General features: G+C 44.0%; 27 protein-coding genes and 3 pseudogenes (1 of these 30 running past the window's edge). 8 read left to right on the plus strand and 22 right to left on the minus strand.

Annotated features, from left to right (window positions below; translation table 11 throughout):
• The coding region (locus HFE01_RS24665; protein ID WP_167442875.1) for a non-ribosomal peptide synthetase at positions 1-8,825 on the minus strand (8,825 nt) is incomplete at its 3' end.
• A gap of 99 nt (positions 8,826-8,924) precedes the next feature.
• On the opposite strand from HFE01_RS24665, the gene HFE01_RS24670 reads away from it, so the two are divergent.
• Entirely contained in the window at positions 8,925-9,194 is a 270-nt protein-coding gene (locus tag HFE01_RS24670; protein ID WP_146169123.1) for a hypothetical protein, read from the plus strand.
• An 881-nt stretch (positions 9,195-10,075) separates the two neighbouring features.
• Here the strand turns inward: HFE01_RS24670 and HFE01_RS27455 are convergent.
• On the minus strand, positions 10,076-10,450 hold the full coding sequence (locus tag HFE01_RS27455) for a PDDEXK family nuclease (RefSeq protein ID WP_025365923.1): 375 nt from the start codon (positions 10,448-10,450) through the stop codon (positions 10,076-10,078).
• Positions 10,451-10,756: 306 nt separating this feature from the next.
• Here HFE01_RS27455 and HFE01_RS24685 point away from each other — a divergent pair, with 306 nt between their 5' ends.
• Positions 10,757-10,864, plus strand: coding sequence for a helix-turn-helix domain-containing protein (locus HFE01_RS24685; RefSeq protein WP_107735218.1), 108 nt, complete (start codon positions 10,757-10,759; stop codon positions 10,862-10,864).
• 341 nt (positions 10,865-11,205) lie between these two features.
• Here the strand turns inward: HFE01_RS24685 and HFE01_RS24690 are convergent, their stop codons facing one another.
• Positions 11,206-11,544, minus strand: coding sequence for a helix-turn-helix domain-containing protein (locus HFE01_RS24690; protein WP_094153704.1), 339 nt, complete (start codon positions 11,542-11,544; stop codon positions 11,206-11,208).
• A 255-nt stretch (positions 11,545-11,799) separates the two neighbouring features.
• Between HFE01_RS24690 and HFE01_RS27125 the strand changes: the two genes are divergently transcribed.
• Complete coding sequence (locus tag HFE01_RS27125; RefSeq protein WP_174822003.1) at positions 11,800-12,150, plus strand: hypothetical protein; 351 nt, start codon at positions 11,800-11,802, stop codon at positions 12,148-12,150.
• A gap of 736 nt (positions 12,151-12,886) precedes the next feature.
• Positions 12,887-13,087: pseudogene (locus HFE01_RS24700) on the plus strand (IS4 family transposase); the annotation flags it as partial.
• Here the strand turns inward: HFE01_RS24700 and HFE01_RS24705 are convergent.
• The 14 genes and pseudogenes from HFE01_RS24705 to HFE01_RS24770 all read right to left on the minus strand — a co-directional run.
• Positions 13,084-13,454: pseudogene (locus tag HFE01_RS24705) on the minus strand (group II intron maturase-specific domain-containing protein); the annotation flags it as partial. The pseudogenes HFE01_RS24700 and HFE01_RS24705 sit on opposite strands and share 4 nt — an antisense overlap.
• 581 nt (positions 13,455-14,035) lie before the next feature.
• Complete coding sequence (locus HFE01_RS24710) at positions 14,036-14,269, minus strand: hypothetical protein (RefSeq protein ID WP_146169118.1); 234 nt, start codon at positions 14,267-14,269, stop codon at positions 14,036-14,038.
• A gap of 563 nt (positions 14,270-14,832) precedes the next feature.
• Entirely contained in the window at positions 14,833-19,332 is a 4,500-nt protein-coding gene (locus HFE01_RS24715) for an amino acid adenylation domain-containing protein (RefSeq protein WP_243208254.1), read from the minus strand.
• 58 nt (positions 19,333-19,390) lie between these two features.
• Positions 19,391-24,334 carry a non-ribosomal peptide synthetase gene (locus tag HFE01_RS24720; RefSeq protein WP_107735214.1) on the minus strand — a complete coding sequence of 1,648 codons (4,944 nt, stop codon included), beginning with the start codon at positions 24,332-24,334 and terminating at the stop codon, positions 19,391-19,393.
• A 70-nt stretch (positions 24,335-24,404) separates the two neighbouring features.
• On the minus strand, positions 24,405-26,411 hold the full coding sequence (locus HFE01_RS24725; protein ID WP_243208253.1) for an ABC transporter ATP-binding protein: 2,007 nt from the start codon (positions 26,409-26,411) through the stop codon (positions 24,405-24,407).
• Entirely contained in the window at positions 26,411-28,165 is a 1,755-nt protein-coding gene (locus HFE01_RS24730; protein WP_107735212.1) for an ABC transporter ATP-binding protein, read from the minus strand. Before HFE01_RS24730 ends, HFE01_RS24725 begins: the two co-directional genes overlap by 1 nt.
• 32 nt (positions 28,166-28,197) lie before the next feature.
• Positions 28,198-28,746 carry a hypothetical protein gene (locus tag HFE01_RS24735; RefSeq protein ID WP_107735211.1) on the minus strand — a complete coding sequence of 183 codons (549 nt, stop codon included), beginning with the start codon at positions 28,744-28,746 and terminating at the stop codon, positions 28,198-28,200.
• A gap of 12 nt (positions 28,747-28,758) precedes the next feature.
• Positions 28,759-29,766 carry an LLM class flavin-dependent oxidoreductase gene (locus HFE01_RS24740; RefSeq protein ID WP_167438758.1) on the minus strand — a complete coding sequence of 336 codons (1,008 nt, stop codon included), beginning with the start codon at positions 29,764-29,766 and terminating at the stop codon, positions 28,759-28,761.
• Between the two features lie 48 nt (positions 29,767-29,814).
• The gene (locus tag HFE01_RS24745) at positions 29,815-30,054 is read right to left on the minus strand and encodes a phosphopantetheine-binding protein (RefSeq protein WP_167438757.1); all 240 of its coding nucleotides are present in this window, start codon (positions 30,052-30,054) and stop codon (positions 29,815-29,817) included.
• A gap of 21 nt (positions 30,055-30,075) precedes the next feature.
• Complete coding sequence (locus tag HFE01_RS24750) at positions 30,076-31,104, minus strand: hypothetical protein (protein ID WP_107735208.1); 1,029 nt, start codon at positions 31,102-31,104, stop codon at positions 30,076-30,078.
• A 25-nt stretch (positions 31,105-31,129) separates the two neighbouring features.
• Positions 31,130-32,989: an asparagine synthase (glutamine-hydrolyzing) gene (asnB, locus tag HFE01_RS24755; protein WP_107735207.1), complete on the minus strand. Its 1,860-nt coding sequence runs from the start codon at positions 32,987-32,989 to the stop codon at positions 31,130-31,132.
• A gap of 32 nt (positions 32,990-33,021) precedes the next feature.
• Entirely contained in the window at positions 33,022-36,144 is a 3,123-nt protein-coding gene (locus tag HFE01_RS24760; RefSeq protein ID WP_107735206.1) for a non-ribosomal peptide synthetase, read from the minus strand.
• Positions 36,145-36,175: 31 nt separating this feature from the next.
• On the minus strand, positions 36,176-45,661 hold the full coding sequence (locus tag HFE01_RS24765; protein WP_167438756.1) for a non-ribosomal peptide synthetase: 9,486 nt from the start codon (positions 45,659-45,661) through the stop codon (positions 36,176-36,178).
• Between the two features lie 23 nt (positions 45,662-45,684).
• Entirely contained in the window at positions 45,685-50,223 is a 4,539-nt protein-coding gene (locus tag HFE01_RS24770; RefSeq protein WP_107735204.1) for a non-ribosomal peptide synthetase, read from the minus strand.
• A 596-nt stretch (positions 50,224-50,819) separates the two neighbouring features.
• Between HFE01_RS24770 and HFE01_RS24775 the strand changes: the two genes are divergently transcribed.
• The gene (locus HFE01_RS24775) at positions 50,820-51,341 is read left to right on the plus strand and encodes a transposase (protein WP_167438755.1); all 522 of its coding nucleotides are present in this window, start codon (positions 50,820-50,822) and stop codon (positions 51,339-51,341) included.
• A gap of 740 nt (positions 51,342-52,081) precedes the next feature.
• Here the strand turns inward: HFE01_RS24775 and HFE01_RS27460 are convergent.
• The 3 genes and pseudogenes from HFE01_RS27460 to HFE01_RS27815 all read right to left on the minus strand — a co-directional run.
• A pseudogene (locus HFE01_RS27460) lies at positions 52,082-52,234 on the minus strand (IS4 family transposase); the annotation flags it as partial.
• 309 nt (positions 52,235-52,543) lie between these two features.
• On the minus strand, positions 52,544-53,221 hold the full coding sequence (locus tag HFE01_RS27810; protein ID WP_481856256.1) for a reverse transcriptase domain-containing protein: 678 nt from the start codon (positions 53,219-53,221) through the stop codon (positions 52,544-52,546).
• On the minus strand, positions 53,218-53,718 hold the full coding sequence (locus HFE01_RS27815) for a reverse transcriptase domain-containing protein (protein WP_481856257.1): 501 nt from the start codon (positions 53,716-53,718) through the stop codon (positions 53,218-53,220). Before HFE01_RS27815 ends, HFE01_RS27810 begins: the two co-directional genes overlap by 4 nt.
• 1,238 nt (positions 53,719-54,956) lie before the next feature.
• On the opposite strand from HFE01_RS27815, the gene HFE01_RS27820 reads away from it, so the two are divergent.
• The 3 genes from HFE01_RS27820 (at position 54,957) to loaP (ending at position 56,833) form a co-directional block, all read left to right on the plus strand.
• Entirely contained in the window at positions 54,957-55,118 is a 162-nt protein-coding gene (locus tag HFE01_RS27820) for a hypothetical protein (RefSeq protein ID WP_207714785.1), read from the plus strand.
• Between the two features lie 62 nt (positions 55,119-55,180).
• Positions 55,181-56,233: a hypothetical protein gene (locus tag HFE01_RS24795; RefSeq protein WP_107735202.1), complete on the plus strand. Its 1,053-nt coding sequence runs from the start codon at positions 55,181-55,183 to the stop codon at positions 56,231-56,233.
• A 48-nt stretch (positions 56,234-56,281) separates the two neighbouring features.
• Entirely contained in the window at positions 56,282-56,833 is a 552-nt protein-coding gene (gene loaP / locus HFE01_RS24800) for an antiterminator LoaP (protein ID WP_217484960.1), read from the plus strand.
• 175 nt (positions 56,834-57,008) lie between these two features.
• Here loaP and HFE01_RS24805 read toward each other — a convergent pair whose 3' ends face one another.
• A complete protein-coding gene (locus HFE01_RS24805) occupies positions 57,009-57,278 on the minus strand; it encodes a transposase (RefSeq protein WP_312027564.1) in 270 nt (89 codons plus the stop codon).
• Between the two features lie 355 nt (positions 57,279-57,633).
• Positions 57,634-57,671, minus strand: partial view of a glutamine--fructose-6-phosphate transaminase (isomerizing) gene (gene glmS / locus HFE01_RS24810; RefSeq protein ID WP_013373234.1) — the 3' portion only. It continues 1,795 nt past the right edge of the window; 38 of the gene's 1,833 nt are visible here — the last part of the coding sequence; its start codon lies beyond the right edge, outside the window; it ends in the stop codon at positions 57,634-57,636.

Here is a 57,671-nt window from a genome sequence, read left to right on the forward strand (position 1 = left end):
CGCTCTCGCAGCGCCGTTTGCGTCAGCAGCACCTTCGCTCCGCTGTCTTCAAGCATGAACCGCACGCGCTCCGCCGGGTAATCCGGGTCAAGCGGCACATACGCCCCGCCTGCTTTCCAGACGGCCAGCACGGCCACCAGCAAGTCCACCGAACGCTCGGCGAGAATGCCGACGATCGTCTCCCGGCCGATGCCGCTTGCGCGCACCGTGGCCGCCAAGCGGTTCGCCCGCTCGTTCAGCTCCGCATACGTCAGCCGGTCGTTCTCGTACACGACGGCCGCCGCTTCCGGCGTGCGCTCCGCCTGTTCCTCGAACAGCCGGTGGAACGCCGCCGCAGGAGCCGCTTCCGGCTGCGCCGGGTTAAACGCGCCGAGAATTTGCTCTTTTTCCTCTGCCGTCAGCAAGTTCAGCTCGGCAATCTTCGCATCCGGACAGCTTACGATCGCCGCAAGCAAATGTCCGAAATGAGTCGACAACCGCCGGACCGTGCTTTCTTTATAAAGAGCCGTTGCGAATTCAAAGCTGCACTCCAGGCCGCCGTTTTCTTCCGTAACATCCACACTCAGGTCGAACTTGGCCGTACCGTATTCGCTAGGGTACGGGGACAATTTCAGCCCTTCCAGCTCAAACTCTTTATCCTCCAAGTTTTGCAGGGAGAACATCGTGTCAAACAGCGGATTGCGGCTCAAATCCCGGCTGACCTGCACTTTATCGACGAGCTCTTCGAACGGATAATTCTGATGCTCGTAAGCACCTAAGGTCGTTTCTTTCACTTCTTCCAGATACGACAGGAAGGTCTTCTCCGAAGCCGGATAATTGCGGAGCGCCAGCGTATTGACGAACATTCCGATCAAAGGCTGCGTGTCTCCGTGCGTTCTGCCCGCAATCGACGTTCCGACGATCAAATCGTCCTGACCTGTGTATTTATGCAAAAGCACGGTATATGCCGCAAGCAGCACCATATACAGCGTCGTTCCTCTTTGAGCGGCCAGTTGCTTCAAGCCTTCGTTTGTTGCCTCGTCCACGAAGGACGTCAGCGTTTGTCCCTCAAAGCTCTGCACGGCAGGACGCGAATAGTCCGTCGGCATTTCCAGAACCGGCAGTTCACCCCGGTAACGGTCCAGCCAGTAAGCTTCCTCGCGTTTCAACTGCGCTTTTTGCTCGTCCGACTGCTGCCATACCGCATAGTCCTTGTATTGAATGCGCAAAGGCTCTAATGACTCGCCACCGTACAGACGAACGAGTTCCTCGACTAACACGTCCATCGAAACCCCGTCGGAGACAATATGGTGCATGTCGAACATCAGCAAATAACGTTCGGTTGCGAGCTCTACGAGCTCCACCCGCAGCAGCGGAGGCTTCGCCAAGTCGAAAGGTCGGATGAAGGCCTGCACGACTTCAGGCGCTTCTTCCTCGCTCGCATGACGGTACTCGACGGCAAAGTCGACGCTCTCGTAAATGCGCTGTACTGCTTCGCCTTGTACGATCTCAAAGCCGGTTCGTAGCGTTTCGTGCCGTACGATCAGTCCGCGGAAAGCCTTCTCCAGCAGGCTCCGGTCAATCGATCCTTCCAGCAGCAGCACGCCCGGCATGTTGTAGCTCTGATCGGACCCTTCTAGCTGATTCAGGATAAACAGCCGCTTCTGAGCTGAGGAAAGCGGATAATATTCTCTTACGCCTGCCAGCGGAATCGATGAGAATGACTGCTCTCCGATCCGGGTGATGGCGAGAGCCATCTCTTCGATCGTCGAGTAGCGGAATACGTCGCGCAGAGGCAGCTCGACGTTCAGCTCCTGATGCACCTTGCTCACCAGTGTCGTCGCCCGCAGGGAATGGCCGCCCAGGTCGAAGAAGTTGTCATGAACGCCGATGTGCTCCAATCCGAGTACGCTTTTCCAAATTCCGGCCAAGCTGGCTTCCAGCGGAGTACGAGGCGGAGTACGTCCTTCGCCCGGCTGCAAGCTCTCCTCCGGCGTCGGAAGGGATCGGCGGTCGACCTTGCCGTTCGCCGTCAGCGGGAGCCGCTCCAACTGGATCAGGTACGCCGGGATCATGTAGGCCGGCAGTTCCTGGGAAATCACGTTCTTCAGCTCGGCCGCTGGAAGCTCGCGGTCCGCTTCATAATAGGCGCAAAGCTGCTTCTCGCCGGAGGCGTTTACCCTCGCGAATACCGTCGTTTTCCGAATTCCCTCCACTTTCTGAAGCTGAGCTTCGATCTCGCCCAGTTCAATGCGGAAGCCGCGGATTTTCACTTGGTCGTCCGTCCGTCCCACGTATTCGATCGTGCCGTCCGGCAGCCATTTGGCCAAATCCCCCGTTCGGTACATGCGCTCTCCCGGCACAAACGGATTGTCGACAAATTTCTCCGCCGTCAGCTCCGGCCGGTTGTTGTAGCCCCGTACCAAGCCTTCTCCGCCGACGCAAAGCTCTCCAGCCACGCCGATCGGCAGAAGCTTATTCGCGCTGTCGACGATATACACCGTTGTATTGCTGATCGGCCGTCCGATGGGTACGGTAACCGCCGACTCATCGACAAAGTCGACCGGAAGGTGCGTGGTATAAACCGTGCTTTCCGACGGGCCGTACAGGTGGTTAAGCCTGCCCGGTCCGATATGGGCGAGCGCTCGACGCACATGGCCGACCGACACGCGCTCTCCTCCGAACAAAATCGCCCGGACATCCCGCAGGCAGTCGACGTTCACATCTACAAGGACGTTGAAGTAAGCCGTCGTAATCAGCATGACCGAGATGCGCTCGTGCTGGATGAGATCCGCCAGCCGGCCGATTTCCAGCAAAGTCTCGCGGGGAACCAGCACCAGCCGCGCCCCATTGGTCAAAGCGCCGAAAATATCGAAAATCGCTCCGTCGAACGAATAGCTTGAAAGCTGGAGGACATGATCCCGCTCGGTGATGTCGATATAATTCGTATTTCGCACGATCCGCACGATGTTGCGGTGCGAAACAAGGTTGCCTTTCGGCTTGCCCGTCGTACCTGACGTATAGATGACGCAGGCCAGATCTGTCGCTTCGGTGCCCGGATTAAGATTTGTGCCGTCCTCGTGATAGAAGGACTCGTCATCCAGTAAGATCACGGAGTCCGAACCCGCCAGGCGCTCGCGCAAGCGGCTTTGCGTCAGCATGACCTGCGCTCCCGAATCCTCGATCAAGAAACGGATACGCTCCTCGGGATATTCCGGGTCAATCGGTACGTAAGCCGCTCCGGCTTTGTGTGCCGCCAGCATACCCACCACCATTTCGATGGAACGCTCAGCCATAATGGCGACCAGACGGCCTTTGGATATCCCGTGGCTACGCAAGGTACGGGCAAGGCGATTGACGCGTTCGTTCAGCTCGCGGTAGGTCAGCTCTTGCTCATTCAAGGAGATGGCAGCTGCATCCGGGATGCGCTCCGCCTGCTCTTCGAACAATTGAATGAGCGTCTTCCCGCGCGGAAATTCCGTGATGGTGTCGTTAAAACGTCCGAGAAGGTCGGCCTTTTCCGCCTCCGTCACAAGTTCCAGCTCGCCCACTGTAATTTCCGGGTTATCCGTCACCTGCTCCAGCAGATGGACCAGATGCCCCTTGAGCCGCTCGATGCTGTCTTTATCGAACACTTCGGCGTTAAAGTCGAAACGAATTTCGATCTCGACTCCCGGCACCACGGTCACGTTGAAGTTATAGTTCGTCTGCTCCTCCATCTGAACGTCAGCGATCGTCAGGTCTCCGTGCTGCTGGTCGCCCGCCTGCTCCATCTGCTCGTCCACCGGATAGTTCTCGAAAGCGATGATATGGTTGATCAGGTTCTGCTTTTGCACGCTGCGGGCTTGAATTTCATACAGCGGATAGTAATCATAACGACCAGACTCCAGCGCCCGCTCTTGGAGCTTCGCCATCAGGTCGGCGAACACGGTGTCCGCTTCGCTCGTGACGCGGACCGGTACCGTATTGATGAACAGCCCGATCATGGACTCGATGCCCGGGATTTCCGCCGGTCTTCCGGCCACGACGCTGCCGAATACGGCATCGTTTGTCCCGTTATATTTTTGCAGCATCACGCCCCAAGCGGCTTGCAGCAGCGTATTGACCGTAACTAGGCGCTGTTTCGCCACCCGGTCCATTCGCTCGCTCAAGTCCTTGCCGAGCTCGGCGGTGACGTGATCAGCCGTAAATCTGCCGTTCGGTGCCGGTTCCTTTTGTCCTGGGAGTATGGTTTGCCCTTCATAACCTGCCAGGAATGCCGTCCAATAGCCGGATGCCGCCTGATCGTCCTGTTTCTCCAACCATTCGATATAAGCGCCATAATCCGATCCCTTATCTCCCGCTGGCTGCTTGCCGGATGCCAAGGCCGAATACGTCTCAAACAGCTCCTGCGTCAGCTGCGGCAGGCACCAGCCGTCCATCAAAATATGCTGGAAACTCCACAGCACATGATAGCTTTGCTCTTCGGTGCGCAGGATCGTAACCCGAACGAGCGCATCATGTTCCAGGTCGAAGCCGCGAAGCTTGTCATCCTCGGCCTTTTTATCCAAATACGTTTGTTTCTCGTCCGCCTGCAAATGGAGCAGCTCTTCATATTCAAAGCCGACCGGCTTGTCGCGGTATATGATTTGCAGCGGCTCGCCCGCCGGTCCTTTCACAAAATTTGCCTGCAGCACCAGATGACGTTTCGCAAGCTCCATCCAGCTCCTCTCGAAAAGCTGGACGTCGAGTGCTCCCCGCATCGTAAACTGCGTTTGCTCGAAGTAAGCGGCCGTCTGCCGGTCAAGCGCGCTGTGGAACCACATGCCCTTCTGCATCGGCGTAAGCGAGTAAATATTTTCGATTTCCCCGAGATGGTCTGAACGCTGAGCGATTTGCTCCAATTCCGCGATGGTCAAGCCTTTAAATTGCACGTCGCTCGGCGTCAATTCGGTGTTTTCTTTGCCTGCGCAGTGGGTAATGAGCTCTCGGAGACTTTGCTCAAGCCACTGAGCGAAGTCTTCCATCGTTTCCTTGCGATACTGCTTCCGGCTGTAGCTGAGATCGAGCGATAAAGCGCCGTCCAGCACCATGCCGTTGATATCCAGCACAAAGCTGCGGGCCTGTCGGTCGCTGGCCGGGCTGCCGCTGGAATAAGATGATATGCCGATCTCGTCCTGGTTGACATCATCGTCGAACTGACCGAGGTAGTTAAAATTAATTTCCGGCTCTGCACCCCAAACAAAGCCATCCTCCGATTTGGAGAGATAGCGGCATACGCCGTACCCAAGCCCTTTGTTCGGAATGCGGCGCAAGCTTTCCTTGACCTGTTTAATCTGATAGGCCAAATCCCGGTCGGTTTCCGGCTCCAGGACGACCGGAAACTTGGTCGTAAACCAGCCGACTGTGCGCGTGATGTCGATATCCGTTCCGATCGATTCGCGTCCGTGTCCTTCTAGATTGATCCGCACCCGTTCGTGTCCCGTCCACTTGCGAATGGCTATGCCGAGCGCCGTTACCAAAATATCGTTCATTTCGGTGTTGTAGGCCCGGTGAACCCGCTTCAGCAGCAGTTCCGTTTCTTCGGGAGTCAAACAGACGAACAGCGATTCGCTGTCCTGCTGCGTCGTAACGTCCGCCTCCAGATCCTTCGGCACGGCCGGAACCGCAATTTGTTCCACGGCCTGCCAATAGGCCCGTTCCTTCGCCATCTCCGGGCTTTGCACGTAAGCGGCCAACTGCTCGGACCAAGTGCGGTACGCATCCGTTTTCGCCGGGAAACGAATTTCCTCACTTTTGCCGGCCTGTTCGTAACCCAGGGCGAAATCCTCCATCAAAATACGCCAAGACACGCCGTCCACCACGGCATGATGAACCGCGAGCAGCAAATGATCGCCGTCCGCGCATCGGAACAGTCCTGCCTTCACGAGGGGCCCGTTCTCCAGATCGATGCCCGCTTGAATGTCCGTTGCCTTCGCTTCCACAGCCTGCGCGGTATTCTCTGCATCCTTGAAGTCGAACACGTCCAGCGTGAACAGCCCTCCTTCTTGAATCGCACGGTTCCGCGCGCTAAACCCTTGTTCCGTTTTGCGGAACACCATCCGCAAGGCGTCATGATGCTCGGCCAGCTTTTGCAGCACCTGACACACCGTCTCTTCGTCGAAGCGTTCCTTCCGGTACAGTATCACCGACTGGTTGAAATGATGCGGGTCCGCAAAGGAGCTCTCGAAAAACCAATGCTGAATCGGCGTCAGCGCCGTTTCACCCGTTATTTCGCCTTGATCAATGGTACGTCCGATCGGTTTCACATGCAGGCTGAGCTGTGAGATAGTCGGATATTTGAACAAATCCCGGATTTCCAGCTTGTACCCGGCTTGATGAAGCCGCGAAGATACTTGAATGGACTTGATCGAGTCTCCGCCCAGCTCGAAGAAATGATCCGTTACCCCAACGCGATCGGCGTTCAATACCGCCTGCCACACATCGGCAAGCGTCCGCTCGGCTTCATTGCGGGGAGCTACGTACGCGCCGCCGGTCAGTGCGTTTCCTTCCGGGACGGGCAAAGCCTTGCGGTCGATTTTGTCGTTCGGCGTGAGCGGCATCCGCGGAAGCTGAACAAAATGCGCCGGAATCATGTAATTCGGCAATTTTTGCGCCAGCGCGCTTCTCAACTCGCCGAGCGTAAGCGGGTGGCCCGCGACCAGGTAGGCGCACAGTTCTTGTCCACTTTTGCCTTCGCGCGCGATTACGATCGTCTCCTGCACGGAGTCGATCTTCAGAAGTTGCTCTTCAATCTCGCCGATCTCGATCCGGAATCCACGGATTTTCACCTGATGATCGATCCGGCCCAAGTACTCAATATTTCCGTCCGGCAGCCAGCGGGCGAGATCTCCCGTCCGGTAAAGGCGTTCTCCCGGCGCAAACGGATGTTCCACGAACTTCTCTGCCGTCAGCTCCGGATGGTTCAGGTAACCTCTCGCAAGCCCCACGCCTGCCACACACAGCTCGCCGTCCACTCCCGGAGGCACAAGCTGCAGGTGGGTATCCAAAATAAAAATCCGGTGATTGGCCAGCGGGCGCCCGATCGGAATGACTCTGCGCTCCGACTGCTCCTCATCCGCATCCCAAAGCGTCGTAACAATCGAAGCTTCGGTAGGGCCGTAAGCATTGAAATAGTGGACCTTCGGTTTCCACTGCTGCACGAATTCGGCCGATACCGCAGAGCCTCCCGTTACGAGCTTCGTTAAGCTGGGAAGGCGGTCCGGGTTCAAATAAGCGCTGTACGTTGGAGGCAAAATCGCCGCCGTAATCGCATGCTCGTTCATATAACTCTCGAACAAGCGGGTGTCGAGAATCGTCTCGGCCGTCGGGATGTACAAAGCCGCGCCAAAATAGAGCGCTTTGAACATTTCCCAGCAGGACGCGTCGAACGACAGGCTGGCGAATTGAACGATCCGGTCATGCTCCGTGATGCCTAGCCTATCCGCGAACATCAGCTTCAAGCTGACCAAACCGCGATGCTCCAGCATGACCCCTTTGGGTTTGCCCGTCGTACCTGACGTATAGATGACATAAGCAAGATCATTCGGACCGCTGGCCGGCTCCAAGTTCGAGCCATCGTCGCTGTAGGTCTGCTCGTCATCCAGCGCCAACACGTTTCCTTCGAACGGCACCTGCTGCAGCAGCTCCCTTTGAGTCAGCAGCAGCTGCGCGTTCGAGTTCTCCAGAATGTAGCGGATGCGTTCTTCCGGGTATTCCGGGTCGATCGGCACGTAGGCACCGCCAGCTTTCAGAACCGCCAGTATGCCAACGACCGTCTCCAGCGATCTCCTGGCCATCAAGCCTACCAGCTGATTGGGCAGCACACCGACCGATCGCAGCGTCCGCGCCAGCCGGTTCGCCCGTTCGTTCAGCTCCGCGTACGAAAGCCGACGACCCTCAAAGACAACCGCCGTCGCTTCGGGCACCCGCTTCGCCTGCTCCTCCACGAGTTGATGAATCGTCCGATCACGGGGATAGTCCTTCTCGGTATCGTTAAAGCTTTGCAACAATTGAAATTTCTCGTCCTCCGACAGCATGTCCACACGCACGATGTCCATCTCCAACTCGTGAAGCCCCACGGACAACAGGCGATTCAGATGGCCGACGACCCGAGTCATGAACTCGGAGTCATATAAGTGCTCGTTATATGACAGCACTAGCTGTATCGTCCCGCCCGTTAAGCTGAATTCAAAGGAGCAATCCGTGACCACGTTTTGCCCAATTTCGTCCAGGTGCAGCTCCTTAAGGGATACTAGCGTATGGACGACGGGTATCCCGTCTGCATATTGCAGATCCAGCTTCTCCGTCATTTTCAAGAACGGAATATGTTGATGCTGAATCGCTTCCGGCAAGGAAGTCCTCAGCTCGCTCAAAAGCGTTTTAAAAGTCGCACCCGCCGAAAGCGAGTTTTTCAAAATGATCGTATGATTAACGGATCGGCGCGTCTCCTTCGGTTTCCGTACAACCGGCATGCCGACCAGAATGTCAGAAGCGCCTGTATATTTATGCAAGAGTGACTGAACACCTGCGAGCAAAATCATAAAAGTGGCCAGAGGAGCGCCCTTGCTCATTTGAAGGACGCGCTGCGCCACTTCCTCCGAAAGCGTCCCGCCGACGGTTGTCATAATGGGCGTCAGGGAGCTTGGAGCTTTGCTGTAAGGTAGCCGCGTCAAGGTATAATCGTCGCTACCGAATTTTTCGTTCCAAAACAACGTTTCTTTTTCAAAAGCCATCTGGATCGTTCCCCTCTCTTCATCGGTAAAAGCAATCCGGCGGAGCATATGCAGCAGCAACGCTCCAGCCTCGCTCTCCGCCTTTTCAAACATGTGCCAACAATGTCAATGGCTTTCGCCAGGTCACCGCTTCGCTTGCCCGGTTGATCGCATGCGGCAATCCTCTGTCTAGCAGCTGCTCGGCTCCCATGCGTGAAAGACAACAAAGAGCATCGTTCTACGCAAGAGAAGCGCTGCTTCCGGCTCCTCTGCTTCATTATGCTTGCTGTGGACGAGCCGCCCGAAGACGGTCTTTGGTTTAACAATGGGTTCGGAATTGGATTTGGGGGTTGGACAAGGGATGTTCCTCCCATCGATGTAAGGCTTGCTGTAGGGTTCCGGCTGGCCAGCAGGAAGTCGGCCGTATCTCCGGATTCGGCACCGGAGCTGCCTTTGTCGAAGCCTATGTTTAAGGGATATTGATACACTCTATGTACGATTTGTGTATTCCCCCGCCTGGTGTGGATAAGTAAAGATCGGCTGCGGGGTAGTGAGCTTTTCCTGACGATTAGATGTGACGATGGTGCTGCATGAGGCTCAAAGAATGCTCCGTATGGCATGAACGGGACAGCCCTTGGATTGGCGGAGAATTCCAGCTTTTCAAAAATGATCACGCGCTTCATCCTCCATCGGAATTGGGATAAGGTTGGATTTGTCCTTTCTGAACCTTCCGACGTCATGGAGCAACATATTCTCGGCTGTCATTTTCCACAATTGTCGGTCCCCGCATGCCGGCTTGCTGGGTAGCCAGTGGACTGGTCTCTCGCGCACAGCTTGGATAGGTATAAAAACCATCAAATTCTATTTTCTATCATAATTGGAAAGTTGACCTATGTAGAATTATATCAAAATTTCCAAGAATGTATAGTAAAACTTCAGTTAAATTTGGTCTGTCCAACATAAGATGTTAATATTTTGCCTAAAAAGAGCGAATGGAGAGGAAACGCTGGGAATGGTTTGCCATCAATGAGGAATTCGACGAATGTCGACATTCAGACGGGGTGCCGGCCGATTTGGGAGATCTTCCCTGTAGATATTCTCTGCCGGTGCTCCGAATCCTTGCACTTTGCGATAACTTAACATGATTACCTGACAAATTTCTGGAAGCCTAGCTGAAAACGTGACTGGATGTCAGCTAGATATTCTGCTGGAAAATCCGCGAAAAATCCCGCAAGGTATCTTCCGTCAGATAAAAGAGATACCTCCCGATGGGAAGCCATTTTCCAAAATAATCATGGATTGTAGAGTAGGCTGTATTAGATGAGTCATATCCACTACCCAATAGCGCTTCGCTATTAAATATTTCACGATTTGCATGCAGTACCCACTTGGTAAACCAAATAATTCATCTTGTTCTCTTGTAACTTTCGCAAAAAATATGCAATAAATTTTATACTTTCTTCTTGTTTTATTGTAAGTAACATATCTGTATTCATAATGATGGGAAGCTTATTCTTGGGGTCAGTTGGATGTTTAATGCCTAACTTTTGTGCATAGAGGGTTTTATCTAGGGGTAATAAAGGAAATTGTTCGCGAATATCAATCACTTGCTCTGACCACTCCATTTGGTAATGATGTGTCAATTCAAAGTGTTTAGACAGATAATGGTGAAGTCGACCACTTTTCCAACCAAGAATTCGAGTAACTATCCCTATTGAAGGTACATCATGTACAGTCAACCAAGGTTTATATTCCGAAAAGTGGCCTTGACCTCTTCCTTCTTTGATTTTCCGTTGAATAGATGCTATAGATCTACTCCTAAGATATATTTTAGTTTTACATCAAAATACAAATGTAGAATATAACAACTCACAGCTTTATACAATAGCATAGTAATATTTTTTAGCTATATTTTACTTCGTAGCCTATTCATAGGCTACTCGTAGGGTATGAATAAGCTATAATATGGGCTATTAAGTAGGTACAATTAGTAAGCATATGGGTCGGGTTAAAACCTATTTGATATTCTCAATAGAGGTGAACTCATGAATACTTTGGGACACCAATGTAGAAATTTAAGACTACTCCATAAATGGACACAAGAGGAACTTGCTAATAAAATCGGGGTAACTAAACAGGTTGTTTCTAATTGAGAGCGAAATGTAGCACGGCCTGAAATTAATCATTTAATAATCTTTAGCAAAGGTTTTTGATGTTACATCCGATTATTTACCCTGTATTGCTAATCAAATGCCGTTCCCCTACTGTGTGGACTCAATTGATACAATTCATTCGGACCTTAATAACGAGAAAATCAAAAAATTCTTTGATTTTTTAACATTTCTAAATTCTGGTTTTCGAATTGAATTAAATGGGCAGGTATTAGAACAAGAAGATTTGAATCTAATCGGTATGCGGATAATTCGTGACTTTTATATACCAAAATTTAAATGAGTATTTCTAAGACATATTATTAAGGAACTCCCCTGAAAGATTAGTATCGAACAATCTTCAGTTTTATAAAATCAATAATTTCATCTCTATCTTCTTTAGTAAGTCCCCGAAACAAAGAAATAAGTTCTAATTCCTGAGCTTCAATGGCTAAATTAAAAATAGTGTTCTTTGATATAGGCGTATCTCCAAAGATTAACCACTCTATATGGGAATTGAAGTTTTCTTTAATTGCTATAATTATATCAAGAGAGGGTCTGTATTTATCTTGCTCCAGCTCACTCAACGTTCCTTGAGAAATTCCAATTATATTTGCAAACTTTATTTGATTTAAGTTGTTTGTTTTTCTAATAGTTCGAATTCGTTGGCCTATTGTAGACATAATTGCCCTCCTAAGCTAATAAAGATCCCGATATATCATCGGGATCTTTATTGATGTTTGTAAAATGGCTAGTTCCAGGCTTTTTTCACTGGTTCCACACATTTTTATCATCAGACAAAAATGTCAGATGAAATAAAACTGTGGAATGGATTTTATTGGGTTTAAAGCGGCAAGTGATAAACACAGAAACAAGAAAGTGTGGAACCATCAGAAAGTTACATATAAAAAATATTGGAAACTCCTTCTACAATTTCTTTGACAGTTATTGATCGCCCCATAATGTATATGCGGGAAATGGTCATCATGGTGGTCTATCCTGGACCGAATCTCAGCAAACGCGACCTGCAGCACCGCGTCTTTCCCAACCTACTGCCGAAGTTACCCATCACTACGCCCAATCAGGTCTTGGAGTGTGGATATTACCTATATCCGTATGACTCAGGGCTGGAGTTTCTCTACACCGTCACGGCCTGCTATTCTCCCTATATCGATGGACTGGCAGTTGGCCAAAGCTTGGAGATCGGCTTCGTTCTGGAGATGATGAAGCGAGCGTTTGAGTACAGTAGTCCTCGCGAGAAACAGCAGGGGGCAATACATCCACTTTGACAATCACTACTTTCCGCACAATCCCTGAAGGACTTTACACATGCAGCGGTGTATAATCGTCAGGTTCTGTTCTTATCCACAAGTGAGTAATTGAGGGAACTTCGTTCCCCTCCCACGCCTTCGCTTGGGCTTTGACCACCACCTGTTTCTCAGTGGGTGCTTGTTTTGTAATTATTTTCACACCTTGAAGAAATAAAATTCACTGTCTTGACATCGTGTAGCAACAGTCTGTTCCTAGGCGTGTCAAAATCATGGGCCCAATACTTTATAACAAACAGAAAAATCCATGTATATATAATTTGTGACATTGAACGCTACATTAAAAAATCATTAGGTAAGGGTGAAAAAGTGTCAGAGTGCGATTACTCATAATGCCCTGCTATTCTTCGAGAAACCAAAACGGATACTTTTATATTTGAATCAACACATAGTTCTCAAAAAAATTTTTACGAATTGATTAAACACACAAGTTATGAGGAATATCGAAAGAAGGTTGGTGAAGGACTCGGTATTGATGTTGTGATTCCGGTTGTGGATACCCCACTCGGACTTAATGGAAACACATCAAAAGAAACGTATGAGAAAATTCAGAAAGCAATTAAAAAAAGAACAATAAATAACATATATGAAGTATACGAAGTATGATATCTGCATACAACATTCCAAAACCTCCACCAACAGTTGCAGGCCTTCGAGTAAAGAATGTACAACGCAGGGGCAATGAAATATGGAGAGACTCTTTTTTCTCTTTGCTGATGAGGTCCGCGATCTAGACTTCCAGACCGCGTTTCAGCAACTCATGAGTTTATTTCTTGAAATGTCAGAGGCCATAACTAAGAAGAACAAAACAGATGTTTTTTGTCAACTACAGGAATGGATCTCTAGTTTACCAAGCTATACCAAAGGTTTGTTTGGTACGGCGGTTCCAAAAGGTTAACAAAGTTCCAGATAACGTGAGAGCAAGCTTTTCAGCCCTTTCGCTTCCCAGTAGGAAGGGGAAGGGCATTATTCGTGTTCCGGGACATTTCCCATGCGTCTCGCCGCGAGTTAGCCATTCTAAAACAAGCCCACTCTGGAACCCCAAGCGCCCGAAGTTCGCGGATTCGTGTGCGTACTCGTTTCCATTGTTTCCACAGACACATTCGCAGTCTTCTCCGAATCCACTGGTCTAGCGTTTGGACATACTTCTTCGCTAACGCCAGATGGAAATAGCCGATCCACCCCATCATATACTGGTTTAGTCGATTCATTCGTTCTTCCATGGAATTGGACCAGGTTCGATTCGTCAGTTCACGAATATTCTTTGACCCTCACATGAAATATTATCCAAGCGTTCACTGGAATCTGGAATAATAAAGGATATATTGTTATCAAGTAATTCGGAGTTTGGGATTTCTTGATCCAAAATAAAAAACTCGCCTAAACCAGTAGATTTGCATTTATTTCAACATCATTTTTTATATCCGTCTAACAAATGAAATCGAGGAACATTACAAAAACTGCTCCAAAATTGAATATAACAGTAAAACCGATGGCAACACGAAATCCGATTAATTAGCCACTTCTTTTCACAGAAGAAACCAGTAGTACTGTCACCTGCATGGTTTGGTATCTAGTCGTCAAGTATCATATTCCTGCTTGTCGATAACTTTTCCGCAGTTGTCACATTGAACCGCACATGTTCTCTTGAAATTTAATTTTTCAATTGAAGAGAGATGCTCAGGATATTCCTCAATATCGAAACCTAAGCACAGCATTCCCCTGTAAAAGAAAGGGCTTCTTTGGGTTTTCTAGAATTGAGGTGAAATCTTCACAACCTGTGTTTGTGATATGCAATACCGGCTCAAGCTACTGATACATACCAAAATTTGGATGTAAATACCACTTATCCACAGGACTGTGTTATCCACATTCCGATTTCGTGTTTAATATTCATACTTTCTGTTATTGGAGCACACAACTTAGTAAAACTTGCTTCTGCTTTTTCTCCTAAAGTCCCATTGCACCTCTTGCAACAAATCCCATCCGACTCAAGTAGTCCTTCTAATGCATTGTGGATAATATGCCCTTTACATTTCGAATCTAATTGTTCTTTCGTTAAAGTTTCTTTTGTTGTCATATCCTAAAAAGGACACTTCTTCCGTTCGTCCGTTATATATATCCGTGCAATAAAATCCGATGATTATATAGTCTCTGCCCTCTGCTTCAGGTGAAGCTCCTGGAATAAATTTCTCATTCACATATAAATAAATGTACTGTTTATTAAACAAAGCTTGCTCAATCAGTGTCTGAATATCAATAGAGTTTTTTATCAGAAAATTTCTTGTCACAACATTATAATCGAACCATGGGGTCAAGATACTCCAATTATCCCCCTGATAGTCAGGTAAATAGAATGTTACCGGGTAATCATAATACCCTTTCTCGGAAACCAACTGTAATTAATTAGTAGAAAAACAGTTTCGTGTTTCCTTCTTGCACCCCAAAATCGATAATTGAAATGCACTATGAAGTTACCCCTTCGATAGCCGCGACTTATTTTATTGGCAATATAATATTATCCGTATAATACCTTTTTTTACCATTTACAACTAATTTTATCATGAAGAGTTAGATCCTAACTTCCGGTTAAAAACAGTAATTGCCTCACTTTTGCATTCCAGAGGCAATTACTGTTACTTCCTATTTAAATAATTGATCAAGCTCCATTAGAGACACGTCAACAAGATCAAAGTCCGAAGGTGTAAATTCGCGGTCTTCTTTGTTCAAGCAATGATCGAGCAGAGAACGAATATGCGACATATAACCATCCATAAGCTGAGTTACAGTACTTTCTTTCAACCAGTCCGTACTATACTGAACAATAATAGATGCTTCTTTATTCTTAACAAAGGCTATAATATCAATCAGGAAATCGACATCATTGTTTCTGCTTATCTCATCGCCCGATGGTTCGTCCGAGAGCAAGAAATAGTGATGAGATTGTATATTGTCCAGTTCTCCGAGATAATTGAACCTTATTCTCTTCTTCTCCGCAATCGGAAGTTTTCGGAGAATATACTTATTGATTCCATAACCAATGCCTTTGTGAGGAACCTCATGCAATTGTTGTTTGAGCGATTTGATTTGATCGGATAGATTCTTTTGTTCCATAACTAACCGTATTGGATATAGGCTAGTAAACCATCCGACTGTTCTTGAGACATTTACAGCCTCATCAATGTGCTCTCTTCCGTGACTCTCAGCCTCTAGCAATATTTCGTTCTGGTTCGTATGTTGTTGTAATGCAAATGCCAATGCAATAATCAACAAGTCGCCAGGGTCGGTTCCGTAGATTTGATTAGCCTTACCCAGAAGGAATTCCGTTTCAGCTTCATCTAATTTAATGATATGTTTTGCAAGGTTCCCATACGTATTTACTCCACCATTATGATCCACCTGAAATTCAAATGAGCTGTTCTCAATTTTGTCCCAATATTTCATTTCCTTGAACGAGGTCATGCCATACTCATACAGCTTCTCTGACCAATTCTGCATTGAGCTTGTTTTGGAAGGTAATTTCAGCTGCTCTTGGGCAATCGTCTGGCCGATCAATGTATGAATATCCTCCAGAATGATTCTCCACGATATGCCATCCACCAGCAGATGATGGGCGGTTAAAAGCAGGACATCCTTTTGTTTGCCGCCCATTTGAATAATACCTGCTTTGAACAGCAGCCCAGACTGCAGGTTGAAGGAGGATTTCAGCTTATTGCCTATCGTCGCTATGCTGTTTTGCTGCTCTTCCATTGATAATTCCGTTAGATCAAAGCTTGAAATTGCAAATGCACGGTCCTCCAGATAAGCATCATTGTAGATCATACTTCCTTCATCATTCAGGTTGATTCTCAACGTATCGTGATGAACAATTAAGGTAAATAATAGTTTATTCCATTGTTCATTGCTTAGATCAACATTTAACGTTAACAGGACGGACTGATTCCAGTGCTCGCGATTCGTTAATTGTTTATTAAAGAACCACTGATAGATTGGAGTGGGCTTAATCACACCATGATGGGATGTTTGCTGTATGATGGCGCCCTCCGCCGCATCATCCATTCTATCGATCTGGTTTCTAATGACGGGCACATTAAGAATATCCTTGACTTTGATTTTCAGCCCGATCTGCTCAAGACGATTGGCGATTTGGATCGCTTTAATCGAATCTCCGCCAAACACTAAAAAATCATCGTCCAATTCAAGATTCGGCCTGCCTAAAATATCCCGATAAATATGCAAAATTTTATGTTCAGTTTCCGTGAATGACAGATCTTCTTCATATTGCGATTCCATTCGATTGGATAAGCTCATATACTCGATCAATGCCTTTTTATCAACTTTCCCATTAATACTTAATGGTATCTGATCGACAGCATAATAATATGAAGGTATCATATACGCTGGTAATAGTCGGGCCAATTCCTCGCGTAAGCGCCGTTCGCTGAAATTGCTGTCTGGAACAATAAACGCATACAATGCTTTGGAGCCTGTGCTATCTTCCCAATCTATTACAACGGCATCATTAACGGAGCTATGTGATCTTATATTTGACTCGATGTCTCCTAGCTCAATGCGGAAGCCTTTTATCTTAACTTGCTGGTCGATCCGACCCAAGTATTCCATAATGCCCGATTCATTGAGTCTAGCTGCGTCTCCCGATCGATATAAACGCGTTCCCTTCGAGAAGGGATTATCAAGGAAGCTTCTCGAAGTCGTGTCCGGCCGATTCAGGTACCCCCTTGCAAGCCCTTCTCCCGCAATGAATAATTCCCCTTCAGTACCTACGGGCACGGGATTAAGATTCGCATCCAGAATATAGAGTTGCGAATTATCGATAGGCACGCCAATTGGAACTGAACCCACAGTATCATTTAGCTTGTCAAACTTGTAAATCATGCATCCTACCGTTGCTTCCGTAGGACCATATTCATTAAATATATCGACTTTATTATTGAATAATTCGGTAATATCTCTTGCTAGCTCAGCCTTTAAATCTTCGCCGCCTACTATAAGCTTTTTAATGGACGTGTTCTTTATGCCCGTGTCCTTCAGCAGCCTTAGGTGAGCTGGCGTCAGTTTTACGATATTAGCCCTGTTCTCACGCATTACCTTATAAAGTACGAATTCATCTCCATCGTCTTTATAGATAATGATAGAATTCCCTGTTATCAATGGGGTGAAAATAGAGGTTACCGTAAGATCGAAGCCTAACGACGAATATAGCGCGAACGTTTCATCAGAACTGCTGATATATTGTTCGCTGGCCCAGCTAATATAATTGACTAATCCTTTGTTCTCGATTTGAACGCCTTTAGGATTGCCCGTTGAGCCCGACGTATAAATGACATAGACCAAATCCTCTAAGGAAGATTGTACGGATTGAAATACCGTGCTGCTACGTGCGATCTCATCATTTTGCAGCAGACGAATATACGTACCTTTGAATTTGATATGTTCCTGCGGGGTTACGTTAGTCAATATAAAGCTCGTTTGCGAGTCCTCAAAAATGTAATTCATTCGTTCAATCGGATAATCTTCATTGAGGGGCAGATAGGCTGCCCCGATTTTCAATATACCTAATATAGCCGCAACAACTTCGACGGAATGATAGCACATGACGCCGATAATGCTATTGGGCTTGGCGCCCTTTGATACAAGAAGATTAGCTATTTGATTAGCCTTTTCATTTAAAACGTTGTAGCTGACATTCTCGTTTTCAAAGCTTAGTGCAATATGATCCGGAGTTTGATTGACTTGTTGCTCAAACAAGCCGATGATCGTATCTTTTATTGTATATTGCGCTACTCGCTCATTTACTTGTTGAATCAACTGTTGTTCGACGCGAGTCATGATGCTTAGCTTGCTTAAATATTCAGAAGGACGTTCTACGATCTGCTCGATCATGAGCAGCATTCTTCCGTATAGCTTGTCTATCTCACGCTCCTGATATTCCTTGCTCTTATAGTCGATATGAAACTCGATTTGTTCCGAGCCCGACCATTCTTTAATGATGAATTGTAACGAGTATATTTGCTCGCCATTATGAAATTCCTCGAGCTCTACTGAGCAACCTGCAATATTACGATTTGGTTTCGTGTTGTAGAAGTTGACGCAGATGTTAAATAAATCACTATATCCCCTTTTACTTAGCTCCAAATCCTTAACTAGCTGATTGAAGGGATACTTTTGATGCTGAAAGCAATGAAATAACTCTTTATGGACGTTCTGTATAAAGGCTCGACAAGTCGTATTCTCTTCGATTCCTATACGCAATGGCATCGTACTGGTAAACATGCCGAAGGTGGTTTTATATTTTCTGTGGACTCGGTTGGATACCGGATTCCCTATAATAATATCTTGTTGATTGTTCAATTTATACATGTATAGCGCATAGGCCCCGGAGAAAAAAGAGTTTAACGACACTTGATTCTCAGCACAGAAACGATTTACGGCAAAAGTTAGCTCTTCCGAAAGCTTGAACGATTTTCTTGCGCCGGCAAGATCATCGGAAGCAGCCGCCAAATGATCGGGAAGACTTGCAAACTTGCTTTTCCAGTAGCCTTTATCCTTTTCCATTCTTTTAGAAGCAAGGTAATCCTTCTCCCATCCGATGTAATCAAGATAGGAGAAGTCTGGATTAATCGCAATGGATTCGTTATTGGACAATTTCGCATAATTGTCTGATATCTGTTCAATAAGAATCCCCATTGACCAACCGTCAGATACGATATGATGGGCCATTATAAAGTATCCGTATTCGTTATCGCTGAACTTTAACATTGCAAAATAGTATAATGGGGTGTTGGTTAATACAAATGGCTGGCTTACTTTGTTTCGTAACCAGCGGTCATATTCATCGCAAGCGTTATCCAGGGAACTAAAATCGAAAAAATCGATTTTAGTTCCTGCATATCCGTTGAGCCTCTGATACACTTCCCCATCGCTTTCCGTAACCTGCATTCTTAAGCCTTCATGGCCTTGCACAAAACAATGTATCGCTTTTTCGAGAATACCTGGATCAATCTTCCCTTTTATGCGCACAGTCCCGCCAATATTGTGTACGGCTGTTCCTTGATATATTTTTTCGATATACCAAATTCGTTTTTGAGCATGCGTCAGCGGATATAAATGATCCAAATTCACACTCGACAAGTTCGCTCACTCCTCGCTGATTGTTTCACTTACGCTCTATTGCTGCCTATTAGCGGTTCAAGGTAAGCTCACTTTCTTGTAGTGCCGTCAAATGCACTTCCAGCTTCCTTATTGTCTTTAATTTATAAATGAGATAAGAGATTGAAATATCTTCCTGCTCCATCAGATCTCCTATATGATCTTCCAATTCCATCTCCACTTTAAATGCAAGCAGTGAATTGCCGCCTAGTTCAAAGAAGTCGTCATCTATTCCGATTCCTTGCGCATCCAAAATATTTTCCCAAATGTCCAATATAATCTGTTGCATCTCATTAACAGGCTCTGCTTTATCGGCGCTTTTGAATGGTACATAGGAATAGCCTGATAACGCCTTTTGGTCGAGCTTGCCGTTCGATGTCAACGGCAAGGCTTCCAGATGGACATAGTGTGACGGGATCATATAATCAGGTAATTCTTTGCCGAGGAAGCTTCTGATTTCCGCTATATTGATTTCCTCGCATACCAAATAAGCGACCAAAGATTTATCCCCTGACGAATCTTCTTGTGCAAGGACTGCTGCTTCCTTTACTCCCGGGTACTTCTGCAGAGCAGCTTCGATCTCGCCAAACTCAATACGGTAACCTCTAATCTTGACCTGATCATCGATTCGGCCCAAATATTCGATGCTTCCATCCGAAAGCCATCTTCCCAGGTCGCCTGTTTTATACATACCCCCTTCTGATGCATAGCTGTTCGACACGAATTTCTCTGCTGTAAGCTCCGGCCGGTTCAAATAACCTCTTGCAACACCGGCTCCCGATATGCAGATCTCGCCGATCGCTCCCACCGGCATAAAGTGATTGTTAGAATCAACAATGTATATGCTGGTATTATCGATTGGTCTTCCTATCGGAACGGAAACACCGGTATCCTCCGACTGATTATATTTGTGAATCATGCATCCGACGACCGTTTCGGTTGGTCCGTACTCATTGAATATTTTCAGACGGTTATTAAACGCTTTGTTGGTACTTTTCGCCAAATCAACCTTTAGGTCTTCGCCGCCGACAATAAGCTTGCTAACCGAAGTATTGGCATGCTTCATATCCTTCAATAATTTCAAATGCGAAGGCGTCAATTTGATAATGTTAACTTTGTTGTCCCGCAGAATCGTATTCAGAATAAACTCTTCTCCGTCGTCTTCATAAATAACGATCTGGTTGCCACTTATTAACGGTGTAAAAATAGAAGTGACGGTAAGATCGAACCCTATCGATGAATATAGCGCAAACACTTCGGAGGAACTGCTGATATATTCTTTGTGCGCCCAGCTAATATAATTGACTAGCCCTCGGTTTTCGATCAGTACTCCTTTTGGATTCCCCGTCGAGCCTGAAGTATAGATGACATAGACTAAATCAGCAGCATCATTACTATTGCTCAAGTTAGAATTGTCGGAATGGAAAGAGGCCTCGTCATCTACATCTATCCACTCCTCGGTAAAATCGATGCTGCCTTGCTTGCTGGCTGCTGTCATTAATATCGATGTTCCGCAGTCCCGCAGCATGTATTGAATACGATCTGTCGGAAGGCTTGGATCGATAGGCAGGTATGCCCCGCCCGCCTTAAGAACGGCCAGAATGCTAATTACCATTTCCAACGATCTGTCCATCATGATCGCTACGATTTGATCTTGTTTTACACCTCTGGACCGCAGCGTTCTAGCCAATTGGTTGGCCCGCTCATTGAGCTCCTGATAAGTCAGCTGCTTCCCTTTATGTTCAAGCGCTATTCGATCCGGTGTGTTGCACACCTGGTCTTCGAATAGGGATTGAATCGTTTTATCCTTCGGAAACTCGGCCTTAGTAGCATTGAACGCTTCTCTGATTTGCCGTTTTTCTTCCTCTGTAATCATTTCGATTTCGCGCAGCGATTGCTCTGGTTTGAGCGTTATTGCCTCCAAAATGTGAATAAAATGATCGCTCATTCTGGTAATCGTTTGCGCTTTAAATAGATTCGTGTTGTATTCCAGTTGGAACTCGATTCCTTCTTCCAACTCTACTGCTTCCAGCGTCAAATCAAACTTGGCGATCTTCGATTCAAATGGATAAGCTTGAATATCCAGCTCGTCCAGTTGCAATTTCTCCATCTCCATATTCTGCAATACAAACATCGTATCGAATAATGGATTTCGGTTAATATCCCTTCTCACTTGCAGCTTCTCGACTAGCTCCTCGAACGGATATGCCTGATTCTCATAGGCCGCCAAGGCACCTTTCCTAACCTCTTGCAAAAAGGACAAGAACGTTTTAGTTCCTTCAGGCGCATTTCTCATGGCAAGCGTATTTACAAACAAGCCGGTCATATTTAGGACATCGGCATGAACTCTTCCCGCAATAGGCGACCCTACTACTATATCGTTTTGTCCGGAATATTTGGAGAGCATGATGTTGTACGCCGCCAGCAGAACCATATATAGCGTACTGTCTGTCCGCTCGGCAATTTCTTTCACTTTCCGTGCCATGCGGGCATCCGCCGTAAAGCTCAAGCGGCTTCCTTCGAACGTTTGTACTTCCGGTCGAGGGTAATCGGTCGCTAGTTTCAGTACCGGAATTTCTCCCTCGAACACTTGCAGCCAATACTGCTCCTGCTTATTTATCGAATCCGTGCCCATTTGTTCTTGCTGCCACACGGCATAATCTTTGTATTGCACATTCAGCGGGGACAGCTGGTTGCCCCGATAGAGCTCCATGAATTCACGAACCATGATTGTAACCGTTACGCCATCCGAAATAATATGATGCATATCTATCATCAGGATATATTGATCCTCGGCCAATTGAATCAGCTCTGCCCGGAATAGCGGAGCAAGACTTAAATCAAAAGGCTGAACAAATTGCTCGATTCGCTGCTCGATCTCCCCGGCGTGCGCAGTTGTACTTTTCAGTGTGAATTTAATATCGTTATTAATTTTTTGTACCGTTTCATTGTTGTGGACTTCAAATGTAGTGCGTAACAACTCGTGTCGGTCCACTAAGACCCCGATCACATTCTCCAAGCGCTGCTTGTCGACTTTTCCTTGCAGACTCAGCACAACCGGAATGTTATAAGACGTCGTGTTTCGTTGAAGCTGGTTCAACAGGAACATACGTCTCTGAGCGGATGATTGCGGGTAAAATTCCCGTTCTGCCGCAGGCTCAATATGGGTGCTGTCAGAGCTGCTATTGGCGCCTCTAATATAGTCGGCAAGCTCCGCCAATGTAATATTTTTAAAAATTTCGGCTAGCGGAAGCTCTACATTATATTCTTGATATACTTTGTATACTAACGAAATGACATTGAGAGAATGGCCTCCGCTTTCCAGAAACCTGTTCATTCTACCAACTTGCTTGAGCCCTAATATTTCGCACCATAACTCGGCCAATCTGCTTTCGATCTCGTCTGCCGGTGCAATATAGCGCTGCTGCTCCGGTTCCGGGAGTGCTTTATAGTCAAGCTTCCCGTTCAGACTCATCGGCAGTTGATCGATCGCAATAAAATATTGTGGCACCATATAGTCAGGCAATTTCAATGCAATGAACTGACGGAATTCATGATTTACCTGCTCTTGCGGTTCAATCACACCATTAAGAACATTCAGTACAACATAGGCACAAATATACGTAGTTCCTTGATCGTTTTGTTTGGCAATAATGGCTGCTTCTTTAACTTTAGGATGGAGCAATAGCGTATTCTCTACTTCATTCAGTTCGACCCGGAAGCCCCTGATTTTGATCTGGCGATCGACCCGGCCAAGAAATTCAATGTTTCCATCCTCCAATACCCGACCGAGATCACCCGTACGATAAATAATATCTGTCGGATCGTTATTGAACGGATTAGGAATAAACCTTTCCTTATTCAACTCATCATTATTGTAATAGCCCAAGCTTCTATACGGGGTACGAATATAGATTTCGCCAGTAACGCCTTGAGCACAAAGCTGCAAATCCTCATTCAATATAGCTACCCTTGCTCCAGAAATCGGCTTTCCGATTGGTATATTGGGTTTAACTACATCTTCAGGCTTAATGCGGTGAAATACTTTGGCTAATGTCGTTTCTGTTTGTCCGTACAAGCTCACCAGTTGGACTCGTTCATCCATGATTTCGTACCAGCTAACAATATCTTTCGGTACGCTCCTCTCCCCTGCAAGCAAGACGTACTGCAACTGTGGATAACGATCGCTCGTCAGCGACTTCCCGTTGATAAGCTTGAATAGACTCGGCGTACAATGGATCAAGGACACCCTGGAGCTTTCGATCCATTCCATAAGACTGTTGCTTTCCAGCATCATTTCTTTACTTTCAGGTATGCATATGGCTCCGCCCGACAACAGTGGGACAAAGATATCTCTAAGCAGCGGATTGTGGCATGGAGAAGTGAACTGGCTGACTCTCGCGTCTTGTGTAATACCGAATTCTTCGATTTCCCATTCAATAAAGTGCAGCAGACTCTCGTTCCGTCCTACTACTGCTTTAGGGTTACCCGTGGAGCCTGAAGTAAAGAATACATACGTTTTATCATTAGGTCCGTAAGACTGTTCTGGCCTTACCTTGCCATTGAATTCATTAGCCTGTGTATCGACATGAATAATGTCAAGCTCCTCGGTCCAGCCTTCATAAATATCGGAAAAGGACGCCAGCGGGTCATCTGTTAGAATGTATTTGGTCTCGGTGGTCGAAAGCATAACTTTAATTCTTTCTCTTGGATATGTAACATCTATAGGCATAAATACGCAGCCGGATTTGACTATCCCTACAACAGAGCAGATCAATTGAATTTTATCATGCATGAAAATACTGACAAACGTCCCTCTTTCCAAGCCTTTCGCCAGCAATGCATGTGCGATTACATTGGACCTCTCCTCCAGCTCGGCATAGCTTAATACTTGGCCTCGATACTCTAGGGCGTTCCGCTCACTATGCTCATCGAAAGATTTGAATAAGCGCGATTGAATCGTATTAGGTGTCATCTTAAATCATTCCTTTTCGATATGATAAAAACCCCTTGAAGGCTTCAAGGGACTCACACGTAAATATGAATTAATTTGGAAGGACTGCATACTCGGAATTTTTGTTCAAGGATAAGGAGTTCTCCTGCAGCTTAACCATATTGGCGTATCTGCCATTCAAGCTCATCAGTTCGTCATGGTTTCCTCTCTCTATAATCTCACCCTTATGCATAACCAGAATGCAGTCCGCTTGACGGATTGTGGAAAGCCGGTGCGCGATAATAAACATCGTTCTATTTTTAACTAAAACCTTTAGTGCCTTTTGAATAATCGCTTCGGTTTCACTATCGATATTTGCTGTCGCTTCATCCAATAACAATATAGCCGGATTAAAAGCCAGTGCCCTTGCAAAAGAGATTAGTTGACGCTGCCCGTTAGAAAGCGTGCTGCCTCGTTCAATAACCTCTTCGTCGTAACTGTTCGGCAGGCCATTCACAAAACCCTCAGCCCCCACCTCCCGAATCACTTGTTTTACTCTCTCAAGATCAATACCTTCATTGTAAAGACTTACGTTAAACTTAATATCGCCTGCGAATAAAAAAGGATCCTGAAGGACAATACCCATATGCTTCCGCAGCTCTTGCTTGGACATGCTTGCAATATCCCGGCCATCGATCGTAATCGAGCCTTTGTTCGGTTCATAGAAGCCTAGAAGCAAATTCATAATCGAGCTTTTGCCTGATCCTGTATGCCCTACAATTGCAATTGTTTGTCCTTTTTTCACTTCGAAAGAAATGTCCTTTAATACGTACTCTTCCTCTTTATAAGCAAAGGAAACATGATTGAAGGCGACATGCCCCTCCGGTCTGACGAACTCTTCAACAGCTCCCATGTCAATCCCGTCTTCATCGATAAACTTAAATACGCGTTCTGCGGATACTAACGAACGCTGAACACTTGTAAGCTGTTCAAAAATACCGTTGATAGGAGCAAATAGCCGTCCAAGATAATCAACAAACGCATATAAAACGCCAAATGAGATAGCCGTGTGCAATGAAGCGTTACCAAAGTACCACAGCAATGCAACTACAGCTAATGCCCCGATAAAGTTCGTTATATTTTGAGATAAAATGCTGGAAATCCGAAGCTGTTTCATTTGATGAACGTAGCTGTCCTGCGTCAACTTCTCGAATTCATCTACACGTTCTTTCTCTCGACGAAATGCTTTAATGATAGGCATGACCAAAATAGATTCGTTAATCATGGCATTCGTTTGGCTCAAACGTTCTCTGATGACTTGAAAATATCCCTTGGAAAACTTGAAATGAAGCCTCATTAAAACAAAGAACAGCGGAAGGAATATTAAGCAGAGTGCAGCCAACGTCTTGTCCAGCATGAACATAAGCGTATAGATACAAACAAGGTTTACGCCGTTAACAACGAAATTGTTCATAAAGCTCATAAACAAGTCTTTGATCGATTCGGTATCGTTCGTAATCCTTGTGACAACCTGTCCTACAGGCGTATTGTCGAAGTAGCGAACGGGTATCCGATGAACATGCTTCATTGCATCTATCCTTATTTTACGAACAACGCGCAAGGCTATAGATTGCATCATGTACCCGCTTACAAAACTGAGGTAGCCACCGACAATCAGTAAGCTAGCATAGAGTCCTATCAGTTGTATGACAGGATTCACATCATGTTTATAGAATGTAACCACATCATTAGACGATAGCTTTATTTCTTCAGCAGCATTCGCAGCTGTTATAACAAGTGTATTATCCTGTTGTTTAAGTTGCACCTTCGTCCACTCGGGATTCAGCTGATCCGTAGCGATCCAATCCGCTCTTATATAGGCTTTATCGTGAAAATCTACATATTTGGTCCCTTCCGGCACTTCTGCATTGCCAGCTTCGTACCAGTCCAATTCGACAATCGAGCTAATATGCCGGTCGATAACCATCTTAGTAATATAAGGCCCGCTAAGCTGAGCCGCCACAGCGATAAGCAAAATAATTAAAGCGAATATCATTTTTTTTCTGAACAATAAAATATAGCTAGTCAATCTTCGCAAGACGGAAGGTTTTTTTATCATCATAGCGCTTCCTTTCCTTCACTCAAAGCCTCCATTTGTTGGCGTTCATACTGCTCTTTATACCAACCATTGCGATACAACAACTGCTCATGCGTTCCTTCTTCAATGATCTGCCCTTGATCCAGCACAACAATCCAATGGGCGTGACTTACCGCAGACAGTCGATGCGCCGTAATAAATGTTGTTCTGCCGGCCGTTTGCTGCCGAATGTTTTTTAAGATTAGGCTTTCCGTTTTTGCATCTACTGCGGATAAGACATCGTCTAAAATCAAAATTTCAGGATTGATGAGCAACGCCCGCGCAATGGCCATTCGTTGTTTTTGACCGCCGGACAGCATAATGCCGCTTTCGCCTATAATCGTATCCCAGCCTTCGCTCATTTGTTCGATATCTTCCTTCAGGCAGGACAGCTCGATCGCGCGTAGAACCTCGTCATCAGTGGCTTCGGGATTGCCCATCGCAATATTATCCCGAATACTCTTGGACAATAATAAATGATCTTGCGGTACATAACCGATCCAACTGCGCACCCGGTCCAGAGCGACCTGCTCGATCGGTACATCAGAAATAAACAGTCGCTGCGGCTCGATAATATATTGTCTAAGCAATTGCTTTAACAGCGTACTTTTTCCACTTCCCGTCCGACCTACAATCCCGAGCGTCTGCCCCTGCTCAATGCGGAAGGAAACGTTTCTCAAGCTGTCGCTGGAAGCCCCCGGGTAACGAAACGTTAATTGCTTCATCTCGATACTTGTCGGCACGCTTACCGGTACCAGCTCATTAGCGTCCACTACATCCGGCTGCTGCTCCATAGACTGCTCCAACCTTTCTAATGAGGCGCTTCCTTGCTTGAGCATATTGACGAATTCCCCGAAATAAACCATAGGCCAAATGATTAACCCCAAAAACATGTTAAAAGTTATCAATTGACCTAACGTAATCTGATTATGAAATACGAGATAGGAGCCATAACCGTTGCCGATGACATAACTAAATCCAACCACAGTCATAATAACGGGTTGAATCAACGTGTTCGTAAAAGCTGCCTTCATGTTTTTCTTCATCACATCGTCTGTTACACGTTCAAAGGCCTCAATATCTTTTCGCTCTTGCACATAGGAACGAAGGACGCGCAGACCGGAAATCGACTCAATCACATGCTGATTCATATGACCAAAGGCTTCCTGGACATCCTTGAATCGTCTTCGAACGACAACGCCCAGCTTACTTACCGTATAAGCCAGTAGAGGCAGGGGCAGCAACGATGCTAGCATTAACTTATAATCAACATACACAATCATTGCGACAAAAACGATAACCGTCCCGATAAACGTGAACACCAGTGTCATTACACCACCACCGGCGATGTTTGCAATAAATGGTATATCATTATTGACAAGCGCCATTAATTCTCCCGTGCGGTTTCGCTGGAAAAAGGAAGGCGTCATTTGGGTCAGGTGTCTCATTAGGCGGCCTTTAAGCAACTTCTCTAATTGAATCGCATTTCCAAACAGCAAATAGTGATAAAAGAAAATAATAACATATAGACTGCAAGACAACGTTGCAAGTAAAATAACGGAATTGCTTAACTTATCGGCCGTAAAGGTTTCGCTGCGAATTTGATCTATTGTTTTGCCAATAAATCTGGGCGGGATCAGAAACGCTAGATTAGCGATGATTAATAGCGAGACGCCGATTAAATAATGGATCCATCGTTGTTTAATAAACCATTTCAGCTTGATGATTAGAGACATGGAATACCTGCTCCTCTACCGTTTTTACGATCTTAATTCGAGCTTCTTTCGCTCGATGCTTTCATATCAATGATGACCGGATAGGTGCCATATTGACCGAAGTTAATTTTCTTATCCAGCTTCTCAAAAACGATTTTATGCTTGAGCAGTAGAATTCGATAAATCTCGACATTCATAGCGCAAACAAAATAGTCGACTTTGTACTTTTTTGAAAATCTGAACATAAAATCGACGAACTTCGAAAGAAAGCCCTGATTTCGTTTATTCTCAGTGATCGCCATCTTGCCGAGCTCGAATACCGTAGAACGCTCTTGTATATTTTTCACTGAAGGATGGTCCGCGAACGGATAATAATATTCCAGGTTCGTTTCCTCTTTTGGAATGTACGGCAACACTTCAATGGTACCGATGCTGTCATTATTCTCATCCACCATTAGAAAGCGAATACAATTTTTCGATTCTTTCGGTTCGAAGGTAACTCCGCGTTCCAAGCATAAGTCAGAATAAATTTTTACGAACGTGTCTTCTTCCGCTTTGGTTTTAACTTGAACAAACAGCGGGTAATTGTTGTCCTGCTCCATATTGACCTCCTATTATGAACGAACTAGCTTCATTACTTGATCCACATGCTCGAACTCATCCGCCGATCTTAATTCGGTTAGAATGATGACATTCACACCAAGCTGAAGATACTTTTCAAAATAAGCAGCTACATCCTCATAGCTGCCGACCAGGAGCGGATTATTTTGCCCGCCGCTCGTAAATGCGCCCATCCAGAAAACATCATCATGCGTCTCCGAGCTCAATCCCAATTCAGCCATCTGTCTTAACCAGGTCGACTCGGAATTTAATTTCACCTTCGTATGCAACATCCCTAGGAAGCTTTGAGGATACAGTTGTCTTGCAACTTCCCATGCTTCGGCGCTTGTTTTTCTTGTAATAATTCCGATTTCAATTCCGACCTTAAGCGATGGATGGTTTATTTTACTCAAGAAATTTTGTTTGAAATGCTCTATAGGCCCCGGGTGAGTCATCGCAACCTGCGCTAATTTCCCGGCAAGCTGAATAGCTGCATCCGAAGAGCCCGCAACATATATATCCGGCATAAGATGCTTCGGAACTGGAGTTCCCAGGTGAAGCTTATTATAGTTATAATAAGTACCTTTGTAATCGATTGGCTCATCGGATTCAAGCAATAGCTTTACTACCTCAATATATTCTTGAAGTCTTTGATAACGCGAAGGGTGCTCCAGCAGATCCGATATTTGCTCCAATTCGTGCTTTGCTGCACCTGTAATCATGTTCAAATTAACTTTCTTCCCATAGATATAAGTAAGGCTCTGTACCTTTTTCACAGTAGCGACAGGGCTGTTGTAACTGGGGAGAGCGGCAATAATCGGAACAAAATTGTTGGTGTGCTGCAGAACATTCGATGCCAGAATAAACGGATCGACCATTAAATGATTGAAGTGAAAGAGCGATCCGTCGTAATTATATTTTTCTGCAGTCGTAATGATCTGTTGAACTTGATTAATATATTGTGACGATTGACTGTAATTGATATTTGAAACATTGCAAAAAACCTCAAATTGATATTTCAACAAGTCTCACCCGCTCAGTGGTTATTGGTATGGATATCCGTGTAAAGCTTACGCTTGAACCATATCGACAATCAAATTAACGAAGTCTTTGAATTTATTTATTTCTCTCATCGTCAATGCATCGTCATCAAATTCGATTTCGAATTCATCTTCTATTGCTACAATCAGCTTAATATAGTCCAAGGAATTTAGTCCGAACTCGTTAAAATCTCTCTCCATATCAATATCAGTAGTGTTAAACAGTCCCTCAACGATTTTCAGCAGTTTTTCTACAACATTATTTTCCACGGTAAAAACCCCCGTTATAGTTTATAGGTTCATTTCTTCTTGAAAACGCTTCGTTAACGAAAGCTCTTGCTCATATAAATCTAGGAGCAGCTTTTTTGATTCTTCCAATTTCGATTTAAAATATTTTTGCGAGTTCTTATACATGACGCGGCCAATCTTACTCGTTACAAGGACCCAATATTCATGATGATCGTTGTATAGCTGAGACAGCTTATTATAAGAATCGGTACTTATTAAATTTATATCCAATGCATATTTCAAAAGCATCAAGATCCTTTTTTGCATGGTAACGCCTCTTTTAATCTGCTGAAGGAACCACATGAATTGTTCTGGTTCCACCAGCAGGTGAACATTTTGCTCATTAAACATTTCAGCATATTTCTTGATGGCAATTAATCCTTTATAGGATTGTCCTAGGCTATCCATTGCTTCCGTGCCTAAGATGTCGGTTAATAATGAATCGATTAACGATTTGGAAACTTCCAGCTTGCCATTCGACCAATCATCTCTTAGACGTACGCAGTGAATAATAGCTTCATTAGAATCCCCGAGCGCGGATTGAAACGATTGGGAAAACTGTGTATTATCCAACTCGTAATAATCAATCGTTCCAATCTGTACGCAGTCCTCTAATAATTTAAAGCCTTCCGAGTCGTATCCATAAATGAATGATGGATGGACAAATGTCGTTTTGTTAAAGTCAGCGCTGCCAGGGAAGTAATAGCGGTTCATATTAAGGAATACATAATAATTGTCATCGATCAATGTACAAACCAGCTTATTAATGTCACGTTCCTCGTTAACAATGATGCGCTTTTCCTCAAATATTGAGGTTAGATCCGGCCTCTCGAACATGACATCAATGTGTGAAGACAAGTCGTTATGATGTACAACTGCTCCTTCACGATGGACGTTAAGCGTGTAGGCCCATTTATAAAAACATGGCAGACCCTCAAACTGAGGGTCATGTGCAGTCAATATGCCGATTAGATTATTGTTGACACAATCCAACCATAAGTCATTGTATGGCTTCACTTTTAGCGTCTTCAAACCAAATTACCACCTTTTAATGACGTCAGGAAATCTTGAATTCATCCAGAAAAACACCGAGTGTAATGGCGACAATGAGCATATCATTTTCAAAAGGCAAGTTCAGCTTGAAACCTGGCTGTACATACTGCTTTTTCAGTTTCTCGATCGTATCAGGATTAAAGAAGCCTTGGCTTTTAATCTTGTCGTACGACAGTAGATCGTTTATATACTCGACATCCTGGCGCAGCAATTCAGGGCTTCCCGGGGCAACGAATGTGTATTTAGGCCGCTTGATGATGTCGACAGGGACATTTTTTTTCGCCAATTGCTTCAATATATATTTTTCCTCGAAAAGCTTCAGCTTCAAGTCCGGCGGAATGACTCTTACAAAATCAACAACGTCTTTGTCAAGGAACGGATATCTCGCTTCCACGGAGTTCGCAAAAGCCATGCGGTCGCCATGATCCGCCAACAGATGTTCTGGCAAGCGCAATTTGTAGTCAATATAGGAGCGCTTATGAAGTATATCAATGTTATCGATCCGTTCTTTGTTGATGACCGGATGATTCAAGCAATTGACATCACTATAAAAGCTGTTTATTTCATTCGAATACAGCTCTCGTTTCGTCGATTCGTATTCATAGTATTGTTTCTCGTAGAAGAAATTCTCGTCTCCCCATAGATTCCTTCTAATTTCAACCTCTCTCGGATCAGGTTTATTGCCTGCATTGCTTGGCGATTGCGCTCTCATTTTGTCAAACCGATACCCTACATATCCTGCAAACAGCTCATCGGCACCTTCACCGGTCAGCACCACTTTGATGTTGTTTCTTCTGACAGCTTGCGACAATACTAAGGAAGCCGTATTATAGGTTTCCTTCAGCGCACTCTCCGAATGCCGGATCGCTTGACGCAACCTGGTTGAAATATCCGCAGGCGAGAACATCTCCTCGCAGTGATTGGATTGAACATGTCTGGACATCAACCATTGATAATTCGATTCGGAAATCATCTTATCTGTAAACGCAACGGAGAACGAGTACTTGATGCTCGGATCGATGCCGTGAATTTTTGCAGCAATGATGGAAGAATCCAGTCCTCCACTTATATAGAAGGCCAAGGGAACATCCGACATCAGACGATACTTGACCGCTTTGGTGAGCAGGTCATCCAGCTTCTCGATGTAATAGCTCTCATCCATCGGCCGTTCCATTTCATGGACTTTAGGATATATGAGGTCCCAATATTCATCATCTTTTACCCGGCCGTCTTTGATTTCCAGTTGGTGTCCATTCTCAAGGCTATAAATATTATCAAAAAAAGTTCGAGGAGCGATTAATCCAGGGAAAGTCATCATCTGATCCAGAGCAACCAAATCTACTTTCCTTTGAACCGACGGATGCTCCAGAATCGCTTTAATTTCGGAAGCAAAAATAAATAAGCCATCTACTATCGTGTAGTAGAATGGCGCGATACCCATATGATCTCGGGCACAAAATAAGGATTGATTGGTCAGATCATAGATAGCAAAAGCAAATTGTCCGTTCAGTGAATTAACGAAGTCCGTCCCGTACTCTTCATATAAGTGTAGAATAACCTCGACGTCGGAATTCGTTCTAAACTTATGCCCTTTCGCCACCATCTGTTCTCTTAATTCGAGATAGTTGAATATCTCTCCATTGCAAATCAATACTTTCGTATTATCTTCATTAGCAATCGGCTGCATCCCCGTTGTTAAATCAATAATACTGAGTCTGGCAAAGCCTAGTGATACCTGTTCGTTCTGATAAAAGTCTATGCCATCGGGCCCCCGATGGCTCAGCTTTTCGATCATATTTAATATGATATGCTTCTCGATTCTATTCTCATTTCTAATATCATAAATTCCCGCAATTCCGCACATATGCTTATCACCTTTTAATTGATTTTTGAGTTTTATAGAATAGCGTTGAAATCCAAAATACTTGCATTTTGATCTTGCTCAGATAAGATTTGAATGTCGGACAGCTTGATATCCAAGTTATTCACAACAGCTTCAACAATGTTTTCAAAATGTTCGACCCACTTCTCGATCGTGGTCGCTTTGAACATTTGAGTATTATATTCAAAGTTGAATAAAATATGATCATAATTGTAAAAAGATTCCAATCTGAAATCAAATTTCGAAATATGGTTGTGAAGATCCATTGATGTAAATGTAATGTCTTTCGTCGTAAATTCAGGGAATTCAACGTTTTGCAAAATAAACATCGTATCGAACAAAGGATGTCTGCCATCATGGCGCTGAACAGGCACTACCTCAAGCAATCTTTCGAACGGATATTCTTGATAATCAAAGGCTTCTAAGGTTCTCTCCTTGACTTCATTCAAGAAATCGCTGAACCTATTATTTCCTTTTGGATAATTCCTTAAAGCTAAAATATTCACGAACATGCCAAGAACATTTCTTAAATCCGGATGCTGTCTTCCCGCAACGGCCGTGCCGACGGTAATGTCCTGCTCCCCTGTGTACTTGAATAGGAATACGTTATAGGCAGCCAATAAAAATACATAAAGGGTGGTGGAGGTTTCCGTCAGTCTCTCTTTTATTTTGTTCGTTGTTTCCTGGCTTAGAACAAATTGAATCTGTTTTCCTTTGCTTATTTGCTCTTTCACACGAGGATAGTCAGTCGGCATCTGTAATGCCTTCGTTTCTTCTTCAAACATATTCTTCCAGTAATTTTCCTGAGTTCTAAAACGCTCGGATTGAAAATAATGGTATTTCTGCCACTCGCTATAATCCTTGTATTGGATGCTCAATGGCGGCAATTCCATGCCATCATAAAGTGCGATGAACTCTTTCAGAAAGATGCTTAACGAAAATCCGTCCGAAATAATATGATGCATGTCAAAGATAAGCAAATGCTCCTCGTCGCTTATCTTCTGTACCCCTGCCCTTAATAAAGGTGGCGACTTCAGATCAAACGGCTGTATAAATGACTCCACCAATTCCTCAATGTCATCTGCTCCGTTTAATTCACTAATTTGAAGATTGGCGGCGGGCATAATCATTTGTACGGCATCGCCATTAACAACGTCAAAAGAGGTTCTTAACGATTCGTGCCTATCGATCAATTTGTTAAATGCAGCCGTACATCGTTCGATGTTGAACGGCCCTGAAACTTTAATAATCTTAGGTATGTTGTTGATAATATTACCGCCACCATATGCACTCGTTATATACTGGCTATACTGTGCAGATGACAAAGCATAATGCGGCTTATGCGGGGCCGGAGTAATTGGAACATATTGAGTCGCATTGGTATTAGCAATGCATGCCGCCAATTTTTTGATAGTCCCGTTCGTAAACACATCCCCGATTGATATCTGAATCTCAAAATGCTCATAGATTTTAGAGACGAGCTCCATCACATTCAATGAGTGACCGCCCATCTCAAAAAAGCTCGATTCGCTGCTTATTGGACTAACTTCGAATATTTCCTCCCATATTTGAGCCAGTTTCTTCTCCATTTCGCCTTTAGGCTCAACATATTCGCCTTTCGGAGGCGCCGGCAAAGCTTTATAATCAACCTTGCCATTTACATTCAACGGCACTTTTTCTATTGCCATAATGTGCTGTGGAACCATATAATCCGGCACGTTCATCTTCAGATGCTCTTTCAAGCTCTGGGCCTCTGCGCCGCCGACTACATAAGCGCACAAAAAGAGCTCGCCATTGGAGCTTTCCCTTGCCGTGACTACGACCTCTTCTACACCGCTTGTTTTCATTAGAATCGACTCAATCTCCGAAGGCTCGATTCTATAGCCCCTTATTTTAATCTGACGGTCAACTCTCCCGAGAAATTCAATATTTCCATCCGGAAGCTGTCTTCCCAGGTCGCCCGTACGGAACAATAAATCTGCCGGATCATTATTATAGGGATTAACCGTGAATTTCTGTTTTGTTAATTCTTCATTATTGTAGTAGCCCAGACTTCTGAATGGCGTCCGAATATAAATTTCGCCGGCAACACCTTCCGTACAGATTCTGCCATCGTTGTCCAAAAGGATAGCCCGTGCCCCCTTTATTGCTTTTCCGATGGGAATCGCGTCTCGATTTACATCCGAAGGCTCAATCATATAATATAGCTTCGCCAATGTCGTTTCCGTCGGGCCGTATAAGTTAATAAGCTGAACACGGCTTCCGACCGTCTCGTACCATTTTTCCAATAACTTCGGAATTACTTTCTCGCCTGCCAATAAAATATATGACAGGTTTTTAAACACCTCCCCATTTTGCACGCCGACAACAATATTTTTAAACAAGCTTGGGGTACAGTGAATTAAAGCAACGTCTGCGTCATGAATCCAGGCGTGCAATTGCTTCGAATCGAGCAGAACGACTTTATTATCCGGGATACATATCGTCCCTCCCGAACATAGCGGCACGAATATGTCCCGTAGAAAAGGGTCATGGCAAGGAGACGTGAATTGGCTAATTCGCGTCCCCGGTTGAATCGATAACGTTGCTATTTCCCAATCAATAAAGTGCAATAAGCTCGCATTTCTACCTATAATTCCTTTAGGCAAGCCGGTAGTTCCGGACGTGAAATAGAGATAGATCCTATCATTAGGCTGATATTCAATAGAAGCCTCGGGAGGCTGCACAGCGCTTCGATAGATGTCCCCGATCTGTGCAGCTGCCACTTGCTGATTCTGAGATGTAAGTACACCCGCAAAAGCATTGGCATTCTGTTCATCCGTAATAACAATAGTCGTATTAGTCGAAAAAACCATTGTTCTTAATCTTTCGACCGGATAGACCGAATCGAAAGGTACAATGGCGCATCTCGCCTTTAAAACCCCGACAATCGCAACGATCAAATCGACCTTATCGTCAATTAATAACCCGATAAAATCCCCGTTGCCCGCTCCTCTGCTTATAAGCCAATTGCGAATGAGATCGGATCGTTGATCCAGCTCTCCATAGCTTATAATCTGATCCAAATATTCGATTGCCACTTTATCCTTGTACATTATCAAATAATCGATCAGTTTACTTTGAATGGTGTTTTGCATCTTATCCTCCTATAAACGATATTCCTCGTCTTTATACGTATTCGCTTTCCAGATCCCCCATCAAGCTGTCCAAGTAAAGGTTCCGTTCCTGAGGATTACTGATATCGATTTGGCGGATAGGAATATGGGATTCATTAACAACAGATTTTATGATGTTCGATAAGTACTCCAGTATTTTCTCTACATGAGCATGTTCGAATACAGCCGAGTTATATCTGATTTTAAATACTAATCCTTCCTCAGCTTCTACAATGATGTTGAAATCGTAGTTGGTTTGCTCATACACTTCCACATTGGCAATGGTAAGCCCGCACTGCAGCCCAGCGCCTGAGTTTTTCAAGCCTTCCTGTATAGGATAATTCTCAAAGACAAGAATATGATCCAGCTGAACGGAATCTCGTTGGATTTCATATAACGGATAATAGCTATACTTCTCCGATTCCAAGGATTCAGTCTGTATACGCTTTACCAACTGATTGAACCGCATTTCCCCTTCACACTGCACCCTAATCGGAAGCGTGTTAATGATTAGGCCGATCGTCTGCTCAATTCCCTCCAGCCCCGTCGGTCTTCCGGAGACGACAGAGCCGAACACAACATCCTGCGTATTATTTAATTTCTGCAGCAGCACTCCCCACACCGCTGCAACAACAGTATGCAGTGTCGACCTGTTTTCAATCGCTAACTGTTTCAACTGATTCGTAATGTCCGGGCTCAATCTCAGGAATTGATCCGTCATCGCATCGCTTTGGTCAGCATGCAATTGGGCTCTTCCCAGCATGTTCTTTCTCTCATAGCCTTCAAGATAGTTGCTCCAATACGATGCGGCTGCCTCTTTATTCTGTCCGTATAGCCATGTGATATAATGGCTGTACTGATACACAGGCCCCAGCTCAATGCTTCTGCTATTAAGAAGACCATCGTAGATCTTGAATAGCTCCTCAGAAAGAGCGGCCATGCCCCAACCATCCAAAATAATATGATGGTAGCTGAAAATGAGCTTATAGCTCTGTTCAGACGTTTGAACAATTGAAATTCTTAATAGCACGTCATTTTCCAGATCAAAATTTCTCTTCCGGTCCTTTATTTGCAACGATTCAATCCAGTGGTTCTGTTCGTCCTCAGAGTAATGCGTAATATCCTGATAACTAATAGGCGATCTTCTTTGTCTCATTACAACCTGCAGCGGTCTTGTATGTTTACGGTACAAGAACTGCGTCCGCAACACTTCATGTCTTTCGATCAATAAATTCAAACTTTCTTCAAAAAGCCTTACCTCAATGCTGCCTGATACATCCAGCACAAACTGTTGGAAATAAGCGGCTGATTCCGAAGCATGTGAGGTATGGAACAAAATCCCTTTCTGCATTGGCGACAAATCATAAATATCCTGAATATTGCCGTCCGATAAAAACTGCTCTGCTTCTTCTTTCCGCAGGTCCTTTATCGTCAAATCGCTTAAGGTTAGCTCGATACCTTGCTTGGTTGTACAATGATTGATAATTTCCTTCAAATGCTTCATAAAATTAGACATGAATAATTGAATCGTATCCGCCTTATATGCCGCACGATTGAAATCAACGGAGAAGATAAGCTTTCCTTTGTTTATCATCCCGTTAATTTCAAGCTTATAGACTCGTTTCATGCTGGTGCTAATATTATTGCTTGTACCGATATCCGATACTTCGAATACTTCCGATTGAATGTCCTGATCGAACTGTCCTAAATAGTTGAACAGGATTTCGGAGGCAACGGTATCGCTCAAGCCGTCTTCGGCTGATAGATACTTGTTTACGCCATAGCCTATCCCCAGATTCGGTATGCTTCTTCCCATCTCTTTAATGGTCTTAATATTGCTTGAGAGATCCGGTTTTGAAACATCCAATATTACAGGGAATAAGGATGTGAACCAGCCGACCGTTCTTGATATTTCAAGCTGATCGGATAACCGTCCATGGCTTTCTAGGTCAATCTTGATTACCGATTGTTGGGTCCATTCTTTCAAGGCATTGCCAAGTGCCGTTAATAAAAGATCGTTTATTTCGGTGCCGTACGTCTTATTGGCGTGCTTGGTTAATAGCTCCGTCTCTTCGGCTTCTAGACTATCCGACATACGCTGACTGTCAGTCATTCTATCTTCTATAATCTTGAAATCCTCCGGCACCGGGTTGCCCCGATACTCGGCTATGTTTCTCCAATAATCCATCTCATTAGCAAAGGATGCCTTATTCAGGTATTGAGCCCAATCTTTAAAGGAATCCGTCTTAGATGAAAAATGCAGCGGCTCCCCATTTAACGCTTGCGTGTATCCACGGTCGAAATCTTCTAACAGGATCCGCCATGAAATACCGTCAACGACAAGATGATGTACGATAATGAGAAGGTGATCCCCACCCGTCATTTTGAACAAGCCTAATTGCACTAACGGACCTTGCCGCAGCGATAAGCGGCCTTGGAGCTTCTTCATTGCATGCAGCAACAGCTCCACAGCATTTTTTTCTGCCGTATAATCATAGGTCTGCAGATCATAAAGCTGACCTTGAAGGCCCCTATTATAAGGCTGAACGGCAATGTCCTCTTGTTTAAATAGCATCCGGAGCGCATCGTGATGCTCCGCTATTTTATTGAATGCGGCTTCAATAATACCTTCTTCGAAGCCAGCCTTTCTAAATAGCATGACCGAATGGTTATAGTGATGCTGGTCCGCTTCGAATTGATATTGATCGAAGAACCATTTTTGAATAGGAGTCAGCATTGCCTCGCCCTCAACGATATGCTGTGCGATCACTTTCTTGCTTTCTTTGATGTGAGGACTTAGCATAGCGATCGTCGGATGTTTGAACAAATCGCGTATATCTAGCTCCAAATGGTGATTCCGCAAACGGGACGATACTTGAATAGCCTTAATAGAGTCGCCGCCGAGCATAAAGAAATCATCATATATGCCAAGCTCCTGAACGCCAAGAACCATTTTCCACGTATCCGCCAATATTGTTTCCTGTTCGTTTCTCGGCATTTCAACGTTATGATTCATAGATACTGGCACTTCTATCGGGCGGTTTTCCAAAGTGACTCGATCTACTTTTCCGTTGGGCGTAAGCGGTATGCTCGATAGCGGTACAAACAATGACGGAACCATATAATGAGGCAGTCTGCTACTCAGATAGCCCCTAAGCTCAGTCGCATCCGTCAGGTGGTCCGATACATAAAATGCAACCAAGTGTTTTTCCCGCGATTCATCGTTATAGTCGACTACAACCGCTTCCCGAATTAAGGCATGCTTAAGCAAAACGCTCTCGATTTCCCCTAATTCGATTCGGTATCCCCGTATTTTGACCTGGTAATCGTTTCTTCCTGCGAACTGGATAGACCCGTCAGGCAGAAGCTTTCCTAAATCACCGGTTCTATATATTCTTCTTGGGCCCATATTGGCTATAGATGCTTCTACGAATCTCTCCGCCGTCAATTCATCTCTATGCAAATATCCGCGGACAACGCCCTCTCCGCCAATATAAATTTCCCCGATTGCCCCAACCGGCATCAGGTTAAGCTCCTGATTTAAAATGTACATTTGGGTGTTCGCAATTGGTCGGCCAATATTATTGTGATTGGACTTGCCTTGTACCTTGCGTATGGAAGACCAAATCGTTGTTTCGGTCGGACCATACATGTTATAGATTTCAGCGGATGTAGATTTCCTTACATGTTGGATAAGCTCGTCAGGCAACGGCTCTCCTCCGACTAGAATCGTCTGCAGTGATTTGACGAACCGCTGAGACTCATCGTCTTTCAATAAAATGTTCAGCCTGGAAGGAGTCGTCTGCATCATCGTAACCGGCTTTAATGCCGAAACTCCCGCTTCTGCCTGCGCTAACGATTTTTTGAATTGGACCAAATGCTGAAGACTATCCATTACTTCCGATTCTTGAATACCGAAATCGATCAAGCAAGCGACTTCATCGACTCCCGCAAGGCTTAGCTTCTTCACCATCTCCATACAGCTTTCAGGAGTACCCATCAACGAGGAACTTTGCCAATATCGCTCGAATGCAACCTCAATTAACGAATGAATAACCTCATCTTCCGAGTAATTGTAATCGTCAATATTTAATTGAAGCTCCTCTGCCAAATTTTTGACCAAGCTTATACTGGATCGCAAATAATCGCAGAAAGGCTTCTTCACCTTAGCTCTTACTTCATCTATGTCCTCGCCAATGAACGTATGAAGCATTAGCGAAACCTTCCCTGCATCGGCAGGGAAACCATTTTCTTTTAATGCATTTCGATAGGCGTTTATATTTTCTTCAAGCTTAGTTACATCTTGACCAAGCATATGCGTTAATACATTGGCTCCAATGCTGCCCGCCTGAACGAAAGAATCCTTATTGCCTGCGGTGGTGACCCAGATTGGGAGTTCCTGTTGCAGCGGCCTTGGATAGGTGCGTACTTCTATTTTCTTTCCATTGCCGTTTAATTGGTATAGGCTTTCGCCTCTCCACAGACTTTTTACTTCTTTTATTTGCTCATACATGGTTTTGGCTCGATTATGATAGGCATCCGGTTGAAGGACAAAATCATCGGCATGCCAGCCCGAGGCAAAGGATAACCCTACGCGGCCATTCGATAAGTTATCGACCACTGACCACTCTTCGGCAATTCGAGTAGACGGATGAAGCGGTGACACAATACTGCCTGAACGAAGCTGAACGTTCTCCGTAATCATCGCAAGCGCTGCCGAAATGACGGATGGATTAGGATATAAGCCTCCAAACTCATGGAAGTGGCGCTCCGGGGTCCATACCGCTGTAAAACCATGCTTATCCACATATTTAGAGGACTCGATAAGCAGCTTATATTTATCTTTCTCCGCTTGATAATTGTAGCTTGAGAAGAAGAATAAGCTGAAATCCAAATCCATTTTAGGCGGAGGCAGATACCGGTCATAATTCAGCTTGTATTCATCGCTGGCTCTTAATATAACCTGCATGCCGCGAGTCAATGTCCAGAACAATTCCAAGATGGATATGTCGAATGATATGGTTGTGACGGAAAGGAATACATCATCCTTCTTGCAAGGGATCTGCTGATCCATCCCGACAAAAAAGTTAATGACATTACGGTGATTGACCATAACGCCTTTAGGATTGCCTGTCGATCCGGAAGTGTAGATAATATAAGCCAGATCGGCAGAAGTGTTGATTCTGCTGCTATTATCCGTTGAATTTAAGTGTGCCTTGTCCTCCGCCTGTTCGAATACAATATGATCCAACTGCTCGCCGGAATGCTGTAAAATATGCATATAGTTCTCTTCCGTAATAAGCAGCTTCATCTGGCTATCGTGTAATATATATTGAATTCTCTCGGTAGGAAATGCAGGGTCGACTGGAACATAGGCCGCCCCAGCTTTCAGAATGCCCATCAGAACAACGAGCATACGCTCCGTCCGCTCCATCATAATACCTACCAAGTCGCCGGCTTGAATGTGGTAGTCCGACTGGAGATAAGAAGCCCACTGATTGGCACGCTCATTGAGCTCTCGGTAGGTCAATTGCTTCCCTTCATACAAAATGGCGATTTGATCCGGTATCTGCCGAACCTGCTCCTCGAACAATTCCTGGATCGTCTTATTATGCGGATATTCAGCCTGTGTATGGTTAAACGCTTCAATGACTTTAATCTCTTCTTGTGTAACCATTTCAATTGCGGATAACAGCTGTTCCGGATTGCCTACCATCGCTTCCAATATCTTGGCATAATGACCACCCATCCTGGCTATCGTTTCGCCTTTGAACAGATTGATATTATACTCGAATTGCAGTTCAATCCCTTGTTCCGTCTCCGTTGCTTCTATCGTCAGATCGAGCTTAGCAATCTTCAAAACATATGGATAAGACTGAATCTCTAATTCATCCAGCTCGAGCTTTACGGCATCCATGTTCTGCAAACTAAACATCGTGTCGAACAATGGATTGCGGCTTGCATTCCTTCTTACTTGCAGCTTTTCTATCAACTCTTCGAACGGGTACCCTTGATTTTCGAATGCAGCCAGTGCATTCTGCCGGACCTCTTTCAAAAACGCTAGTAAGCTTTTGCTTCCGACCGGAGCATTTCTCATAGCCAGCGTATTAACAAACAAACCCATCATATTCTGAACGTCGGCATGCGATCTTCCCGCTATCGGCGACCCTACGACTATATCATGTTGCCCCGTATACTTGGATAACATAATGTTATACGCCGCCAGCATGATCATATACAGCGTACTGTCTGTCCGTTCTGCAAGCTCGTTCATTTGTTGCGTCAGACGAGCATCCAGCATGAACCGCAATCTGCTGCCTTCAAAGCTTTGCATTTCCGGACGCGGATAATCGGTCTGCAGCTCTGCTACCGGGATTTCCCCTTCAAACAATTGAAGCCAGTATTGCTCCTGCTTCTTCATCATTTCTGAGCCCAATTGCTCCTGCTGCCATACGGCATAGTCCTTGTACTGCACAGCCAACGGAGTAATTTCGTCCCCGCGATAAAGATCCATAAACTCTTTCACGATAATGTTCATGGATACGCCATCCGAGATGATATGGTGCATATCCATCATTAATAGATGATGATCTTCAGTGAACTGAACCAGCCCCGCTCTGAATAAAGGAGCTTTACCCAAATCAAACGGTTGAATAAAGCGTTCGAGCAGCGCTTCGATTTCTTCCTCGTTTGCGTTATTGCTCTTAAGTTCAAAGTCTACTTGCTCATTAATGAATTGTACGGCTTCATCGTTTCGTATTTCAAATGAAGTACGCAGCAATTCGTGTCTATTTACTAAAGTTTGAAAGGTATGTTCCAACTGCTGCTTATTCACTTTACCCTTCAAGCTTAACATGCATGGCATATGATAGCTTTTACCGTCACGATCAATTTGACTTAAAATCAACAGCCTTTTTTGAGTTGAAGATACCGGATAGCAATCCGCCTTATCCGCTTGCTGAATGAAGCTGTAAGCAGAATGGCTTCCTTCCTCCACCCTCTGTGACAGCTCCTGAATCGTTGGATAATCGAATATATCTTTCAATGGAATTAGGACATTCCATTTTTTGTGTACCGCCGATATTAAGGTAATCGCCTTCAGGGAATGCCCGCCCAAATCGAAGAAACTGTCTTGAACGCCGATTCGCTTGGCCCCAAGAATTTCCTCCCATATCACCTCCATGCCCTTTTCGGTTTCAGTAGAGGGTGGAATATATTCATTGTGTGTCTGAACATCACCGTCCAACGCAGCTAATGCCTTACGGTCCAATTTCCCGTTCGGCGTTAAGGGCATTCTCTCCACGCGTACAAAGCGTGATGGAATCATATAATCAGGCAGCATTTTAGATAAATAGCTTTTAACTTGGGAAAAATCGTTTACTTTGTAATTCAAATAAGCTGCTAAATGCTTATCTCCCGTCCCATCATCTTTTGCAAGAACCGCTGCTTCTTTCACTTCAGGAATTTGCTGCAGCACCGATTCGATTTCTCCCAGTTCGATCCGGTACCCTCTTATCTTTACCTGGTCGTCCATACGACCTAAATATTCAATATTGCCATCTGGCAGCCATCTGCCCAGATCCCCTGTCCTATACATCTTTTCGCCTTTCGCAAAAGGATTAGCAACAAACTTCTCCGCCGTGAGCTCAGGCTTATTCAAGTACCCTCTAGCTACTCCGTTCCCTGATATGCATATCTCGCCTTTGATGCCCACTGGCATCAGGTGATTGTTGTGATTGATGATGTACATTTGTATATTATCAATCGGTTTGCCTATAGGAACAATTCCTCTTGTCTGATCCGTATCGCAGCAGTTGTAGTAGGTTACATCGACAGTTGCTTCCGTTGGCCCGTATAGATTGGCGACATTTATACCTATCAGCTGTTTCGTTTTTTCTGCATTATTTGCTTTTAGCGCTTCACCGCTAGTAAACAAATACTTCAAGCTTTTCAAAGCCGCTTTGTCCTTCGAATGCTCCAAATGCTCTAAGAAGCCGTTCAGCATCGACGGAACAAAGTGAATGATTGTCACTCCATGCTCGCTAATTGCATGTTTAATCATTTCAGGATCCTTTTCACCGAAAGGCGGCAACATAACTAATTTCGCACCAACCATTTGATACAAGAAAAGCTCCCACACCGATACGTCAAATGTATATGGTGTTTTTTGCAAAATAACATCTTGTTCCGTTATTGGATACATATTTTTCATCCAATTAATCCGGCTGACTACGCTTCGGTGCTCGATCATGACACCTTTCGGCTTCCCCGTTGAGCCCGAAGTATAAATGACATAGGCAAGATCCGTTACCTTACTGAAAGCCGGCAAATCCGATCTATCATATTCATCGAAGTACCGTTCGTCCAGACATATTATTTCGCCGGCAAATTCAATCGTCTGCTTATACTTTTTTACCGTAACAAGCAGCGCCGCGCCGCAATCTCCCAGCATGTATTGAATTCGGTCTGTTGGAAAGTTCGGATCGATAGGTAGATAGGCTCCTCCGGCTTTCAAGATCCCCATAATGCCTATCATCATTTCCAATGACCGATCCACTATAATGGGGACAAGAGCTTCCGCCCCCACTCCAGCGTCCCTTAACTTCCATGCGAATTGATTGGCATGAGCATTCAGCTCTTGGTACGTTAACTTGTAGCCTTCACATATAACGGCAACGTTATCTGGCGTCCTTTGTACTTGTTCTTCAAATATTTGATGAATCGTCTTTGTCTGCGGGAACTCGGTCTTCGTATCGTTAAAAACGTTCATTATTTCTTCGAACTCTTCGGGTGCAAGCAGTTGAAGCTCGGATATTTTCCGATTCATATCGTCTAGAACAGCTTTCAAGACGGTATCGAAATGTTTACATAGCCGTTCTGCGTACAGGCTGCCCAGTGCAAAATCTTGAAATACCAAGCTCATCTCCACAGTGTTTTCTTTTTTATTAAAAGAAATGATCAGCGGCTTATTTGAGCTGCGCATACCCAAAGGATGAATATTCTCAAGCAGCACCACTGTATCGAAAAGATCCTCCGCTCTGAGATTGCCTTTTGTCGCTTGCGATTCACTTAACAATGCATCCAAAGGCAATGCGTGGTATTTATAAGCGTCCGTTAAAATATCTTTTAGCTTCAACAAGTAATCTTTAAAGCTATCCGAGTCGGAACAATCCGAACATATAGGAATAAGCCGGTCGTTATCATGTTCATTCGGAATAGGCGAACCTGTAACCACGCTGGAGGAACCAGAATAATTGCTTAAACAGATCTTTGTTACGGCAAGCAAACTTGTATACAGCAGCCAATTGGAGCTTTTGCATATATCAATAAGCTTTGCGTATTCTTCCCCATCGATAGGATGGCTGTGTTTATATGCCTCTGTTCCATGGTCACCTACACCTATATTTGTAATCAAATGATCTGCGATTCGAAATTCGCTTATATTATTGAATTTTTCAAGCCAGAACGTTTTTCCTTTCACAAGTCCTTCGCTTGCCATGAGCATTCACTCCTATAGTCATGTTAGAAATTAAATTCATCGAACTCCAGTGCGGACGCCCCTGCAAATTGCAGTGTATCGGACAATTTGATTTCGCTAATGCTTTGGTTCGGATTTACGATTACATACCCCAAAATCTCAAGGAAGTGTTTCCCTAACTGGTTGATCGTGCTTTCTTTAAATAAATGTACAGCGTACTCAAGCTCCATGAACAGCTCGTTATTTTGTTCAATAATTAATAAACTGATATCATATTTTGATGTAGTCCGTTTTATCTCATATGGCTCAACGGAGACGCTTTCCATCTCAATTCGGGATGAACCCATATTCTGCATCACAAAAAGCAAATCAAAAATCGGCTGTCTGCTCATATCCCGCTGCAAATTCAATTTGCTAACCAAGTCTTCGAAAGAATACTCCTGATGCGTAAATGCCTTCATTGAATTGTCTTTTACTTGCATTAAGAAGTCAGCAAATGACCTGTTCGGACTAATTGCATTCCTCATTGCCAGAAGATTGATGAACGCCCCAACAACATTCTCGGTATCAGGATTCGTTCTGCCCAATATAGGCACGCCCACTACGATATCCTCTTGCTGCGTATATTTATGGAGCAACAGATTAAAGGAAGACAAGAAAATCATAAACAGCGTACAGTTGAATTGCTTTGATAGATCATTTAATTTATTCGTCAAACTCTTAGGCAGTATGAATTTCACTACGTTTCCGTCGTAGCTTACGTTCGAAGGACGCGGGAAGTCCGTTTGCATCATTAATCTTTCTACTGGTTTATTAAAGACATTCAACCAATATTGCTCCTGCTCGCTGTTGAAGGAGGACGCATTCATTTTATTTTTCCATTCAACATAATCCTTATAATGGACCCTCAGCGGCGCGAGCTCCTCGCCATGATACAGCCTCAACAAATCTCTAATAATGATCGTCATCGATACGCCATCGGAGATAATATGATGGATATCAAACAACAAATAGTACTTATTCGGACGAATACTTATTAATTTAACTCTCATCAACGGTGCTGCCTCAAGATCGAACGGCCGAATAAATTCCTTAATCGCGCTATCAATATCTGCCTCGGCATCATTGACTACTTCCAGATTGACAGATGCATCATCGGCAACCCGTTGGACAGGCTCGCCGTTAACATAGTGAAATGATGTCCTTAACGATTCATGCCGTTTAATTAAAGATTCGAATGCATGATTGAATCGTTGAATATCAAGCTGTCCTTCTATCGTCGCTACATACGGAATATTGTAGAACGTATTCTCCTTCTGAAGCTGATTGAGAATAAACATTCCTCTCTGCGTCGATGATTGCGGGTAATATTCGCGTTTCTCTACTGCTTCTATCACATTAGAGAATTCATTTTGTTTCGAGTTGTTGATAAATAGTGCAAGGTCCGCTACCGAAATATTTTTGAACACCTCGGTTAATGGAAGCTCAACTTTGAATTGCTGCAGCACCTTAAATATTAGAGACATTACATTGAGAGAATGTCCTCCGATTTCAAGAAACCTATCGTTTCTTCCCACTTGATCGACTTCTAATATTTCGCACCATAGCTCGGCCACCATTCGTTCCACTTCATTCTCAGGAGCGACATATTCCAACTGTTTCGGCTCTGGCAGCAACTTATAATCAAGCTTTCCGTTTAGGTTCATAGGCATTCTGTCTATCGGAATCAAATATTGCGGAATCATATAGTCAGGCAACTTCTGGGCAATTAAATGACGGATGTCCTCAAGCACCCTTTTTTCGTTCATCTCATTGTCTTGAAACAGCACCAAATAGGCGCACAAATAAGTGTTCCCTTGACTATTTTCCTTCGCGATCACGGATGCCTCTTTAACTTTGCCATGTACTAAAATTGCATTTTCTACTTCATTTAATTCGATTCGGAAGCCCCTGATTTTAATCTGCCGATCGATTCTGCCCAGGAATTCAATGTTGCCATCCGGCAAGAACCGCCCCAAATCACCTGTTCGATAGATGATATCGGCAGGGTCATCCCGATACGGGTTGACAATGAATTTTTCTCTGTTGAGCGCTACGTTATTGTAATACCCTAGGCTTCTATATGGCGTACGAATGCATATCTCGCCTTTAAACCCTTGAGGGCATAATTGTGCATTGCTATCCATAATGGCAACTCGCACCCCATTCATTGGCTTGCCGATCGGTATGTTGTCTTTCATAGAGTCTGCAGGCTTGATTCTATAAAAAACTTTCGCTAGCGTAGTTTCCGTTTGCCCGTATAAGCTGACCAACTGGATACGTTCTCCGATGATGTCATACCAGCTGACGAGATCCTTAGGAACTGTTCTTTCGCCTGCGAGCAGCACATTCTTCAGACTTGGGTATTTATTTGCCGTTAGCGAACTTCCGTTAATGAGTTTAAATAAGCTCGGCGTACAGTGAATCAGTGAAACATACGTTTTCTCTATCCACTCCATCAAACGGTCGCTGTCCAGTATCATCTCTTTGCTGTCCGGAACGCAAATAGTCCCCCCTGCGCAAAGAGGAACAAACACATCCCTGAGCAGCGGATTATGGCATGGCGATGTGAATTGGCTGACCTTCACTTCTTTCGTAATATGAAACTCCCTAATCTCCCAGTCAACAAAATGCAATAGGCTTTCGTTTCTTCCTATAACCGCTTTAGGCGTACCCGTTGAGCCCGAAGTGAAGAAGACGTAGGTCCTATCATTGGAATCATAGGATTGCTGCGGCCTTTGCAAGTAATGCTGCGCCTCTCCCACTTGCGTATCCACATTTATAATGCGGATTTCGTTATCAAAGCCATGAAGCAAACCGATATTGCGATCGTCTGTAAAAATATACTTCGTATTCGTCGTTTCAAGCATCGTTCGTATTCTTTCCCTAGGGTAGGTAACATCGATTGGGACAAAGGCGCAGCCGGCTTTTAAAATTCCGATCATGCAGATGATCAGATCGACTTTGCTATCCAGTAGAATCCCTACGAACGCTTCCTTTTCAATTCCTCTGCTCATTAACTCGCTTGCAATCTTGTTCGACTTTATATCCAACTCCCGATAACTTACCTTATAGTCTAGGAACTCTATTGCGATTCTATCTTGATTAGCATCAAAAGATTGGAACAACACTTGCTGCAACGTTTGATTCTTAGGTACAAGTGTATGGACATTCTCATTCAAGTACGAAAGTATGCTTGTCTTTTCCGCCTCCGTGTAAATCATAAATTGATCGATTCTGCTGGAGGAGACCTCGATCGCTTGATGGATAATATGAATAAAATATCCGACTAACCGTTCCATCGTTCCCGAAGCGAACATAGAGTCTTCATAGTGAACCAACAGCTCCAACCCGTCATGGAATAGCACCTGCAACGACAGATCAAAGTTTGTCATCTCCTGGATACTAAAGGAGTTCACCTTTAATTGATATTCTCCCGACATAATCTTGGCGTTCAGCGGATAGTTTTCTAGTACAAGAATAGAATTGAAAAAGCTGCCTTCCCCAGACTTTCTATATGAATTAATGTCACTTAACGGGGTGCTGGAATATTCATCATGGTCAATCAATGTCGTATTGTTGCGCTTCATGAGGTCTAATACCGTGACATCGGAATCCGAGTGAACCCTTACCGGTAGCGTATTAATAAAGAGACCTACCATGTCCTCTATGCCTTTAATTGCGGAAGGCCTCCCGGAGACCGCCATGCCAAAAAGCACGTCATTTAAGTTATTATATTTTTGGAGCAATATCCCCCAGGCACAAGAGAAGAGGGCAGCGGACGTAATTCTGTGTGTTTTCAAAAAACCGTTTATTTTATTTATTTCATTTTCTGAGAAGACGTAGCTTATTTTGTTAAGCTTTCTATACTTCGTTCTTACTTTATTGTCAACGGGAAGCGGCGTAACGGTATTAAATCCTGCTAAATAATTTTCCCAGTAGCTCTGTTGAGTTTGCTTTTCTCGAGCACCAATATACTTAACAAAATCCTTGAATTTGGTTTTCGTTTTCTTTTCCGGCTGTTTACCTGAATATAGGTCGTTATAATTTTCAAAGAATTCATTTAGTATAATCCCGTTGCTCCAGCCATCATAAATGATGTGATGATTAGAGATAATCATCTCATACTTATCATCGCTTAATTTGCACAGCGTTATCTTGAACGGTGCTGTGCTGATATCTATTTTTTGTTGCCTTTCGGCAAATTTTTGACCGTCAAGCTCCCGGCATTGATCATCCATATCCAACATACTGAGATCAATTATCTTTATAGGCAGCTCTACTTTTTTCAATACGATCTGAAGCGGTTTTTCAAGCTTAGTCCATCTAAATACAGTCCTCAGTATTTCATTGTTTTCCGCAACGATATTCCAAGCCCTCTGAAACACATCCGTCTTTATCGTACCCGAAATATTAAGACTCAGCTGTTCGAAATACTGCTCATGCTCTACATCGGTTAAATAGTGAAACAACATTCCTTCTTGTAACGGTGTAAGACGGTATATATCTTCCACATTCGACTTATCCAATTTTGTATCGCCCATAATCAGGTCTCCTTTATAAGATTTATTTAACAGGATTAATTTCCAAATATACCGCGTTATGTTTTTGAATGTATAAATTCCAATCAAAAAATCCCTTTAAAACCATCATTGGTTTAAAAGGGATTTTTTGATTGGAATTTATTGATAAATATTGATAATCAATTCTTAATAAGGCATAGCTTCGCCATTACGTTATTATAGTAACGTTAAAAATAAAGCGTATGTGATCTGAAATAATTCTCAACGTGCCGTAACATCGATTGAGTTTAATCAAATTTTTATCCATTTTTATTATATTCATTTTTATATTAAAATCAAGTTATTCTCAACAACTCTTCCAATGGATGTTTTTAAATTATACCCATCCTTGTATCTCTAGAATAGAATTAACAGCTTCCAATCACCTACTGGTAATGCGTAAAATAGTATCAATCATAATATTAATAATTCTCTCCTGATAGTTACTGGACAGTGAAAAGTTCTTAAAAGAAAAATAACCCAATCAAACGATTTTGAGGTCTCCTTAAGGTCTCACTCTTAAAAGGATAAAATCGCTGAAAAGGTTATAGACAGTAGTCTACCCCATTTCCGAGCGATTGACCATACCTAGGCTCAAAACTTTGAATGAACTTTTACTGCTCTTCCGTTCTTGTTTCTCTAGACAAGCTACGTTCGAATGGTTTGTCGTGATCGTCGTTGGCTTTATGCTGCGCTCCGACCATCTTGGTGTCACTTCGGTCATTCGGGATCTCTCCCTGAGTGGCCGCTGTTATGAACCGCTCCTTCACTTCTTCCGTTCTTCCGCCTGGTCTTTGCCCTCTTTACGTCAGATGTGGCTTCAGGTCGTTCGACGGTCTGCGCCTCTGCTGGTGATTCAGGAGCGTGTCGTCCTTGTCGGCGACGGGATGAAAGAGGCCAAGGAAGGTCGCCGGATGCCCGGCGTCAAGAAGCTTCACCAAGAATCCGAAAACGTCTCCAAGGGCGAGTATATTTTCCGCCATCTGTTTGGAGCCATCGGCATTCTGGTGGGGATTCCCGAAAATGGTTCTGTTGCCCTTGTTCATGAATCTGCAAGACGGCATCCAAACCATCCTCGGCTGGAAGCAAACAGGCGCTGAGCCAGAGAGGCCCTCCCATGTCGTTTAGATGATCGAACAAGGCTTTGAGGCCGCGAAGGGTTTCGGCCAAGCGTTGCTGCTTTTGGATCTGTATTTCTTATTGGTTCCAGCCTTACAGCGACTAGAAGCGTGCCATTCGAGTTCCGAAGCCCGAATGCATCTCGTGACAAAAACCAAGTCCAATGTCATGGCCTACGAACGCCCTCCTGCCAAGAAACCCGGGCGAGGCTGTCCTCCGAAAAAAGGAAAATCGGTCAAACTGAAGGAACTCTTCTCGACTCGTGTTGCCGATTTTCAAACCGCCATCGTTCCCCTGTACGGTAAGGAAGAGATGGTTGAATTTCTCTGCCTGGATCTGCTTTGGGGGCAGGGGTGGTATCAGGAATTGCGTTTTGTGTTGGTCATTCATCAGGGTCGCTACTCCATTCTGGTCAGTACGGATCTCACGCTTTCGACTACAGATATCATTCGCTTATATGGTTATCGCTTTAAAATCGAGTGTACGTTTCGGGAAATGAAACAGGTCATCGGAGCTTTCGGCTACCATTTCTGGAGCAAGTCCATGCCGAAGCTGAACCGCTTTCTGAAGAAAGAGGAAGCCCACCCACTCGAAGCCGTACAAGACAAACAGGATCGGTGCCGGATTGAACAAACGATTCAAGCGATCGAAGGGTTTGTGATGTGCCAGTGGATCGCCTTGCACTTTTCAAGCCGGACGCCAGCGTTATTTTTCCGCTATGATACACCGCATCCTTGCCGGGAAACGATTCGTCCTGACGACTCTCCAGCAAACGAAACCAGTTCTTCTGATAAAACAGAAGGACGAAAACCAGCTGGAACAGCCGAGCACAGCTAAAGCCAAATCGTTTACGAAATCCCGCTTGGTGCAGATTACCAAACAAAGCGGTGTTTTTCTAATTTGCAAGAAGGGTATTCGAATCCCTCAGAGCCCAGTTGCTACAAAGGTTCAAGTTGATTTGGGCTCTGGTCGAGTAGACGTGAGCCTCACGGTTCACGTCCCTCACAGATCCGTACGTGCCCAATTTAAGGCATACGGCTCCTCATATCATCGTTTACAGATTTGCAATGATTAGCCATAGATATCTACATAAATTTTGGGCTCGGGTAGAGGGTTACGTTTCAGAAAGAGATTAAATTTGTCATACGTGAAGCTTCTTCTCTGGCTTCTACGATTCATCCATTTAAATAACGCTTTGGTAATTTTGAAATTTGTATACGGACAGCGCTCGACTGTTGTCGGTTATCCCGTAATAGCGGTAATGTCCTGTTAGTTTCGCCCGTATTCTTTTCATTAATTCCTTCACGTCTTGATGGCGCTCTGCTTTCAACCATTCTTTGAAAGTCTTCACTTTTGACTTAAACTTCTTTCCGCTTGTTTCCCTCTTTACTCTGAATTTGCCCTTGTTGCTTTTGCTGCAGTAGTGAGTAAAACCTAAGAAGTCAAACGTTTTGGGCTTCCCTAACCCTTTTCGTTTCCGGTTTTCTTCAGCGAAGCGTCCAAATTCTTGAATTTTCGTTTTCTCTTCTGCAATTTGCAAATCGAATTTGGCCAGACGCTTGATTAGTGCCGCATAGAATCGCTCTGCATCGTCCTTGTATTGAAAACAGCACACGTAATCATCGGCGTATCTGATCATCCTTGCTTCGCCGCGACACGCTCTCTTTACTGTAATCTCGAACCATAAGTCCAAAGCATAATGCAGATAGAGATTCGCAAATATCGGCGAAATCAGGGATCCCTGAGGAGTGGCGGTTTTTGTCGGTTCCCATGTGTCCTGTTCCATAACCCCGGCTTTCAGGAAACGCCAGATTAGCCTTTGAATATTAGGGCCTGCTATTCTCTCTCCAAGGAATTTCATGAGCCATTCGTGAAGAAGCTACGAATGTCAGCATCCACGATATAACTGGTTTTCCCATACTCGATGCTGCGATTCAGTGCTTTGATGGCGTCATGACAGCTTCTTCCCGGTCGGAAACCGTAAGATAGGTTTAGAAAATCCTGCTCGTAGATGGCCTGTAAAATCTTGTTCAATCCCAACTGCACGATTTTGTCCTCGTAGGAAGGGATGCCGAGCGGCCTTTTGCTCTTTTCATCCTTGGGTATATAGGTTCTTCTTACGGGCTGCGGTCGGTACCTTTTCCTTTTTAGCCGCTCTGCCAAGTCCTTGATGTTTGATTCCAGATTTTCCTCATACGCTGCTTTTGTGACTTGATCGACATCCGTTGCTTTGTTGCCGTCCAATTCCCGATGGCATTGTGTCAGCATTTCCCCGTTCAAGAGGTGATACAGCGATGTGAATAGCTCTTTTGGCTTTTCGTTTACAACTTTTGCTATTCTTGCTAGTTTTGTTTGCACTTTTGGCCTACTCCTGTGCGTAGAAAATGTGTCCTTAGCAAAAGCGGTGATACGTCACTGCCTTCCCTCTACCGACATTACTCGGTTTCATCGGTAATACGCCGTGATCCGACTCCTCGTCCATCATTTGACATTCTCCCTTGTGATCGGTTGTTTGTCATACTTCCTTTCCGAAGAATGGACAGGGTTTCCCAAGTTGCTGTGAAGTCATTGTATAGCATGTCTGGCTCTTCGACCCCGGGAGCGCTCGTTCATCCTTGCCTTTAACTTAACGCCTGAATGAGTATTGTCTTCCGTACTTTCGAAAACGTCGACCTCTCCGCTTTACTCTTTTCGGGGCTCAATCACTTTCAGGCCTACTACCTAACTGTCTACGCTTAACGTCTGGAATTACTTCCAACCGTCCAAGACTCGCTATTGGTGGCTTGGCTTGCCTTTCCAAGCAGAATTTCCACCTGCTAAACTTCACAACCTAGGCTTGGTCGCACCGAAAGTTGAGATTAAAACATAAATTTATTCCCTTAGAGAAGCTAGATGAATCGGCAATCGAAAGCGAACAAAAGGAAAGTTAATTGTTATTTTTGCAAAAAATAAACATATGTGCTAAGCTTGTATCTGAAGTGAATAGCATATATGTTTAAGACTTAATAAATTAATTAACCACTATGAAGATGGGTGTATTCCTAGTTATGCGATCAATCTATTATTGCTGTTCTTTAGAGTCTTTGAAGAGTGGGATAATTTTAAACCCAAAAGTTATGAAAAAGCTCATAAAAACAAGCATTTGGGCTGAGGGGAAGAGGGGATTACATCCAGTTATAGAAGAGCATTTTACGAAATGACCCGTAACATGGGCGGGATAAGCTTACAATCCCCCTCACCATACGAAGGGGCACGGCGTTTTCCAAGATTAATTTTGAGATTATTGATCATTCCGATAAAATACTGTTTCGTTCCATTTGAAGCCACGTCCACCGGAAACTTGTTAAAGATCACGGGGATCATCAAACGAAACGAAAAAACGTAAGCACCTATATTCGCAAGTATCAAGTGGGAAGGGTCTCGACGGGCTAAAGATGAACCATTCCCCAGAACGCCAACTCGATTAGCCAAGGAACAACAAGAACAGTTTAAACGAGTCATTGTTGACATTCATTAAGTTGGGTTAACAGCAAAGTTCATTTGGAACAGGCAATATTATTTGGAAAGAAGATGAGCAGTATACCGCTGAGATTTTCTTGGCTTTTCTTCAAACGGTGCTGAGCGTGTATCCGTCAGGAAAAATCGTCATGATTTTGGACAACGCGTCCTTCATCCTCCGATGCAGCATGACTACCTTAAACTATTATATGGCATCTTTAATGGGAATTCCTGCAAATGAAATGAACCCTCTAGTTTAATTTAGAGAGACTTAAGTAGTAACGATGAAACAGCATATGACGACACTATAGGAGTGAAAATAGTGAAAATAGCGAAAAAAAGTCTGTATTTAGGTAAACCTGATATTGGATGTTATCCAATTCATGCCAACATGACGTCTATTTTATCTAATCATCCTTCGTATAAAAATTGGCTATTTACAAATTACATGCAACTAAGGCTGGATTTATATCAAGCTTCTGATTCAAGTATTGCAGAAGAATATTATATGGAATTTTATCAGCCGCTTATGAGAGAATATCATCCATTATTAAATATTCATAGTTTGAGTAGAAAAATTATCCATATTACAGATATTAACATTCTTGATTTTTTGATTAAATCGGTACAATGTGGAAATTATATATATGCATTAATTGATAGACAATTTATATCTGAATACAATATGAAGGAAAGTTCGATGCATGATTTATTTATTTATGGTTACGATCTAGACAAGAAGGTGTTTTATATAGCTGATTATTTTTCAAGTCCATTTCCTACATACAAACACTGCAAAGCCACTTTTGATGAAATAGAAAAGGCATTTAAAGAAAAAATCAATTATTCAGATGATCTTTGGGATGATATATTTGGCATCCAAATAATCAGTTTGAATAAATGGAAAAAATATGAATTCAACTTGGAGTATTTCATGCAGTCTTTAAATGATTATATAAATTCAACTAATACTGCTAGGAAATTTGAATTAATTGAAGGCATACCTGCAAAAATGCCGGAATTGCAATTACACGGCAGTTTAGACCCAAAATTTGGGATGAGTATTTATGACAGATTATGTGATCTTGCAGATTTCAATCCTCAGTTTCTGAGAGCGATGCACATCTTGTATGAACATAAAGTATGTATGACTAAAAGAGTTGCTTTCTTTGGTGAAATTGGATTACTTGATGGTGATTTGTACATGAATTATTTTATAGAAATTGAAAAGAGAGCAGAAACTTTGAGAAACTATATTATTAAACAGATACTGAAAAATAACAATTCCAAACGAAAAAAAATGATATCGATGATAACTGAGCTGGCGTCACTTGAACTTGAGTGCCTTGGGAAATTATCTCTTGCTCTTAAATAATAGGATCTTCAAGCTGGGGAAGTGAAAACTAAATTAGGGGTAAATATAATGCACTGGTATGCATATTTTGTGGAAACTGGGAAGGAAGATTATATAAAGAACAATATCGATAGTACTTTTGATAGTGATTTCCTAAGATGTTTAGTTCCAAAAAGAAAAATACCAGAAAAAAAGAATGGTCATTCTTATGAGGTTGTAAAGCCGATATTCCCAGGATATATCTTGGTAAATACAAAAATGAATTTTAATACGTATTATAAACTTAAAGAGATACCCAGATTATATGAACTTTTAAACTATAGAGGCATTAACGGGAAAAAGAGCTTTGAATATGAACCGAAAGTTGATGAGCAAGATAAATACTTTAGAAAAATTAATGAGGACGAAATTACGGTTCTGCTAAAACTATTAAATAAGGAAGATGTATTGGAATTTTCAAAGATTATTCTTATGAACTCAAAGGTGACGGTGAAATCAGGCCCTCTTAAAAATATGGAGAGCATTATTAAGAAGATCGATAAGCATAAGAATCGGGCAAAAATTTCGCTTGGTTTCTTGAATTCGGAAAGGACGATAGACGTTGGGATCGATATCATATGAGGGTAGGGTGGAATTGTGAAAGTATACGATAGCATTTGTTGTACGCTTCAAAAACACAGTATACATTATAGGACCATAATGCACGAATCAGAAGGAAATACCAAGCTTGCCAGTATCATTAGAGGGCATGATTTAAATAAAGCAGCCAAATCACTAGAGCGTGTCTGAAAACTCATCACTGAGTTAATTTGAAAATGGCGGCTATGTATACAAACGACAAGAATGACCTGGCCAACTTGTCGTAACGAGTAGCCATACGTCGAAAGTGTTTGATTTTATTGAAAAAGCACTCCACTAGGTGGCGTTCTTTGTACCGGTACCAGTCGACTTTCCATGGATTTTGGCTATTCGCTTTAGGCGGAATAGTGTAGGAAGCCTGCTTAGCTGTAATCCAATTTCGAATCGCTTCTGAACCGCAGGCCTTGTTGCCAAGAATACACTCTATATGGGAATTGAAATTTCTTTAATTGCTATAATTATATCAAGAGAGGGTCTGTATTTATCTTGCTCCAGCTCACTCAACGTTCCTTGAGAAATTCAAAATCATATTTGCAAACTTTATTTGATTTAAGTTGTTTGTTTTTCTAATAGTTCGAATTCGTTGGCCTATTGTAGACATAATTGCCCTCCTAAACTAAAAAGATCCCGATATATCATCGGGATCTTTCTTGATGTTTGTAAAATGACTAGTTCCAGACTTTTTTTTACTGGTTCCACAGTTTTTTTATTGGTTCCATACATCTTTTACTGGTTCCACACTTTTTTATCACCAGACAATGAAATTAGAATTTTACTAAAGCTTATTCTACAGTAACACTTTTCGCCAGGTTACGTGGTT

The organism is Paenibacillus sp. EKM10P (genome assembly GCF_011800655.1).
GTDB lineage: Bacteria > Bacillota > Bacilli > Paenibacillales > Paenibacillaceae > Paenibacillus > Paenibacillus polymyxa.

What these genes read in the sequence shown, in the direction of transcription:
- HFE01_RS24685 (WP_107735218.1), top strand. Translation starts at nt 10,757, where the DNA reads ATGAATACTTTGGGACACCAATGTAGAAATTTAAGACTACTCCATAAA.
- HFE01_RS24690 (WP_094153704.1), bottom strand. Translation starts at nt 11,544, where the DNA reads ATGTCTACAATAGGCCAACGAATTCGAACTATTAGAAAAACAAACAAC.
- HFE01_RS24710 (WP_146169118.1), bottom strand. Translation starts at nt 14,269, where the DNA reads ATGACAACAAAAGAAACTTTAACGAAAGAACAATTAGATTCGAAATGT.
- HFE01_RS24720 (WP_107735214.1), bottom strand. Translation starts at nt 24,334, where the DNA reads ATGACACCTAATACGATTCAATCGCGCTTATTCAAATCTTTCGATGAG.
- HFE01_RS24725 (WP_243208253.1), bottom strand. Translation starts at nt 26,411, where the DNA reads ATGATAAAAAAACCTTCCGTCTTGCGAAGATTGACTAGCTATATTTTA.
- HFE01_RS24730 (WP_107735212.1), bottom strand. Translation starts at nt 28,165, where the DNA reads ATGTCTCTAATCATCAAGCTGAAATGGTTTATTAAACAACGATGGATC.
- HFE01_RS24735 (WP_107735211.1), bottom strand. Translation starts at nt 28,746, where the DNA reads ATGGAGCAGGACAACAATTACCCGCTGTTTGTTCAAGTTAAAACCAAA.
- asnB (WP_107735207.1), bottom strand. Translation starts at nt 32,989, where the DNA reads ATGTGCGGAATTGCGGGAATTTATGATATTAGAAATGAGAATAGAATC.
- HFE01_RS24760 (WP_107735206.1), bottom strand. Translation starts at nt 36,144, where the DNA reads ATGCAAAACACCATTCAAAGTAAACTGATCGATTATTTGATAATGTAC.
- HFE01_RS24765 (WP_167438756.1), bottom strand. Translation starts at nt 45,661, where the DNA reads ATGGCAAGCGAAGGACTTGTGAAAGGAAAAACGTTCTGGCTTGAAAAA.
- HFE01_RS24770 (WP_107735204.1), bottom strand. Translation starts at nt 50,223, where the DNA reads ATGGGCGATACAAAATTGGATAAGTCGAATGTGGAAGATATATACCGT.
- HFE01_RS27810 (WP_481856256.1), bottom strand. Translation starts at nt 53,221, where the DNA reads ATGAAATTCCTTGGAGAGAGAATAGCAGGCCCTAATATTCAAAGGCTA.
- loaP (WP_217484960.1), top strand. Translation starts at nt 56,282, where the DNA reads ATGCACTGGTATGCATATTTTGTGGAAACTGGGAAGGAAGATTATATA.